At 68.1% G+C, this 57671-nt stretch carries 46 protein-coding genes (2 of these 46 cut by a window edge); 18 read left to right on the forward strand and 28 right to left on the reverse strand.

What is annotated here, in order from left to right; all coding sequences use genetic code 11:
- Positions 1-261, reverse strand: partial view of a hypothetical protein gene (locus BUQ68_RS00230; RefSeq protein ID WP_139315110.1) — the 5' portion only. The gene continues 366 nt to the left of window position 1, outside the view; only the first 261 of its 627 coding nucleotides appear in the window; the start codon lies at positions 259-261; its stop codon lies off the left edge, out of view.
- A gap of 367 nt (positions 262-628) precedes the next feature.
- On the opposite strand from BUQ68_RS00230, the gene BUQ68_RS00235 reads away from it, so the two are divergent.
- The 5 genes from BUQ68_RS00235 (at position 629) to BUQ68_RS00255 (ending at position 8134) form a co-directional block, all read left to right on the forward strand.
- Entirely contained in the window at positions 629-1765 is a 1137-nt protein-coding gene (locus BUQ68_RS00235; RefSeq protein WP_075213931.1) for a hypothetical protein, read from the forward strand.
- A gap of 120 nt (positions 1766-1885) precedes the next feature.
- Entirely contained in the window at positions 1886-2650 is a 765-nt protein-coding gene (locus BUQ68_RS00240; protein ID WP_075213932.1) for a hypothetical protein, read from the forward strand.
- Complete coding sequence (locus BUQ68_RS00245) at positions 2647-4068, forward strand: type IV secretory system conjugative DNA transfer family protein (RefSeq protein WP_083656035.1); 1422 nt, start codon at positions 2647-2649, stop codon at positions 4066-4068. The genes BUQ68_RS00240 and BUQ68_RS00245 overlap by 4 nt, the downstream gene beginning before the upstream one ends.
- A 115-nt stretch (positions 4069-4183) precedes the next feature.
- A complete protein-coding gene (locus BUQ68_RS00250) occupies positions 4184-5167 on the forward strand; it encodes a hypothetical protein (RefSeq protein ID WP_075213934.1) in 984 nt (327 codons plus the stop codon).
- A 12-nt stretch (positions 5168-5179) separates the two neighbouring features.
- The gene (locus BUQ68_RS00255) at positions 5180-8134 is read left to right on the forward strand and encodes a CHAT domain-containing protein (RefSeq protein WP_075213935.1); all 2955 of its coding nucleotides are present in this window, start codon (positions 5180-5182) and stop codon (positions 8132-8134) included.
- On the opposite strand, the gene BUQ68_RS00260 is transcribed toward BUQ68_RS00255, so the two are convergent.
- Genes BUQ68_RS00260 through BUQ68_RS24080 form a run of 4 tightly spaced genes read right to left on the reverse strand, consistent with a single transcriptional unit; the run spans position 8113 to position 12386 of the window.
- The gene (locus BUQ68_RS00260) at positions 8113-9168 is read right to left on the reverse strand and encodes an FAD:protein FMN transferase (RefSeq protein ID WP_245293124.1); all 1056 of its coding nucleotides are present in this window, start codon (positions 9166-9168) and stop codon (positions 8113-8115) included. The two genes, BUQ68_RS00255 and BUQ68_RS00260, sit on opposite strands and share 22 nt — an antisense overlap.
- Entirely contained in the window at positions 9149-11359 is a 2211-nt protein-coding gene (locus tag BUQ68_RS00265) for a PepSY domain-containing protein (protein WP_075213937.1), read from the reverse strand. The genes BUQ68_RS00260 and BUQ68_RS00265 overlap by 20 nt, the downstream gene beginning before the upstream one ends.
- A 14-nt stretch (positions 11360-11373) precedes the next feature.
- Positions 11374-11844, reverse strand: coding sequence for a DUF2271 domain-containing protein (locus BUQ68_RS00270; protein WP_075213938.1), 471 nt, complete (start codon positions 11842-11844; stop codon positions 11374-11376).
- A 35-nt stretch (positions 11845-11879) separates the two neighbouring features.
- The gene (locus BUQ68_RS24080; RefSeq protein ID WP_075213939.1) at positions 11880-12386 is read right to left on the reverse strand and encodes a PepSY domain-containing protein; all 507 of its coding nucleotides are present in this window, start codon (positions 12384-12386) and stop codon (positions 11880-11882) included.
- Positions 12387-12520: 134 nt separating this feature from the next.
- Here BUQ68_RS24080 and BUQ68_RS00280 point away from each other — a divergent pair, with 134 nt between their 5' ends.
- The 4 genes from BUQ68_RS00280 to BUQ68_RS00295 all read left to right on the forward strand — a co-directional run bounded on the left by BUQ68_RS00280 (position 12521) and on the right by BUQ68_RS00295 (position 18870).
- Positions 12521-13180, forward strand: a complete 660-nt coding sequence (locus BUQ68_RS00280) for a response regulator transcription factor (protein ID WP_075214322.1) — start codon at positions 12521-12523, stop codon at positions 13178-13180.
- A complete protein-coding gene (locus BUQ68_RS00285) occupies positions 13177-14505 on the forward strand; it encodes a sensor histidine kinase (RefSeq protein WP_075213940.1) in 1329 nt (442 codons plus the stop codon). Before BUQ68_RS00280 ends, BUQ68_RS00285 begins: the two co-directional genes overlap by 4 nt.
- 459 nt (positions 14506-14964) lie before the next feature.
- Complete coding sequence (locus tag BUQ68_RS00290) at positions 14965-18477, forward strand: chemotaxis protein CheB (protein ID WP_075213941.1); 3513 nt, start codon at positions 14965-14967, stop codon at positions 18475-18477.
- Between the two features lie 3 nt (positions 18478-18480).
- Positions 18481-18870 (forward strand): response regulator, encoded by a 390-nt coding sequence (locus BUQ68_RS00295; protein WP_075213942.1) that lies wholly within the window; start codon positions 18481-18483, stop codon positions 18868-18870.
- 92 nt (positions 18871-18962) lie between these two features.
- Here the strand turns inward: BUQ68_RS00295 and BUQ68_RS00300 are convergent, their stop codons facing one another.
- Positions 18963-19832, reverse strand: coding sequence for an extracellular catalytic domain type 1 short-chain-length polyhydroxyalkanoate depolymerase (locus BUQ68_RS00300; protein ID WP_245293134.1), 870 nt, complete (start codon positions 19830-19832; stop codon positions 18963-18965).
- A gap of 711 nt (positions 19833-20543) precedes the next feature.
- On the opposite strand from BUQ68_RS00300, the gene BUQ68_RS00305 reads away from it, so the two are divergent.
- Complete coding sequence (locus tag BUQ68_RS00305; protein WP_075213944.1) at positions 20544-20936, forward strand: PRC-barrel domain-containing protein; 393 nt, start codon at positions 20544-20546, stop codon at positions 20934-20936.
- Between the two features lie 266 nt (positions 20937-21202).
- Here the strand turns inward: BUQ68_RS00305 and BUQ68_RS00310 are convergent, their stop codons facing one another.
- Complete coding sequence (locus BUQ68_RS00310; RefSeq protein WP_075213945.1) at positions 21203-21439, reverse strand: hypothetical protein; 237 nt, start codon at positions 21437-21439, stop codon at positions 21203-21205.
- Positions 21440-21633: 194 nt separating this feature from the next.
- Here BUQ68_RS00310 and BUQ68_RS00315 point away from each other — a divergent pair, with 194 nt between their 5' ends.
- From BUQ68_RS00315 to BUQ68_RS00325, 3 genes are all read left to right on the forward strand, one after another.
- On the forward strand, positions 21634-22365 hold the full coding sequence (locus tag BUQ68_RS00315; RefSeq protein ID WP_075213946.1) for a Crp/Fnr family transcriptional regulator: 732 nt from the start codon (positions 21634-21636) through the stop codon (positions 22363-22365).
- Between the two features lie 124 nt (positions 22366-22489).
- Positions 22490-22885 carry a cupin domain-containing protein gene (locus BUQ68_RS00320; RefSeq protein ID WP_075213947.1) on the forward strand — a complete coding sequence of 132 codons (396 nt, stop codon included), beginning with the start codon at positions 22490-22492 and terminating at the stop codon, positions 22883-22885.
- 185 nt (positions 22886-23070) lie between these two features.
- Positions 23071-23235, forward strand: a complete 165-nt coding sequence (locus BUQ68_RS00325) for a DUF3309 family protein (protein WP_075213948.1) — start codon at positions 23071-23073, stop codon at positions 23233-23235.
- A 72-nt stretch (positions 23236-23307) separates the two neighbouring features.
- Here BUQ68_RS00325 and BUQ68_RS00330 read toward each other — a convergent pair whose 3' ends face one another.
- Genes BUQ68_RS00330 through BUQ68_RS00340 form a run of 3 tightly spaced genes read right to left on the reverse strand, consistent with a single transcriptional unit; the run spans position 23308 to position 26257 of the window.
- Complete coding sequence (locus BUQ68_RS00330) at positions 23308-23985, reverse strand: ABC transporter ATP-binding protein (protein WP_075213949.1); 678 nt, start codon at positions 23983-23985, stop codon at positions 23308-23310.
- Entirely contained in the window at positions 23982-25196 is a 1215-nt protein-coding gene (locus BUQ68_RS00335) for an ABC transporter permease (RefSeq protein WP_075213950.1), read from the reverse strand. Before BUQ68_RS00335 ends, BUQ68_RS00330 begins: the two co-directional genes overlap by 4 nt.
- The gene (locus BUQ68_RS00340; protein WP_210215567.1) at positions 25196-26257 is read right to left on the reverse strand and encodes an efflux RND transporter periplasmic adaptor subunit; all 1062 of its coding nucleotides are present in this window, start codon (positions 26255-26257) and stop codon (positions 25196-25198) included. The genes BUQ68_RS00335 and BUQ68_RS00340 overlap by 1 nt, the downstream gene beginning before the upstream one ends.
- A gap of 437 nt (positions 26258-26694) precedes the next feature.
- Between BUQ68_RS00340 and BUQ68_RS00345 the strand changes: the two genes are divergently transcribed.
- Positions 26695-27462, forward strand: coding sequence for an SDR family oxidoreductase (locus BUQ68_RS00345; RefSeq protein ID WP_075213951.1), 768 nt, complete (start codon positions 26695-26697; stop codon positions 27460-27462).
- Positions 27463-27566: 104 nt separating this feature from the next.
- Here BUQ68_RS00345 and arcC read toward each other — a convergent pair whose 3' ends face one another.
- Genes arcC through BUQ68_RS00365 form a run of 4 tightly spaced genes read right to left on the reverse strand, consistent with a single transcriptional unit; the run spans position 27567 to position 32217 of the window.
- Positions 27567-28520 (reverse strand): carbamate kinase, encoded by a 954-nt coding sequence (gene arcC, locus BUQ68_RS00350; RefSeq protein ID WP_075213952.1) that lies wholly within the window; start codon positions 28518-28520, stop codon positions 27567-27569.
- Between the two features lies 1 nt (position 28521).
- Entirely contained in the window at positions 28522-29523 is a 1002-nt protein-coding gene (gene argF / locus BUQ68_RS00355; RefSeq protein ID WP_075213953.1) for an ornithine carbamoyltransferase, read from the reverse strand.
- A 28-nt stretch (positions 29524-29551) separates the two neighbouring features.
- A complete protein-coding gene (locus BUQ68_RS00360; protein WP_075213954.1) occupies positions 29552-30775 on the reverse strand; it encodes an arginine deiminase in 1224 nt (407 codons plus the stop codon).
- A complete protein-coding gene (locus BUQ68_RS00365; RefSeq protein ID WP_075213955.1) occupies positions 30772-32217 on the reverse strand; it encodes a YfcC family protein in 1446 nt (481 codons plus the stop codon). Before BUQ68_RS00365 ends, BUQ68_RS00360 begins: the two co-directional genes overlap by 4 nt.
- Positions 32218-32555: 338 nt before the next feature.
- Here BUQ68_RS00365 and BUQ68_RS00370 point away from each other — a divergent pair, with 338 nt between their 5' ends.
- Positions 32556-35126 carry a cation-translocating P-type ATPase gene (locus BUQ68_RS00370; RefSeq protein WP_075213956.1) on the forward strand — a complete coding sequence of 857 codons (2571 nt, stop codon included), beginning with the start codon at positions 32556-32558 and terminating at the stop codon, positions 35124-35126.
- A gap of 238 nt (positions 35127-35364) precedes the next feature.
- Positions 35365-36993 (forward strand): oleate hydratase, encoded by a 1629-nt coding sequence (locus BUQ68_RS00375; RefSeq protein ID WP_083656148.1) that lies wholly within the window; start codon positions 35365-35367, stop codon positions 36991-36993.
- A gap of 15 nt (positions 36994-37008) precedes the next feature.
- On the opposite strand, the gene BUQ68_RS00380 is transcribed toward BUQ68_RS00375, so the two are convergent.
- From BUQ68_RS00380 to BUQ68_RS00405, 6 genes are all read right to left on the reverse strand, one after another.
- Positions 37009-38265, reverse strand: coding sequence for a molybdopterin molybdotransferase MoeA (locus tag BUQ68_RS00380; protein ID WP_075213957.1), 1257 nt, complete (start codon positions 38263-38265; stop codon positions 37009-37011).
- Between the two features lie 77 nt (positions 38266-38342).
- Positions 38343-40877 (reverse strand): arsenate reductase (azurin) large subunit, encoded by a 2535-nt coding sequence (locus BUQ68_RS00385; protein WP_075213958.1) that lies wholly within the window; start codon positions 40875-40877, stop codon positions 38343-38345.
- A gap of 13 nt (positions 40878-40890) precedes the next feature.
- Positions 40891-41418: an arsenate reductase (azurin) small subunit gene (locus tag BUQ68_RS00390; protein ID WP_075213959.1), complete on the reverse strand. Its 528-nt coding sequence runs from the start codon at positions 41416-41418 to the stop codon at positions 40891-40893.
- A 214-nt stretch (positions 41419-41632) separates the two neighbouring features.
- Positions 41633-42952 (reverse strand): sigma-54-dependent transcriptional regulator, encoded by a 1320-nt coding sequence (locus BUQ68_RS00395; protein ID WP_075213960.1) that lies wholly within the window; start codon positions 42950-42952, stop codon positions 41633-41635.
- Entirely contained in the window at positions 42942-44384 is a 1443-nt protein-coding gene (locus BUQ68_RS00400) for a sensor histidine kinase (protein ID WP_075213961.1), read from the reverse strand. Before BUQ68_RS00400 ends, BUQ68_RS00395 begins: the two co-directional genes overlap by 11 nt.
- Positions 44381-45244 carry a substrate-binding domain-containing protein gene (locus BUQ68_RS00405; RefSeq protein ID WP_075213962.1) on the reverse strand — a complete coding sequence of 288 codons (864 nt, stop codon included), beginning with the start codon at positions 45242-45244 and terminating at the stop codon, positions 44381-44383. Before BUQ68_RS00405 ends, BUQ68_RS00400 begins: the two co-directional genes overlap by 4 nt.
- A gap of 398 nt (positions 45245-45642) precedes the next feature.
- On the opposite strand from BUQ68_RS00405, the gene BUQ68_RS00410 reads away from it, so the two are divergent.
- Complete coding sequence (locus BUQ68_RS00410; protein WP_075213963.1) at positions 45643-46524, forward strand: NAD(P)H-binding protein; 882 nt, start codon at positions 45643-45645, stop codon at positions 46522-46524.
- Between the two features lie 618 nt (positions 46525-47142).
- Here BUQ68_RS00410 and BUQ68_RS00415 read toward each other — a convergent pair.
- The 8 genes from BUQ68_RS00415 to BUQ68_RS23520 all read right to left on the reverse strand — a co-directional run bounded on the left by BUQ68_RS00415 (position 47143) and on the right by BUQ68_RS23520 (position 56795).
- Positions 47143-48168, reverse strand: a complete 1026-nt coding sequence (locus BUQ68_RS00415; protein ID WP_075213964.1) for an AraC family transcriptional regulator — start codon at positions 48166-48168, stop codon at positions 47143-47145.
- 657 nt (positions 48169-48825) lie between these two features.
- Positions 48826-49479, reverse strand: a complete 654-nt coding sequence (locus BUQ68_RS00420) for a 3-oxoacid CoA-transferase subunit B (protein WP_075214325.1) — start codon at positions 49477-49479, stop codon at positions 48826-48828.
- Between the two features lie 14 nt (positions 49480-49493).
- Complete coding sequence (locus BUQ68_RS00425; RefSeq protein WP_075213965.1) at positions 49494-50147, reverse strand: CoA transferase subunit A; 654 nt, start codon at positions 50145-50147, stop codon at positions 49494-49496.
- Positions 50144-51334, reverse strand: a complete 1191-nt coding sequence (locus BUQ68_RS00430) for an acetate/propionate family kinase (protein WP_075213966.1) — start codon at positions 51332-51334, stop codon at positions 50144-50146. The genes BUQ68_RS00425 and BUQ68_RS00430 overlap by 4 nt, the downstream gene beginning before the upstream one ends.
- Positions 51331-52719, reverse strand: a complete 1389-nt coding sequence (locus BUQ68_RS00435; protein ID WP_075213967.1) for a bifunctional enoyl-CoA hydratase/phosphate acetyltransferase — start codon at positions 52717-52719, stop codon at positions 51331-51333. The genes BUQ68_RS00430 and BUQ68_RS00435 overlap by 4 nt, the downstream gene beginning before the upstream one ends.
- On the reverse strand, positions 52716-55277 hold the full coding sequence (locus BUQ68_RS00440; RefSeq protein WP_083656041.1) for a DUF3141 domain-containing protein: 2562 nt from the start codon (positions 55275-55277) through the stop codon (positions 52716-52718). Before BUQ68_RS00440 ends, BUQ68_RS00435 begins: the two co-directional genes overlap by 4 nt.
- Positions 55278-55287: 10 nt before the next feature.
- Positions 55288-56052: an enoyl-ACP reductase FabI gene (fabI, locus tag BUQ68_RS00445; RefSeq protein ID WP_075213968.1), complete on the reverse strand. Its 765-nt coding sequence runs from the start codon at positions 56050-56052 to the stop codon at positions 55288-55290.
- A gap of 392 nt (positions 56053-56444) precedes the next feature.
- Positions 56445-56795, reverse strand: coding sequence for a hypothetical protein (locus BUQ68_RS23520; protein WP_075213969.1), 351 nt, complete (start codon positions 56793-56795; stop codon positions 56445-56447).
- A 195-nt stretch (positions 56796-56990) separates the two neighbouring features.
- Between BUQ68_RS23520 and BUQ68_RS00455 the strand changes: the two genes are divergently transcribed.
- Positions 56991-57671: the 5' portion of an amidoligase family protein gene (locus tag BUQ68_RS00455; protein ID WP_075213970.1), read on the forward strand. The gene runs 447 nt beyond the window's last position; only the first 681 of its 1128 coding nucleotides appear in the window; it begins with the start codon at positions 56991-56993; the stop codon falls past the right edge of the window.

The raw sequence follows: 57671 nt of genomic DNA on the forward strand, positions 1-57671 counted from the left end.
TGCATCGGGGGCCTCCAACGCGGAGATGATCGGCAGCAGGCGGAGCATCGTGCCGATCTTGTCCGCGGAAAGTCGCCTCATGTCTCCCGCGAAGAGCGCTTGGAAAAGCTCAGGATTCCGGAAACGTTGAAAATCCGGTGCGGTCGAGAGGGTCGGCGGGCTCTGGGGCGGAACGGTCGAGGGTTCCGCCGGCCCGACCGTCGCGGCCTGGAGTGACAGCGCCAAGAGCGCGGCGAACGAAGTTTGGTTCAGAAACGGCATGTCTCACCGGTCGGTTCGAGGCGTCCGCGGGGTGCGGAAGACGCGCTCCCCTTCATTCCCCGCGGCACCGTTTCGCGTCCCGGGCAAACCGGGCGACCGGCGGACTGCCGTGCAGGAATCGGCCCGTCGCACCGGCCCCCACGCCGGAAATCACCGGACGACATCCAGCAAGGGACGGTCTCGACCGGACGCGCCGCGGAACGGGACACCGGGCGGGTGACGAGCCGACACCTGACCGGCGGCTTTGCCCAAATGGATTTCCGGTCGTTTCCCGCCGCGGGCTCGCGCCGTCCCACCGATGCCCTTTGCTGGAGGCACCCGGCGTTTGGGAGGGTGGAGCCGTTCAACGCGCCAGGAGAATTCGACCATGCTCCGCAGCACCTGCCTTGCCACTGCCGTTGGCGTGATGCTCCTCTCGGCTCCCGGTTTGTCGGCCGCCACCGAGCGCATCATCGTTCTCGCCCCGGACTATCCTCTGGCCGATGCCGAACAGATTGCCGACATGCTGGGCCGCACGGTCCTCGGCGGCCTGGCCCCCGGCGACGGCCTCACGGTCATCGAGGGAGCCTCCGGGCGCACGATCGTGGACGCTCGGGTGCCGGACGAGCCGATCTATGCCACCCACCGTCGCCAGCTCGCGCGGGTGCTCCAGCCGGCCTGGACGGAGCTGCGGTCCCACCTGACCGGGGCCGCCAAGCGGACCGAAACGCAGGACCGCACACGACCAGGCTCGCAGGTCGACCTGCCGTCCGTGGTGCAGAACCTCGGCTATGCGGCTGCCCGCGCGCCGGATGTCCTCGTGATCGGCAACCCGCTCCACCATGACGACACGATGCCGGCGACTTCGTTTCGCAGCGGCTACCCGACCGCCGGCTATCTGGCGCTTACCCGCTCCACGTCGCCGCTCGGCACGGACGGCCTCAGTCTTGCCGGCGTCAACGGCATCCACTTCTGCGTGACGAGCAACAGCGCATTCCTGAACGCCGTCCACGAGGAAGGGGTGCAGCGGTACTGGTCGCTCTATGCCGAAGCGCTCGACACGCGGCTCTTGACCTACACCACGAGCTTTGCGGAATGCGCGAAGCGGTTCATGGCCGGCGAGGCCTCGGGCGCACGCACCTTCAGCGCTTCGGACGCGGATCGGGTCGCGATGATCGACGCATCGGTCTACTCAGATCTGCCCCCTGCCCTCCAGACGGAGATCGCGAGCGGGATCACCCGGTTCGAGAGCCTCGGCGTGTTCGATTGGGATGCCGAGGACGGCGACGTGGTGGAGATCATCGGCACCGACTTCCGGCAACGCGTCGATCTGCGCAACCGTCCCGAGACCGTGCGTGTGCCGATCACCCATGGTGCGCTTCGCGTGGTCGGGATCGCTGACGGAAACCGCGGCATCACGGTCGGCATCAAGACGGCGGACGACCGCATGATCGTGTCGGACACCATCGCCGTCGGCGAAACGGTGGACATCCCGCTCGGCAACCCGCGCCCGCCGGCCTTCTGAGGCATCGCCCGGGAGGCGAGACCCCGGCATGCCCGTGCCGAGGTCGCGCTCCTTGCCGAGCGGCATCCGCTCCCCGCCGCACGGCCCTTCCCCTTCGTCCATCAAAAGGAAACCCGAGCCATGACCGCCACCGTGGGCCATTCCCGCCATGACCCTCCGGCACAGTCCGGCCATGCCGTCGAGTGGCCGTTCGACCCCGTCGTTCCGGGCCCTTGGGAGGAAATGACACCCGAGCAGGCCCGCCGCTTCGTCCAGATCTGCAACCTCCAGCCGCCCGGCGGCATCGTCATCCCGGAAGTGGAGATGCGGATCCGCATGGTGGCGCCGCGCTTCTACCCGCGCGCCCGGCTGCTGGAAGGGGTGCTCCGATGGTCGCCCGAACACGTCGCGCTCTTCCGGATCGTCCTTTCCGAACAGGGAGCCGCCTTTCTGACCGGCATCAATCCCGCCGGTGCCCGGCCAGCCGGTCAGGTCCCCCGGCTGGACGATGTCGACCCGGGCGTCGTGACAGACTGGTTGCGTTTCTTCTGCGCCACAGTCCGCGCGGAGCAAGGTCCGTTCATCATCGTCGAGCGAGCGTCCGGTCTGCACTTCGCGCCCGACGTCGATCCGGCCCGACGGATGGAGATCGCAGCAGTCGTTCGGCCCGTCCGACGGCTGCGCCCCGTCGCGGGCGGCGCGGCGGCACGACGAAGCGCGTTCGTCCGCTACGGGTCATCCCTGTTCGAGGCAAGATTCAGCATCATGCCAAGCGGCCATGTGACGATGGACCACGACCGGCTCGTGGCGGAGGAAGTCTTCGTCCGGCCCGGGACCTATGAAGGCGTCTGGCACATCGTCGAGGCTGGGGGGCGACCGATCGGTTTGCCGGGGGTCGCCCGATGAGAGACGATCGTTTCGACCCGACAGCGATGGCCCCCGCCGGCTCCCACCCGGTCCGGCTGGCTGTCCGCCAGGGCGGACAGGCCGCCCCGATGGGCTTCGGCGTTCGAGCCCGCGCGCCCGGCGGGTCGGCCGAACACCCCCTCCTTCTCGGCGAGGAGACCCATGTGATGACGCTTGCACCGACCGGTGCCGGCAAGACGGTCAGCTGCACGGTGCCGGTCCTCCTTCAGTATCCCGGCCCGATCGTCATCTTCGACTGCAAGGGCGAGAACGCCGAAGTGACGGCCCGCCATCGGCGCCAGATGGGCCAGGAGGTGCTCGTGGTCGATCCCCTCCGGGTCACGCGCTTCACCCCGGCCCGGTTCAACCCGCTCGACATCGTGGAGCCTGACGCCCTTGACGCCCCGGAGGAGGCTCGCAGCTTGGCCGAAGCTCTCCTGCCCGACCGCTACGACACCCGCGACGCCTTCTGGCGCAGTCGCGCGACGCATTTTCTCACCGCGGGCATGTTGCACGCGGTCCATGACCTGCCGCACGGCCAGCGCAATCTGGTCGCCTTGCGCGACGTCGTTCACCGCCTGGGGCGGAGCATCAGCCGCGGCAATTTGGGTGGTCCACGGCCAACCGAGATCACCTCCCGCCATCCGGAGGTGAAGCGGATCAGCGAGGTCATGGACTTCGGCAGCACCGACACCCTTGGTGGCATGCTGCACTTTGCGATGGACGGCGTCGGCTTCATCCGGGGTCCCCTGATCGAGGACAGCCTGTCGGGAAGCGACGTCTCATTGAGCGCGATCACCGAAGGAGAGCCGCTGACGATCTACCTCGTGCTTCCGCCGCATCTGCTTCAGACACATCAGGCGCTGTTGCGGACGTGGTTCGGCGCCCTGTTCGCGGCGCTCTACAGGCGCCGCACGAGGCCGGCCTTGCCGACCCTCCTCATTCTCGACGAGGCCGCGCAGCTTGGGACATTCGATCCCTTGCGGACCGCGATCACTTTGCTTCGAGGCTTCGGTGTGCAGACCTGGTCGTTCTGGCAGGATCCGAGCCAGATCACCCGGCTCTATGCCGACCACCGGACACTGGTCAACAACTGCGGCCTCATCGAAGCGTTCGGGGCCAAAGGGCGAGCCGCGTGGACCCAGATCGGCGACTTCCTCGGAGAGGACATCAGCCGCTTCGGCGAGATCGGCCCGCAGGCCATGCTGGTCCAGCAGAACGGCAACCTGGAGGTGGTCCGGCGCATCGACTACCGCACCGACCCGGCGCTGCGACCGCTTGCCGATCCGAACCCGATCTACGCGACCGCGTCCGGGTCGGTGCGACGCCCGGCGCCGAGCCTGCCCCCTGCCGCGGACGCGCATGTAGAGGGGCAAGCGCCCGGCACCCTTTTCCAGTACGTGACCGAGATGGAGTAGGCGCGCGGACGCCGCGATCCGGAAACACCCGGAAAACGGGCGGGCACCGTGGACGATCGTCCGTGACCGTGTTGCTATGAATGCAGTCTGCCGGCCCATCGTGGGAGAGACGTCGATGCAGAAGAATCCGGACCACCTGGGTCAACCCGACCTTGTCCCCTACGTCAAGATCGTCTGCGACACTCTGAGGGTCGGACCGGATCACGATGCGAAAGGCGGCCCCCAGACCCTGGCGACATGGATCGTGAACCGATGGGGCAACACGGCCCGCATAGTGGATCGCAAGATCCCCACGTCGGACGAAGCCATTCGCGAGATCCTGTCCGGAGGCTACAAGCAAACGCGCACCGACCACGTGGAACACCTCCACTACGCCATCGGCATGCACGAATTCGGTCTCCTGCCCGAAGGCACCTGGATTCTGCGCGACGAGAGCGGTGGAGCGAGGCTGCGTGATCGGGAAAGTTTCGCGACGTTGGTGGCCGGGGCGCGACAGACTGCCAGGGATCCGCTGCGCCTCCTCAAGGAAAACGTGGTCCCTTGGGGGCCGTGGCTGAGCGTTGAGGCCCAACCGATCCACCGCCACGACCACGGACCGACGATCAGGCACATGATCGTCAGCGACGGCGACGAGCCTCCGCGAGCCGTGGCCCAGGAGGGGCTCCGGTTCAAGCCGGGCGCGGAGGTGGCCGTGCGGTTTCGCACGGCGGTCGATGGTCACGTCCTCCTGATCGCCCACCGCCATCCCAATCCGGATGCCGACGTCTCGGAGCGGTTCCAGGTCCTGAACGACTTTCCCAAGCTCGCCTGCAAGCGGAGCGAAGTCTATCGCGCGGGAGAGATCCGCACGACCAAGCCGTTCACACTGACACGATTCAACTCGTCGAACACACTCTACATCGTGAACTGGCCGCAGGTCTTGAAGCCTGCCGACTATGGTCTCACCGGGCTGTTCGCGGACGGAACGAAGGAGATCGACAGCCATCATCTGGCGAACATCGGACTTGCCATGGAACGGGGTGCGCGCATCGGTCTTGCCGACCCGCGCGCGCCCCGTGTCCTTGGCGGTAGGCAGTCCCTGATCATCCAGGACGAGTGACGGAGGTGTCCGGTGAACGACGAGACGGTAGCCGCCAAGTTCGACGCCGAACGTGTTCTGGATTTCCTGGACCAGATGAACGGGATCCGGTTGAAGCACGAGCTTCGCGCCCATATCCGGCGAGCGCCGGAGGTGGGCCTCACAAAGGATGGTCTCCTCGTCCTCAAGTTCGTTCTCGGCATCACACAGCGAAAGATCCGCCGCGACCTCCTTCTTCTCGACGTTGCTCTTCTGGAGAAGAGCCTCGCCCTCGGCGTCGATCGGGCCATGACCGTGGTTGAGCGACGAGCGGTCGCCAATCGGCGCAAGCTGGCCTGGCTCGTGCCGGCCTGCAGCGCCGCCGACGACTCGGGCCACCTTGACGATGGCAATGCCATCGGGGCGGACCTTGTCCGGGCTCTGGACAGGGTGATCGCCGGGCGCTTCGATCGGCTGGACGAGGATGTTGTGACCCTCTTCGGTCTCCGCGGTGCGGCGCTGCTGAGAGACGTCGCGAAGAATTCGAGAAGCATCAAGGAGATCGGCTATGCGATCGAGGCCAGCCGGCAAGCGCTTGACCTCGCGCGCCAGATCGCCCATCCCGGCTTGACCCTGACCACCGCCCTCCAGTACGTGCGCGCCGTCGTCCAGTTTCTGAAAGCCGATCAGCCTCAGGACAGCAGCCATTCGCTCGCGGTTGTGGTCGAGGCACTCACCGCGCTTCAGGACGTCGTGGCCGAATGCGATCCACGAGATCCGCGCCTCACGCAACTGACCGCTTTGATGGGTATTTTGTCGGCCCCTCTTGCCGCCATGGGTGCCTCCAAGGAGGCGTTGGATCGCCTCGGCCCAGGCCAGGGCGATCCGCAAGGCCCCGCCGCCGCCGGCAGTGCGATCGGACGCATCATGCGGACCCTGTTCATGGGCGCGGCGCGGGCGAAGAGTGGCGAGAAGGTCGACGGAGAACAACTCCTGCGGGACATGGAAGTCTCCATCGAGACGATCGGTCCGAGCGTGGGGCTCGACATCTGGCTCCAATCCCAGAAAGGCCTCGCCGACCTGAAGGCCGCGCGGGGATCGAAGGGGGATGCCAAGGCGCTGCTCCTTGAGGCTCTGACGACGGGCCGCCAATTGATCCTCGCCAGCACCAGTGCCGACCAGGTGACCCGCGCGCTGACCGCGTTGTCCGAAGTTGCCGGCTCGCTGGTCGCGCTGGAAGCTGGCGACGGCAATGCGGAGGGCGTCTTCCGCGCGATCTCCCTCAGCCGGTCCGTCCGGTCGAGCGTCGGCATGGCCATGGCTCGCCTTGAGAGCGATCCCGCCTTTCTGGACGTGCGAAAGCTGAGGGGCGACGTCGTCCGCCTGCGCGAGGACGTCGCCCATCGTCGGCGGCTCGGCCGCACGCTCCACGCGGAAATGAAAGCGTCACCCGCACTGTCGGATCCTCGGACGGCGGCGGAGAAATGGGCGCCCGCGACCAGTTTCCAACAGGCGTTCGACGAGGCGGTCCGACGTCTGGAGGTCGCCACAGGCACGTTCCAGCAAGCCCTGGCGCAGCGGGAGCTCGATGCGGTGCTGAAGGGCCCCGACATACGCGAGGTTTGCCAGGCGGTTCCGCCGGGCGGCGTCGCCGTGATCCTTGCGCCCGCCGCAAGCCGGGCGTGGCTCCTGATCGTGCCGCACGGGGCGGACGGTCTCCGGTCAGACCATCTCGTTGAACTCGACGCACCATGGGGCGACCTGTCCACCGACCTGTTCGACGGCCCCGGACCGGCGCCGTCCTGGTTGCCCGTGTTCCGCCAGTTGCGGGCCGATCTGGCGGAGGGCCGACCGGTATCGATCCTCGGACCCGAACTGCGAGCATTCTCGGAGGCTCTCGATGCGATTACGCGGCGGCTGTGGGATGGATTGATGGGCCCTCTCGACGCAGCGCTGCGCGCCATCGGGTGTGCCCCGGACGGCTCCACCGAGGTCATCCTGATGCCGCCCGGAAAACTCTCCATCCTCCCGCTGCAAGCCGCATGGCGACCATCGGACGACAGCCACGACGGGCGGAGGCTGTTCCTCGATGACTGGGCGCTCACGATCTGCCAGAGCCCGCAAGCGCTTGTCGCCGCGCACCAGCGGCTGTCGCAGCCGGCGCGCGCGCGTCGAAGGGCGCTCGGGGTCACCGATCCGCTCGGCGACCTGTCGGCCGGTAGCGACGCCTTCGTCAATCCAGGTCTTGCCGCCTTTGACGCGGCGGAGCGACGGGAACTGCGCGGGTCCGCGGCCACGCGGGCGGCCGTGCTTCAGGAAATCGGCACGTCGACACATGTGACCTTCTATTGCCACGGCGTTTGGAACCTGGAGGACCCGGAGGCATCCGGCCTGGCCCTCGCGCCAGCGCCCGGCACAACGGACCCCACGCGATCGGACAGAGGGCCATCCCGGCACGATCTTCTCTCGGTCCATGATCTCTGGCGCGCCGGAATCAGTCTCGACGTGAGCCGGCTTTGGGTGCTGGCCGCCTGTGAGACCGGAGCGCTCGACCTGTCACTTCCGGACGAGTTCTCAGGGCTGGGGCCGAGCTTGGCGACCGAAGTTCCGGCGGTCCTGTCGACCCTCTATCCGGTCGATGCCAGCACCACGGACCTCGCGATACGGGCGTTCATGCGCGTCCATCTGAGCTTTGGCCTGTCACCGGCCCGGGCCTTGCGGGAGGTTCAACGCGCGATCCGGATGGGGCGGGACGCGATCGAGAGGCTCGCTGGACCGGACGTCGCTCTCCCGGCGCCCGTGGGCGGGGCTCCAGGTGTTCGCCCTCAGACGATCACCGTCCCGCTGATGATCGACGAGACGCACGACCCCGCGTCGGCGATGGCGGACGCGGATGCCGACGGGAGAGAGCATAGGTCCACGGACGACGATGAACACGACACCGATGCCATCTCGCAGGCATGGCGCCAATCCTATTTCTGGGCAGCCTACGCGGTCGCGGGGCTCTGAGCCGCCCTCTCGTCAGACCCTTTCTGTCCAACAGCGTCCGCCGAGACGGTGAACGCCTGATTCTCGACCGGATCCCCAGCAGCTTCGGCGAAGCGACCGGACGCCCGTTCTGCGAAGGACCCGTCGTCACGGCGTAGCACGAACAGGCATTCGGCCCCGAACCGATCGGCGAAGGAGAGGCCGTCGTCCGGGCCGAGCACCATGAGGGCCGTCGCGGTCGCGTCGGCGACCATGGCGGTCGGCGCCAGCACCGTCACCGATGCCACGCCGTTCGCCACCGGACGCCCGGTGCGGGGATCGATGGTGTGGGATATGCGCCCGCCATCGCCGTCGCGGACGTGTCGGTAGTCGCCGGACGTGGCGACGGCGCAGTCCTCCAGGTCGATCACGCCGTGGATCCGGCGCCGTTCCAACTCCGGCCGCTCGACCGCGACGGACCACGGCGTTTCGCCCGGCTTTTTCCCGCGGGCGCGCATCTCGCCGTCAATGCCGACGAGGAAGGCCCCGATCCCCGCCGCGTCGAGGACGCGCGCGAGTTCGTCGACCCCGAAGCCCTTTGCGATGCCCGAAAGGTCGAGCGCCATCGGAGCGCGCTTGCGGACGCGACTCCCGCGCCGATCAATCTCCAGGGCGTCGATATCGAGCGAGGCCCGTGCGCCCGCCAGTCCTTCGACCTGTCCGGCGTGGGCTCCGAAGCCCCATTCGGCGACGAGGCGGCCGACACCGATATCGAAGGCCCCGTCGCTGGCATCCCGGATCTGAAGGGCGGCCGCAAGGACGCTCACGAGGGTCGGAGGGACCTCCATCCAGTCGCCGACGGGCGCCCGGTTCAACTGCATCAGGTCGGAGTCCGGCTTCCACGTGGACATCTGGTCGTCCACGGCGCCGACGGCGCGGACCAGTGCCTGGCCGATCGCCATCGGGTCCGGCCCTCCGTCGTCGAACCAGACGGCCGTCCAGCGGGTGCCCATGGTGGGGCCGTTCAGGCTGACACGGCGCGCACCGGAAGGCCCCTCAATAGACGTCCTCGACATAGCGCCCCTCCTGTTTCAACGCCTCGACCGTGAGCCCGAGCGGCCGCAGCGCCTGGCCGATCGCGTCGGCGACGCCGGCTGCCATGTCGCGACCGCCGCAAACCATGACCTGCGCGCCCTTCGCCATCAGCGCCCGCACCGTCTCGGCATCCGCCGCGAGGCGGTCCTGGACGTGGGCGCGGTCCGCGACCCGCGAGAAGGCGGTGTGCAGGCCGGAAAGCCGGCCTTCGACGATCCAGCGCTGCAGGTCGCGCCCGTAGAGGAAGTCGGACGCCGGGTTGCGGGCCCCGAACCAGAGGTGCATCGGCCGCCGGCTGTCGTTGTGGCGGATGAAGCCGGCGAGCGGGCCGATGCCCGTTCCGGCGCCGATCAGGATCACCGGCGCGGTACCCTCGGCGGGACGGAAGCCGGGGTTGGCCCGCACGAAGGCGTCGATCTCGCCGCGGATGGGCAGATCCGTCAGGAAGCGGGAGCAGAGACCGCCCGGATGGCGGCGCACGCAGATCTCCAGCATCCCGTCGCGTGTCTGAGAGGCGAGCGAGTAGAAGCGCGCGACGTCGCTGCCCGGGGCCAGAATGCCGACCAGGTCGCCCGCCTCGAAGCGCGGCAGGCGCGCCCCGAACAGGTAGCCGTGGAGGGTTGGCCGCGGTTCCGCCGGCGCGAACCGCAGCACGGCGGTTGGCGCGTCCACCGCCAACCCGTAGTCCTCGCGGGAGTCGAGACGAAAGCGACAGGTTTTCGGGCGGACCGGCACATGCGCGAGTGCAAGGTCGATCCCGAGCCCCGCCCCGAGTTCAACGCCCCACTGCGCGAAGCTCTGTGCCGACTGGCGGTCGATCCGACCGAGAGCGAGCAGCCTTGCGGCGCTCGTCCTTCCAAGAGCCTCATCCACAGCGGCTGCAAAGGCACAATAGTGGCCGAAACCACGGTCTCCGAAGCCGAGCACGGCGAAGGCGGGCGCGGGCGCGGCCGGCAACCGGCCGAGCCGATCCAGGAAGTGCCGCGCCGAGGCGGGCGCCTCGCCATTGCCATAGGTGGCGGTGAGCACGATCAGCCTGTCCGCGCGCCGGTAGACCGCGATGTCGTTCATCGCTCCGGTGTGGACCTTGTGTCCCGCGGCGGTGAGCGCGGCGTGAAGCGTGCCGGCGAAGCCCCATGTGGTGTTGCCCTCGCTGCCGACGAGGATCACCGTGTCGGCGGACTGGGCTCCGACGTTGGTCGGGATCCGCGGCCGGGCGCGCCGCCGGGCGACCCAGATGACGAGACCGGTCGCGGTCATCACCGGAACCATGGCCGAGCCGGCGCCCAGCACCAGGGCGAGCCACCAGAGGCCTTCGCCTGTGTGGAGGGCGTAGATCCACTGGGTCGCTGCCTGCCAGGCGCCATTCTTCGCGGTGGTCAGGACCGCGCCCGTCGCGGGATCGACGGTCGCCGCGCCGGACGCGGTCGTCAGGGTGAAGACGTCGGTCGGATCGTCGGGATAGGGGAAGGAGAGGTCTCGCAGGTCCCGGAGATCGACCGCCTTGAGGGCCGCGAGTTCGTGCACGGCGAGCGCCGGACCGGCGGAGGCCTCCGCGGTCGGGGCTTCGGCGGGCGAACCGTCGGGAAGGATCTCGAAGGTCGAGAGCGAGAGCAGCAATCCTGTCGCGGCGGAGAGCAGAAGCCCCCCGGCTGCGGCCCGGCCGAGTTCGCCGTGGATCCGCTGGCTGGCGGTGCCGCGGATGGGACCGAAGAGGCGCCGCCAGCCGCCGAGGCGCTGGGCGAGCATCGCCGTACCGGAGAGCACGAGGACCAGCATCGCCGCGGCGCCGAAGCCCACGACGGCGCGGCCGGTGTCGTCCGCCAGCAGCTTGCGGTGGAGGTTCGTCACCCACAGCGTGAACGCCGACGGCGCGTAGGGGCCCACCACCGCGCCCGTACAGGGATCGATGGTCGCCATGCCGGGGCGGTCCGGGTCGAACCAGGTCGCGACGACGAGACCGGACGGCTTGCGCTCGATCCTCTCCACGCCGGGCAGAGTCACCTGCACCCGGGCGGCGAGATCGGCGACGGTGACCTCGCCCCGGGCCGGAACGGACGCCTCCAGCCGCTCCAGGACCGGGTTCACCGACAGCACCGCGCCCGTCGCCGCCATCAGGGCGACGAGAAGCGCGGCGACGAGGCCGGGGATCGAGTGGATCGTGCGGAACATGGGTTCGGTCCGATTCAGAAGCTGTAGGTGAAGCTCTCGACGTAGCCGCGCCCGGCGACGGGCTTGCCGTTGCCCGCCGTGGTGAGCGGCGCCACGACGTCGGACGGGTTGTCGCGCATATCCTCCACGGCCGTGTCGACGCGCACGTCGAAGCCGCCGTCGATCAGCGTGTCCGCGAGGTCGAGGGTGATCGTCAGCGTGCGTCCCGCGCCGACGCTCGCGCCGGTGATGCCGTCGACCTCGGCGATCGACCCGCCGGACGCGCGCTGCCAGTCGGAGAGGTGGCGGTAGTATTTCGCCTTGCCGCCGGCCATCCAGAGCGTGCCCTGGTAGGCGCCGGCGCTGTCGACGACGTAGAGGACCACATAGGCGCCGTCGCCGCCGTAGCTCTTGATCGTCGTTTCGAAGGTGATCTGGCGGGCATCGGCAAGGGTCGGCGCGACGAGCGCCGTCGCCGCGGCCAGCGCGGGGGTCAGGATCTTCATCTGGGTGGTCCTTCGTTGGGAGTTTTGGCGGCGACTTACTTCACCTCGACCTTCGGGCGGGACTTGCCCTTGAAGAGGCCGTTGTCGGGGACGGGCGCGTTCGGGTCGGACGGACCGGTCTGCGGCAAGGCCGACCCGCCGCGATCGTCGTCATCGTCATCGTCATCGTCATCGTCGTCGTCGTGGTGGTCGCGACGTCCGCCGTCGCGCCTCTGATCGTCGTCGCGGGAAAGGTCGACCCGGCGATCCTCGCGATCATCCCGGTCGCCGCGGCGGAACTCGGTCGCCAGCACCTGGAGCGTCGCGGGGTCGATGATCGCCTCGAAGCGGCGGCCGTCCCGGTCGGTGCAGAAGATCTCGTAGCAGCCGTCGTCGGTCTTGATCCGCTGCACGGTCCAGCCGCGCGCCTCCGCCATCTTCACGACCGCGCTGCGCGGCTGCCAGTCGCCGATCCGCGCCTCGCATTCGTCGTCGTCCGCTAGGGCGACGCCAACGCCCGTCAGGGCGAGAGCGGCGGCCACGATCAGGATCTTCGTCTTCATCTCATGCACTCCCAAGCCGTCTCGGCTGGCGGCACCGTGGTCCTCGCAGCTGACGGTCAGCTGAAGCCCTTACAGAAATCGCTTCAGCTTCCTGTCAGCTTGGGCGCGCAGAGAAGATCTCGAAGGAGATGCCCGTGCGCGTGCTGTTGATCGAAGACGACAGAGGCCTCGGCTCGGCGGTCCGCGACCAGATCGTGGATGGCGGCCACTCCATCGACTGGGTGACCCGGCTCGCCGATGCCCGAGACCATGTGGCTGCCGCGCCCTACGATCTCGTTCTCCTCGACCTGATGCTGCCGGACGGCCGTGGCCTCGATTTCCTGAAGACGCTTCGCGCGGCCGGCGACGTCACCCCCGTCGTCATCATGACCGCGATGGACCAGATCTCCGACCGCATCGCGGGCCTGAACGCGGGCGCCGACGACTATCTCGTCAAGCCCTTCGATCTCGACGAACTGACCGCCCGGCTCGCCGCCGTGTCCCGGCGCTACCACGGCAACCCCAATCCGCACGTCGCCGTCGGCGACCTGACGATCGACCTTGCCGCCAAGTCGATCCGCCGGGACGGCAGGTCGGTCGCGCTCACGGCGCGGGAATGGGCCCTGTTCGAAGCCTTCGTGCAGCGGCCCGGCGTGATCCTCTCCAAGTCGCAGCTGGAGGAACGGCTCTACGCCTTCGACCGGGAGATCGACAGCAACACGATCGAGGTCCACGTCAGCCGTCTGCGCAAGAAGCTCGGGGCCGACGCGATCGAGACCGTCCGCGGGCTCGGCTACAGGCTGGGCGCGCCATGATCGCGCCCCGGAGCCTGCAAGCGCGACTTGCGCTCGCGCTCTCCATTGGCCTCTCGATCGTCTGGGCTGCGGCGGCCGGCGCGGCCTACACCGTGATGCGCCACGAGATGGACGAGGTGTTCGACAGCGCGATCCAGGAGACGGCACAGCGGCTCCTGCCGCTCGCGGTGATGGAGATCATCGACCGCGACCCCGACGACCTGCAGCGCGTCGCGTCCGTCCGGCCGCACGACGAACTCCTGACCTACATCGTCCGCAACGACGCTGGCGCCGTCATCCTCGCCTCGCACGATGCCGATCCCGCGATCTTCCCGAAGCGGACACCACCTGGCTTCTCGTCCACGCCGACGCACAGGATCTACACCGAGCCTGCGCTCCAGGGCTCGCTCGCCATCCTGCTCGCCGAGCCCTGGACCGTCCGGCGCGAGGCGGCGCACGAGGCGGCCGAGGCGCTGGCGATGCCGCTCGCGTTGCTGATCCCGCTCTCCCTCGGCGGCGGCTGGCTGCTGGTGCGGGCGGGAATGCGCCCGATCCGGCGGCTGTGCACCGACATCGAAGCGCGCGGGGCCGGCGACCTGACGCCGCTCGCCCCCCGGTCGATGCCGAGCGAGATCGAGCCGATCGCGGCCGCGGTGAACCACCTTCTGGAGCGGCTCCGCCGGACGCTCGAGGCGGAACGCAGCTTCACCGCCAACAGCGCCCACGAACTGAGGACGCCCATCGCCGGCGCCCTCGCACAGACCCAGCGCCTACTCGCGGAGACCGGCGACGAGCGGACAGCCGGGCGGGCGCGACAGATCGAGGCCACGCTGAAAACGCTCGCCCGGCTGGCCGAGAAGCTGATGCAGCTTGCCAAGGCCGAAGGCGGCCGACTGGTCGCCGAGACGCCGGCGGACGTGGTGCCGATCGTCCGGTTGGTGTGCGAGGACCTCGCCCGCATACCCGGCGCGGAGCGACGGCTGGACCTCAAGCTGCCGGACGGTCCGGTTCTCTCGCGCATCGACAGGGACGCGCTGTCCATCCTCGTCCGCAACCTCGTCGAGAACGCGCTGAAGCATGGCGCGGCAGACGAGCCCGTGACGGTCCGACTCGATCCGGACAGCCGCCTGCGGGTAACCAACGGCGGTCCCGCCGTACCCCCGGACCAGCTCGCCCGCCTGTCGCGTCCCTTCGAGCGAGGCGCGAGCGAGGCGGAAGGGACTGGGCTCGGCCTTGCCATCGTCGACGCCATCGCCCGTGGGGCCGGAACCGGCCTTGACCTCCGTTCACCCGCACCGGGACGGGTCGACGGCTTCGCGGCCGACGTCCGCCTTGGGCCTGCATGACGACGCCCACGCGATCCGCCTGGGCAACGGCAAACCATGCCCGCCGTGATCAGAACCGGGTATTGGCCCGACCAGATCCTTCTCCACTGGGTCATCGCCGCCCGCGTCCTCTTTCAACGCGTCCGTGGGGGGAGCATGACCCAGGCGATCGAGGCCGCCGAGGAGGAAGAGGCGTTGTCCACATAGCGACGATCTGTCGATGACAGCGCGCTGCAGATCCTCTGCAAAAACAAAGATAGTTGAAGTTCACGCTCATATATGTCGCATTACGAATATTAATTTCCGTAATTGCGTGCTAATATAAGAGGGATTTTCAGCTCTCGCACCGAAACGAACGCCACCCGGTTGGAACCGGCGATACTTGGGTTGCGAGGCCGTCCAACAACAGAAACTGGAGCGCGCTTGAATTCACCGACCCAAAACGCCGAACGGGCGCAGCCTCGCGCCGGGGGCGATCGCATGACGGGCGAAGCCACCGAGGGGCAGGCAACCCCGTGCCCCATCGTCGGCATCGGCGCCTCTGCGGGCGGGATCGAGGCCTTGATCCGCCTGTTCGATGCGATGCCGGGCGACAGCGGCATGGCATTTCTGATCGTGATGCATCTCGACCCGACGCGCGAAAGCGGGCTCACTCAGCTTCTCGGCCAGCACAGCACCATGACCGTGGCCGAGGCCGCCGACGGTCTGACAATTCAGGCCGACCACATCTACGTCATCCCGCCGGCAGCCTCGCTGACGGTCGAAGACGGACAACTGCGGCTCGCCGAGCCGGCCGAACGGCGCGGCGCCCGCTACCCGATCGACCGCCTCTTCCAATCCATGGCAACGCAGCGGCGCACACGGGCGATCTGCATCGTCCTGTCGGGGTCTGGGAGCGACGGCACCGAAGGGCTGAAGGAGATCAACGCCGAAGGCGGTTGCGTCCTGGTGCAGGATCCCTCCACCGCCCGCTTCGACTCCATGCCGCGGAGCGCGATCGAGGCGGGCCTTGCCGACCATGTCCTCGCACCGGAGGACATGCCGGACGTGCTGATGCGCTACGCGAGCCATGCCTATGCCGCGGGATCCGAGCTCGTCGAAGAGGGGGGACGTTCGGGCAACGGCTCGATCGATCCGGTCCTTACTCTCCTGCGAAACCGCGCCGGCCACGATTTCCGGCTCTACAAGCGCAGCACGCTCATGCGACGGATCCACCGCCGCATGGGGCTCTGCAATCTGCACAACGTCAAGGACTACCTGGGCTTCCTGCGTTCCCAGCCGGGGGAGATGGAAACGCTCGCGCGCGATCTCATGATCAGCGTCACCACCTTCTTTCGCGACCCGGAGGCATGGGCGACCCTCGACAGGACGGTGCTTGCATCGCTGGTCGCCGAGCGCGAAAACGGCGCGGCCCTCCGTCTCTGGGTGCCCGGTTGCGCCACCGGCGAGGAGGCCTACACCCTGATCTTGCTCCTGGTCCACCGCGCGGAGGCGGCGGGCAAACGGTTCGACATCAAGCTCTTCGCGACCGATAGCCGGGACGACAACCTCGACGCCGCGCGTGCCGGTGTCTATGCGGAGGGCGCGGTCAACGGGGTTCCGAAGCACCTTCTCGAACAACACTTCGACAAGCTCGATGGCACCTACCGGGTCAAGGAAGAGCTGCGCGAGATGGTCGTGTTCGCTTCGCACAACCTGCTGCGGGACCCGCCGTTTTCCCAGATCGATCTTGTCAGCTGCCGAAATCTCCTGATCTACCTTGAACCTGTCGCGCAGAAGCGCGCGCTGGCGCTGATGCATTTCGCCCTGCGGCCGGGCGGCCATCTGCTGCTCGGCAACGCCGAGAACGTGTCCGGCCGGGAAGACCTGTTCGAGACCGTCTCGAAGAAATGGCGCATCTTCCGCCGCCTCGGGCGGACTCGCCACGACATCCTCGACTTTCCCCTTCTGCCTGGCCGGCTCCGGCGCAACAACAAGGTTCTGGCCATGCCCGATGATGACCGACTGCCCCAGCGAATCGTCGACGTGGCGCAGCGGGCGCTGATCGAGCGCTTCGCCCCCGGGTCGGTGCTGATCGAGCGAAACGGGCAGGTCGTATGGATCCATGGATCGATCGGCGCCTACCTGGAGCCTCCCCCGGGCGAGCCCAGCCGTGACATTCTGGCGATGGCGCGCCACGGCCTTCGCGCCAAGCTGCGCAGCGGTGTGCGCGACGCCATCAAGGAAAAGCGGACGGTCGAGTTCCGTGTGCGGATCCGGCAGACCCACGGGGAGCAGGCCGTCGCGGTGACGGTGGCGCCCCTGCCCGATCCGTCCGAACCCTTGCTTCTGGTGAGCTTCCGCGACCTGGACACGGTTCAGGGCCATCCTGCACCGGCCGACGAGGGCGACATCAGTCTTGCGCACCAGGCCTTCGAGGATGAACTCGGCGCGGCGCGCGCGGAGCTGCGGGACACGATCGACGAGTTCGAGAGAGCCAACGAGGAGCTGAAGGCCGCGAACGAGGAAGTGACCTTGATCAACGAGGAGCTTCAGTCGACCAACGAGGAACTGGAGACCTCCAAGGAGGAACTTCTGTCGTCCAACGAGGAATTGCAGACCGTAAACAGCCAGCTTCAGCACAAGAACCAGGAACTCGCGGACACCACCGACACGCTGAACAACCTGCTTGCCAGCAGCGAGATCGCGACCGTGTTTCTCGACAGGGACTTCTGCATCCGGTGGTTCTCCCCCAGCAGCAAGGAGCTCCTGGATCTGGTCGAGACGGACATTGGCAGGCCCGTCACCCACTTCGCCTGGAAGGTGGAAGACGGGGCCCTCCTGCGCGACGCCCAGGCTGTGCTACAAAAGCTGACCGGTATCGACGCCGAGGTGCACAGCACCGCTGGCCGCTGGTATTTGCGGCGCGTGCTTCCCTACCGGACCCACGATGACCGGATCGCCGGGGTCGTGATCGCCTTCATCGACATCACCGACCGCAAGTTGGCGCAGGATGCGATCAACGAGGCGCGCCTCTACGCCGAGGCGATCATCAATACGGTGCGGCACCCGGTCATGGTGCTCGACGGCGAGTTGCGGGTCCAGTCGATCAACCCGGCCTTCTGCGATGCCTTCAACTGCCCGGCGGACGAATCCAGGAACTACCTGCTGCACGAACTCGACCATGGCGCCTGGGATATCCCGGAGTTGCGACGGCTGCTGCACGAGGTCCTCAGCGAGGCGCGCTCCTTCGACGATTTCGAGATCGAGCATGTGTTCCCCAAGCGAGGACGCCGGCACATGCTGCTCAACGCGCGCAAGTTGGCGCATGGCGGCAACCGGACGGAACTGATCCTGCTTGCGATCGAGGACGTGACGGAGCGCCATGACGCGGACGCGCTCCGCCAGACCCTCATCAACGAACTGAGCCATCGCGTGAAGAACATGCTGGCGATGGTGCTTTCGATCGGATCGCAGACGCTTCGCCAGAGCGCCTCGCTGGACGAGTTCAAGCTGGCGTTCGAGGGACGCATGCATTCGCTCGCAAGGGTTCACGACCTGCTGGTCGGCGAAAACTGGGGCGGTGCCGATTTGGGCGAACTCGTCCGACGGACGATGGCGCCCCATGGTATGGAAGACCGGATCACCGCCGTGGGACCGAGCCTGACCATGACACCCGAGGCAGGCGTCGCGATGGCCATGGTTTTGAACGAACTCGCCACCAACGCCGTGAAGTATGGCGCGCTGTCTGGCGATCGCGGCCATCTCGACGTGACCTGGGCGGTGGACAGCATGGCGGACGGCCCGTGGATCCATCTGCAGTGGATCGAATCCGGCGGTCGGCCGGTGACGAAGCCCGCCCGACGCGGGTTCGGTTCGACCCTGATCGAGCGCAGCATTACCCATCAGCTCTGCGGAACGGCCGCGCTGAGCTTTCCCGCGGAGGGTCTTCGCTGCGACATCGCTTTCCCTATGGAATTGGCCACGCGCGCGCAGAACCCGAAGGAGACATGAACCATGCCGCTTCCCGTCAAGGAACTGAAGGGCTTGCGCATTCTCGTCGCCGAAGACGAGTTGCTCATCCTGCTGGCTATCGAGGGCATGCTCCACGACATCGGCTGCGAGGTCGTCGGCCCGGTGGCCACTGTCGAAGCGGCCCTCTCCGCGATCCGCCAGACCGACCTGGACGGCGCGCTCCTCGACATGAACCTGCATGGCCAGCGCATCACACCAGCCGCCGAGGCGCTTGTTGCGCGGGGCGTGCCGTTCGTTCTCTGCACCGGATACGGAAAGGAGCCGCGTGACGAGGCGGCCATCCGGGATGCCCCGAGGCTGACCAAGCCGTTCAGCTGCGAAAGCCTGCGCGCCGCCATGGACGAGGCGTTCATCACGGTCAACAAGCCATAGCGTTGGGCACGGGCACCGGACCTCCCCGGCACGGCGCCGGAGCGCTTTCCGACCTGACTGAATCGTCCGGACGTCAAGAAATCATCACACGATCAATGCGCCAGGCCCCAGAATCGCGCAATGGTGCGGGTCGAGGAGATCCCGACCTCCAACATGTACTTGCCCTCTTCGCCCAGGCCTTCGTCTCCCCCTGCGCTGATCGGGGTGCCGTGGGCCATCCCCTCGATGATGTACTCCTCCATCACGTCCCGCCCGGCGGCGTCGCACCAGACCCGGCGCAGAACATTGTCGACACTCTCCTCCCGGGTAGGCTGCCCATCGACCCCGTGGATCTTTTGCCACTGCCGGATGATGGATGCGGCGTTCGAACTGTCGACGGTCTGGTCGCGACCCCCGTGCCACACGGAGATCGTCGGCCAGGGACCGGTGAATGCCGAAGCCTCGCGCACAAGCGCGCCGAGCTTGCGGTCCGAGGGACCGCCGTAGCCTTTCATGCGGAACAAGGCCTGCGTCAGGCTGTCCGCACTGCGATAGGGCAGGCCCGCGATGATCGCGCCTCCTGCGAAGATTTCGGGATACGTTGCCAGCATGACCGATGTCATGGCACCGCCCGAGGACAACCCGGTCACGAAGACGCGGGACGGATCGATCGTATAATCCTCTGTGACCCGCGCGATCATCTGGCGAATTGAAAGCGCCTCGCCTCCGTCGCGCCGGCTGTCGCCGGTCTTGAACCAGTTGAAGCCACCACTGACGTTGTTGCTGCGCTTCTGCCCGGGAAACAGAAGCGCCACCCCGTATTCCTCCGCGAGCATCGACCAGCCCGATCCGGTGTTGTAGCTCTCCGCCGACTGCGTGCTCCCATGCAGCACGACGACCAGCGGACCGTTCTTCGCGAAATTCGGAGGGATGTAGACGTTCGCGAGCAGCGAGCCCGGATCCGTTCCGAAATGCTCCAGCACGGTCAAGCTATGGCTGCTGTCTGATGAAGTCGACATGCGAAGTCCTTGAAGTTTCTTCCAAACGCGGCAGTGATATCTGCGCTATGGACTTGCGATCTCTGCGGTGCAAAGTGGGATGCCCACGAAGTCTGTGCTGATCCAAGCATCTGGCAGCTCCATCGGTTCCGGTGGGACCGCAAGCGGCGCAGATTGCGCGTCGATTGCATAGAGGGTAGCGGACTGCCGCCGTCCAGCAGATCGACGGCATCCGGATCGGTCCGCCGGCTCACCCCGCCCGCGGAGCGGACCGTGAGATCCGCGTCTCGATCACCGGCACCGTCGAGGGTCATGCCACCGAGATCGGGGGCACGCCGCACGCCAAGAGCACCGGCGCCCGATCCTGGACGCCCGTGGATGTCGAACTGGACGATCACGGGCGGGTCATCCCGGACCCCATGTGCATGTGGCGCACACGGACTGATCCACGGCAGCTCTGTCGTGGCGGATCGGGCGCATGACTGCACCCCTCACAGGACCCCGAAAGGTGCACCATGAAGGCCAGTCGGCATCCGTGAAATCAGGACTCCTGTCCGCAATCGCGGATTGTACGTGTCCGCGCTACTACGAGCCGGTCTACACCTGACACCCGGCTCCGACCTTCGAAAGACTATGCGGATGCCCGGACATTTCCGAGCGTCCGAGGCCGATTTTGGCCGACCACGGAGACCTCTCATGAAATCTCTCGCAACCCTTCTGGCTGCCGCTTCGATGATCGTCGGTCTCGGGTTCGTCGTCCCAGCCTTCTCCGAGGCAAAGAAGCAGACCCTCCTGGTGGTCGAGATCGACCCCATCGTTCTCGCCACCGGCTGGCGCGCAACCGACATCATCGGGGCCACCGTCTACGACGACGACGGCAAGTCCCTCGGCAAGCTCGAAGACATGATCATCACCGATGCGGGTACGGTCCCCTACGCCGTCGTGTCGGTCGGCGGCTTCTTCGGGATCGATGCCCACCATGTGGTGGTGGCGGCCTCGTCGATGGAATTGGTGAACAAGAAGTTGACGCTCCGCGGCGCCACGATCGACATCTTGAAGGCGCTGCCGAACTTCACCTTCGCGTCCTGATCCTCAAGGCCGAGGCCATGCCGGCAGGAGCATGGCCCCGGCCTCCCGTCGTGGATCCATCGGATCACCGGGGTTGCGGCGTGTCCGCCCGCCCGGTGCTTCCGCGCACGGCACTCCAGACCTTCCAGGCCGGACCCCGGTACGGGTTGCACAGGCGATGGCCTGCGGTTCGGCTGAACCCTCGATCCGGAAGGGAACGCCGGTCAAGCCTATGCATTCCCGCGACCGGGCCGAACGGGATCGGCGTCGACGGACGCGTTCCCCACCTACCGCCGACGAACCGAGTTGCCGCCCGCCAGAATTCCGTTGATCAGCGCGGCCACCGCGCGGTGCAGATCGGCATGCCCATCGTCCCCCGGATCGTTCGCATGCGCGGCTGCCGCATCGTGCAGAATTGCCACGACTTCTTTTTCGGGCAGGATGTTACGGTCATTGAGGGCGAGCAGGAGAGACTCGCAGATCGCCAGGGCCGCGGTTCCGGCCACGTCGGGGATATCGCGCATTCGCGAACCTTCCATCGGGGTGTCTGACGCCGGTTCCAGTGCCCGATGCCAAGATAGTTCGCTCCATACTCGCAGGCCTGTGCTTATATGGGCTAATGCATATCAGTGTGGACTATCGCGAAGGTGATTATGGCTCGGTTCCGGGCCACTGCCGTCTGAAGAGTGCGACCGGCGTGCCATAGAAAGGCAGTTCTTTGTCGGCCTTGGACAATCCCCTTGCGCGCAAGCTTGGCGCCTTCGTGGCTTTGTCCGGCGATGAGATGGCTATTCTCGACCAGCTGTACGGTCGCCGCAAGATCTTTGCCCCCGGCCGCGACCTCATCCATGAGGGACAAATCAAGCGATCCGCCTATATTCTGGCATCGGGCTGGGTCTGTTCGTACAAACTTCTGCCGAACGGCACACGCCAGATCGTCGATTTCCAGATCCCCGGCGATTTTCTCGGGCTGCGTTCCGTGCTGTTCCGCACCTCCGATCACAACATCGAGCCCGTCACATCGATCGAGGCATCCGAGGTGCTCGCGAAGGATCTGCTCGACGCGTTCAGCACCGCGCCCCGACTGGCGGCCGCCGTGCTGTGGGCCGCCTCGCGCGACGAGGCGATGGTCGTCGAGCATCTGGTGAACATCGGAAGGCGGGATGCCAAGCAACGTCTGTCGCATTTCATTCTGGAACTCGGCGCGCGGCTGAAACTGGTCGGGCTCGGCTCGAATGCGGGGTACGACTGCCCGCTGACGCAGTACATGCTGGCCGATGCCCTTGGCCTCAGCGCCATTCACGTCAACCGGGTGTTGCGCGAACTGCGCGAAGATGGGCTGGTGACCTTCCGACAAGGTGCGGTGACCTTCGACAACTACGAGGGCCTGGTGGCCTACGCCGATTTCGACCGCCACTATCTCGATGACGACGGTCCGCTGATGCGATGAGGCGGCAGCGGCGGCATGGTCTGCCTAACCTGCGTCAGCACCAAGGCTCGCCGATGGCAGCATGATCCCATCCCAGCGTCGGCCGTCTCCGGACCGAGCGCTCTCGGCGGAGAGGACACGGGCGATGAAGGGCTATGTTGCCGATATCGAGACCTTGACCGAAGAGAACGCCGCCTTCCGCCGGGTTCTCTACACCGGGCACCATCTGCAATTGGTCCTCATGGCGCTGAAGCCCGGCGAGGACATCGGTCTGGAAACCCACGCGACCCACGATCAGTTCTTTCGCATCGAAAAGGGCAAAGGCGAGATCGCTATCGACGGCAGCACACGCCCTGTAAAAAGCGGCGACGGCATCATCGTGCCGGCTGGCGCGCTGCACAACCTGACGAACACCGGCGACAAACTGCTGCGGCTCTACACCCTCTATGCGCCTCCCGAACACCTGGAGGGTCTGACGGAGCGGACGAAATCGGAGGCCGAAGCGTCGACCGAGGCCTTCGACGGCGCCGTCAGCGAATAACGCGATCGCCGCGGCCGCCTTGCTGACGACCGGTCCAAGCGATCGACGCCGCATGCTCGGCGCAGCCGCGGATCGGCGACATGGCCGCGATGGCGGCCTTCACAGCGGCCTAGGGTCTCGGCCGACGTCCGGCATCACGAAGACGGACCTGATCGCCGGGCTGTAGACCATCAGGAGCATCGGATATGTCTCTCGGTTCCATCCTCGTCATCGTCCTCATTATCTTCCTGCTCGGCGGCTTCAGCGGCCGGTTCGGCGGCTACGGCTACGGGTTCGGCCACGGCGGTGTCGGCGTGATCGGCACGATCCTGATCGTCGTCGTCGTGCTGATGCTGCTGGGCCGGGTCTGATCGAGCGGGACCGGGCGATGGATCACCCCCGACGTCCACCCGGCGGCGCGCGGTCCGCCGGTCAGCCCCCGTTCAGCCCGTCACCAGCCCATCCCCGACCACGATCTGACGGCGGCACTGCGCGGCGATCTTCTCGTCGTGGGTCGAGATCAGGAATGTCGTGCCCTCGTCGCGATTGATCTCCCCGATCAGGTCCATCACCTGAAGGGCCGACGCGCGATCGAGGTTGCCGGTCGGCTCGTCGGCCAGCACCAGGTCCGGGCGGTTCATCAGGGCGCGCGCCACCGCGACGCGCTGCTTCTGCCCGCCCGACAGATTGGCCGTCGGGAACTGGATGCGCTCCCCCAACCCCATCCTCACCAGCAGCTCCCGCCCCCGCGACCGCGCCGAGCCCGTTTCGCGCCCTTCGCGCACGGCCGTGGGAAAGATCACGTTCTCCAGCGCCGTGAAGTCGGGCAACAGGTTGTGGAACTGGAAGACGAAGCCGATGTGCAGATTGCGGAACTCGGTCAAGGCGTGATCGCTTGCCGTGGTGAGATCGACGCCCAGCATGGTGTGGCGGCCCGATGTCGGATGCATCAGCGTGCCGAGGATGGTGAGAAGCGTGCTCTTGCCCGAGCCCGACGGCCCCAGCAGCGCCGCCAGTTCGCCGGATGTCATCGTCAGGTTCAGTCCGCGCAGCACGCGCGTTTCGGCCTCCCCCGCGCCGAAGGTCTTGACCAGATCGCGGACGTCCAGGAGCGTCGTCATTGGCCGATGGCCGTCACGGGATCCAGCCGGGCGGCGGCCCGAGCAGGCAGGATCGAGGCGGCGATCGCGCCGAGCGTGGTGAGGACGATCGCCAACCCGTAGGCGCCTTGGGTGATGTCGATGGGCAGGCCGCTCTGCCCCGGCCCGAACGTCTCGCGCGCGGGAAAGGCCAGCAGGACGCCATAGCCCCCAGCCGCGCCGAACAATCCTCCCATCAGGCCGATCAGAGCGCCTTGCGAGACGAACACCACCATGACGAACCAGCGCCCCGCGCCCATCGCCCGCATGATCCCGATCTCCGGCCGCCGGCGGTAGGTGGACAGCAGCAGCGCCGAAGCGACCCCGATGATGATGGTCAGCAGCGCAAAGGCCTTGAGGATGTATCCGGTCTGCGCCTGCGCGTTCAGCGCCTCCAGAAGCTGGGCTGCCTGCTCCGTCCAGGACTTGGCATCGAGCCCCGTGAGGGCCCGGATCCGCGGGGCGAGAGCATCGGCGGCATAGAGGTCTTCCAGCTTGATCTCCACGCGGGTCACGCCCTGCGCCATCCGGAACAGCGTGCGCGCGGTTGCCAGACCGACATAGGCCTGCCGCCGGTCCGGCCCGCCCGAGCCCGTTTCGTAGATGCCGGAGATGGAGAGCAATGCCTCGATCCCGCTCGAACTCTGCAGCCGCACGGTCTGTCCGAGCTGCAGGTCCATATCCTCCGCCAGCGTCTTGCCGAGGAGAACGTCGCCCGTGCCGAGGGTGGCGGACCCTTCGACCATGTATCCGGCGAGATCGACGATGACGGATTCCTTGCCCGGTTCCAGACCGTAGATCGAGACCTGGGTCACCTGCCCGCCTCGGGTGAGGAAGCCGGACCCGTTGATCTGCTGCGACGTGCCGATCACGCCCGGCAGGGCCTCGATCAACGGGATGAAGGCGGGCGTGTCCTTGAGCACCGCCGTCGCCCGGGTGGAGGTCTCCTGCACCAGTAGCACCGTCCCCTTGCTCTTGCGCGGCAGGAGGGCCGGATCGACCGCCTCGGCCTGAATGACGACATGCGCCAAGTCGCCCGCCGTTCGCGCCATGATGAACGCGGCGAGACCACCGATCAGCGCCGACATGAAGATGAAGATGAACACGCCGATGGCCACCCCGAACACCAGAAGGGCGGTCTGCGCCTTGCTGGCGGTCAGATAGCGCGTGGCGATCTTGAGCGCATAGAGCATCAGCGAGCCACCGCGACGGCCTGACCGTCGACGATGCCGGTGGCATCGGCGATCACCGCGTCCCCCGCGGCGAGCCCGTCGGTCACGATCAGCCGGGCCGCCGGCCATTCGATCACGGTGACCGCTCGCCGCCTGGCGAGGCCGTCGATCACCACCAGAACACCGTCTCCGTCCGCATCGTGGACGATGGCGGCGCGCGGCACCGTCACGGCAACAGGGCGATCGTCGACGGTGATGTTGGCCGTGACCGTCAGGCCGATGGGGGCGGTCAAGGCTGCATCCGGGGTGACCTCGACGGCCAGTCCGCCGGTGGTCTCCTCCACCCGCTTCGAGACGAAGCTGACCTTGCCGCCCCGGACCACCGTTTCGCCCGAAAGTTGCAGGCCTGCTAGTTGACCCACCGTGATCTGGGTGGCGTAGGATTCGTCCACATCCGTCTCGACCACCAGCCTGTCGAGGTCCGCGATGGTCATCAACGCCACCGCCGGGTCGACCGTCTGGCCGACCTCCGCCGTCAGCACCAGGACAGTGCCCGTCAGCGGAGCGCGGATGGTGTACTTCCCGAGTTGGATCTCGGCCTGATCGAGCAGCGCGGTCATGCGGGCCACCTCCTGCTCCGCGATCTCGACCGCGCGGGCGGCATTGTCGAGCACGACGCGCGCCGCAATGGATCCGAGGGTCTTCGTGCGGTCGTAGGTCGCCTCGGCCTCGACCTTGGCCACCAGGGCACCGTCGAGCCCGGCGAGCGCCTGGCGCACCACCGCCTGCTGCGTCGCCGGATCGATCCGCGCCAGCGCGGTTCCGACGCCGACAACGTCCCCCTCCACGACCAGCAGCGTGGCGAGCGTCCCGTCGACCTGCGGCCGCACGTCGACGGACTGAACGCCGGCGATCCGCCCGTTGACCGCCAGAACTCGCGTGACGGGCCCGGGCGCCACCGTCTCGACCGCGACCGGCGTCACCGAGGCGACCCAGGGCTGGAGGTAGAGCAGAACCCCGAGGCCGGTCACCAGCGTCCCTCCGGCTGCCCAGAGCCACCAGGGCCGTCCGGTCTTAGGCACGGGGTGTTCGGGCGCGGGAAGCGGTGCGGCACCGGCCGTGGCGATCGACGGGTCCGAAGGTCCGTGTGCCGTGCGAGCGGAGGCGGCTGTCGTCGGCCGATCGATCGATCCGTCTTGCGGCAATGCCATGGTCCCTTCTTCAGCCGAAAGACGTCGGACCGACAGGGGCCGACGGACGGTCCACAAACGACTTGGACTGGAGCCTAGGCCCTCGTCCCGGGACCGGTGCTGATCTGGATCAGCGGCCGACCGGGAGCCGGGACGGTCCGTCGACCGGCGGACGCCGCGCGGGATCGGGAATGCGGGGTGATGGCGGTACGGAATCCTCGGGATGACCGGATTTGCCGCGCCGTTCCGTCCGTTCTCGTCTAGCTTGGGTGACCTGTCGAAGCCCTGACGGACTTGCGACCGTGTGAGCTTGGAAAGGGGATCCTGTCGTGGCCACATATCTGGTGACCGGGGCAACCGGTGGCATCGGTGAAGCCATCTGCCGAAAACTGGCGAAGGACCATCGGTTGGTTCTGGTCGCACGCGACCAGGCGAAGCTCGATGCCTTGTCGTCCAGTCTCGAGGGGGCACACCTCTCCCTGTCCGCCGACATGGCGTCGGACGAGTCGGTCGCCGCCCTGGCAGCGAAATTGGAGGAAGGGCAAGTGGTCCTGGACGGCCTCGTCCTGATGCCGCCGCAGCCCCACGCGGCCAATGAGCCGATGCCGTCCCCCGAGGTCTGGCGCAGCCTGTTCCAGACCAGTTTCATCGGACCGCTCTCCCTCCTGAAGGCCGCGGTCTCGCGGATGAGGCCCGACCCCGCTCGGGGACACCGGGCGAAGATCGTCATCATCTCCGGCATCTCTTCCGCCCAGGTGCTGAGCCACTATGCGACCGCCAACGTCATCCGGACGGCGTGGGTCGGCGAAGCCAAGACCCTTGCGTTTGCGCTCGGAAGCCAAGGCATTCACGTGAACACGCTTTCTCTCGGCGGCACGCTCTCGCCTTGGTATCGAGACAAGATCGAGGAGCGGGCGCAGAAGGCCGGACACAGCTTCGAAGCGCAGCTCGCCATCGAGACGGACAATGTTCCCCTGAAGAAGTATGGCGAACCGACCGAGGTTGCGGCCGTGGTCGAAGGGCTTCTGTCTTCGCTCTCAGACCACATGACCGGCTTGAACATCCTGCACGACGGCGGATTTACACGCGCGTATTGATGCAGCGACACGGACGATGACGGTTCAAGCTTCTTCATCAATGAAGGACGCGCGCCCGCCTGGATGCTGCATGGCACCGGGCGTCATTCGCCCGCACCCTCCAATCAATGATCCGCGCCGGTGACGGGATGGTCCGACGTCGCCCGTGGCTCGAGACGCACCTGCGTGCCGGCGCGTCCCTCGACGATGCGGCGCGCGTCCTGCAACCGGCCGATCCCGGCCATCGCGCCACCCGCCCGCACGAACTTGCTGGCAGCGGTCGTCTTCGGCCCCATCGACCCCGCGGCAAAGGTCATCGCGTCCAGTGCATCCGGCGTCACGCGCCCGATCGCCGCCTGATCCGGCCCGCCCCAATCCTGGAACACCGCTTCCACGTCGGTCAGCATCAGGAGGACATCCGCATCAAGCGCCTCCGCCAGCAAGGCCGACGTGCGGTCCTTGTCGATGACGGCCTCGACGCCTCCCATCTTGCCATCCGCCCCGCGCACCACGGGAATGCCGCCACCGCCGGCGCAGATGACGCAGACCCCGGCCTCGACCAGAAGACGGATCGACCGGATCCCCAGGATGTCCACCGGCAGCGGGGACGGCACGAGGCGGCGCAACCCGCCAGCCGCGTCCTCGACCATCGACCAGCCGTTCTCCGCGCGGATCCGCCTGCCGTCCTCGGCGTCGTAGACGGGGCCGATCGGTTTCGTCGGCCGGCTGAAGGCCGCGTCGTTCGGATCGACCTCCACCCGCGTCAGCAGGGTGGCGCAGTCGGTGCCCGCCGGCAGCGCGTTCATCAATTCCTGCTCGATCAGGTAGCCGATCATCCCTTCCGTCTCGGCCCCGAGTATATCCAGCGGCCACAAGCTGTCCGGTGCGTAGGCGGCCGCCTGCAAGGCCATGAGACCGACCTGCGGACCGTTGCCATGCGCCACGATGATCTGATGATCCCGCGCCAGATCGGCCAGTGCGTCAGCCGCGACGCGAACGTTGGTGTGCTGCGCCTCGGCGGTCATCGGCTCGCCGCGTCTCAGAAGGGCATTGCCGCCCAAGGCAACCACGATGCGCATCTCAGGCGCCGATCGTGGCGACGAGCACCGCCTTGATTGAATGCAGCCGGTTCTCGGCCTGATCGAACACGACCGAGGCGGCAGACTCGAACACCTCCTCCGTCACCTCCATCGAGTCGATGCCATGGGCCTGGAAGATCGCCTCCCCGGTCGTGGTTTCCCGGTTGTGGAAGGCGGGCAGGCAATGAAGAAACTTGGTGTGCGGGTTGCCGGTGAGGTCCATCACGGCTTTCGTCACGGCATAGGGCGACAGCAGCTGGATGCGCTCGGCCCAGACGGATTTCGGCTCGCCCATCGACACCCACACATCCGTGTAGATGAAGTCGCAGCCCTTGACGCCTTCGGCCAGGTCTTCGGTCTGCGTGATCCGGGCTTTGGTGGCTTCGGCCAGCATGCGGCAGTGCTCCACCAGCGCAGCCTCCGGCCAGAGGCTCTTCGGCCCGCAGAGCCGGATGTCCATCCCGATCAAGGCCGCGCCGACCATCAGCGACGTCCCCATGTTGCCGCCGGTGTCGCCGACGAAACAGAAGGCGATGTCGGACAGATGCTTGTGGGTGTATTCGCGCATGGTCATCAGATCGGCCAGGATCTGCGTCGGGTGGAACGTATCCGTCAGCCCGTTGTAGACCGGCACTCCGGCGAACTGCGCCAGCACCTCCGCCTCTGCCTGGCCGTAGCCGCGGTATTCGATCGCGTCATAGAACCGGCCGAGCACCCGGGCGGTGTCCTTCATGGTCTCCTTGGTGCCGATGTGGCTGCCCGACGGGCCGAGATAGGTGACATGCGCCCCCTGATCGAAGGCCGCCACCTCGAAGGCGCTGCGGGTGCGGGTGCTGTCCTTCTCGAAGATCAGCGCGATGTTCTTGCCCTTGAGGAGATGCCTCTCGGTGCCGGAGGCCTTGGCCTCCTTCAGACTGGCCCCGAGGCGGAGCAGACCGCGCAGCTCGTTGGGAGTGAAGTCCATCAGCTTCAAGAAGCTGCGTCCGTGCAGGTTCTGCGGCATGGGTTCGGCCTTTCATAAGTGTCCGGCGCTACACCGCATCGCGGATCAGGGGGCAGGACATGCAATGCGACCCGCCTCGCCCGCGCCCGAGCTCGGCGCCGGAGATGGTGATCACCTCGACGCCCGCCTTGCGCAGGAGCGTGTTCGAATGGGTGTTGCGCTCGTAGCCCACCACGACACCGGGGCCGATACACAGCAGATTGTTGGCATCGTCCCACTGTTCGCGCTGGGATTCGTAGGCATCGCCGCCGGTCGGCACGGTGCGCAGTCCGGCGATGCCGAGCGCGCCAGCGACGACGTCCAGAAACGGCGCAGTCTCGGCCGTCACGGTCACGCCGCCCTTGTCGTCCGGGCGCAGGGAATAGGCCTGGATCGCGTCGACGACCTCGGCGAAGACCGTCACGAGATCGCGGTCGCAAAAGGTGAAGACGGTGTCGAGATGCATCGACGACCGTGCGCGGGGGAACTGGCAGGCGATGACACGATCCGCTCCGCCACCCGCGAACAGCGCGCGCGCGACCTGCCCCACCGCCTGCGGCGTGGTGCGCTCCCCCATGCCGATCAGGACGGTTGCATTGCCGATGGGCATCACGTCGCCGCCCTCCAGCGTGGCAAGCCCATGGTCCACCATCGGATCGCCGAACCAGACGGGAAAGCCGGCGTCCTTGAAGTCGGGGTGAAACCGGTAGATCGCGGCCAGATTCAGCGTCTCCAGCCGCCGGGCGGGCCAGAACATCGGGTTCAGCGTGACGCCACCGTAGATCCAGCAGGAACTGTCGCGCGTGAAAATCTGGTTCGGCATGGGCGCGAGCAGGAAGTCCTCGTCGCGCAACATCGGGGCCACGACGCCAGCCGTCGGAATCGGCAGTTCGGCCCGGCTCATGCCGCCGATCAGGATATGGGTGAGCGCATTGGCGGGGATCTCCATCAGGCAGGCGTGCAGGTCGGCCGCCAGACCCACACCCACCGCATTGTCGTTGATCCGGGCATCCAGCAGCCAGCGCCGCGCCACCGGGTCGGACACGACCTCCTCCAGCAACTCGCGGAGGAGCACCACCTCGACGCCGCGCTCGCGCAACACGTCGACGAAGGCCATGTGGTCGATGCGCGCCTGCTTGACCCAGAGCACATCGTCGAAAAGCAGGGCTTCCGCATTGGCCGGCGTCAGCCGAGCCATTTCCGATCCGGGCCGGTGCACCATGACACGGCGCAACGGACCGGCCTCCGAGTGGACGCCATAGGTGAGGGTCATATGCGGGTGCCTCCAAGCATGGTGGCGAGGGCAATGGCTGCCATGACCACGAGGGTGAGAACGGCAAGGAGCGGCCAGACGAAGCGCAGCCAGCGTTCATAGGGGACGTGCGCGATGGCGAGCCCTCCCATCACGACCGCGGACGTCGGGGTGATGAGGTTGACCATTCCGCTGGCGGTGGCGAAGGCGGTCACGACCAGCTCGCGCTTGACGCCTGCGAAATCGGCCACCGGCGCCAGGATGGGCATCGACAGCACGGCGAGGCCCGAGGTGGAGGGCACGAAGAAGGAAAGCCCGACCTCGATCCAGTAGATCACCAGGATGAACGCGGTTGGCGGCAGGCCCGACACGCCGGTCTCCGCGGCGTTGAGGATGGTGTCGGTGATGTGGCCCGCGTCCATCACCACCACGATGCCACGCGCCAGACCGATGATCAGCGCCACGCCCAAAAGGTCGCGGGCGCCGTTCACGAAGCTCTCGACCAGTTTGCCTTCGCCGAGCCGGGCAACGATGCCGATGACGATGGCCGCGGCGAGGAAGAGCCCGCTCATCTCGGCCATCCACCAGCCGCCGATGGAGACGCCCCAGATCATGACGCCGAAGGTCAGCGCGAAGAGCGTCAGGACCACCTTGTGCAGACCGGTGAACGCCGCGGCCTCGCCGGGGGTCGCGGACAGGAACCGGGCTTCGTTCGCGTCCTTCTTGTCGTAGACCAGGGATGTCGTCGGATCGGCCCGCACTCGCGCCGCATAGCGCATCACGAAGGCGACCGTGACGACCCAGCTGACCGACAGGATGAGGAGGCGGAGCCCCAGACCGTCGGCGAAGGTCACACCCGCCGCATCCGACGCGATCACGGTGGAGAAGGCGTTGATCGTGGAGCCCAGGACGCCGACCCCGGCCCCCAGCAGGATGACGGCCACGGCCGTCAGCGCGTCGTATTTCGCGGCGATCATCACCGGGATCAGCAGGACATAGAAGGCCAGCGTCTCCTCGGCCATGCCATAGGTGGTGCCACCCGCGGCGAACAGCGCCATGAGGATCGGGATCATCCAGTTCTCCCGCCCCTTGAGGCGGACCATGGCGCGGGCGATCCCGGCGTCGATCGCCCCCGTCGCGGTCACAACCCCGATGAACCCGCCGATGATCAGCACGAACAGGGAAACGTCGATGGCGCGGGCGACATTGTCGACCGGGTCGTAGAAGCCCGCGATCGGTGCGAGGATCACGTCGAAAAGGCCCTGAGGGTCGGCGTCCGTCGGCTTGTAGCTGCCCGCCACGGGCACATCCTTCCCGAGGATGGCGGAGGGCACGCGCTCGTACTGGCCGGCGGGGATGATCCAGGTCAGCGCAGCGACCAGAACGATGAGACCGAACAGGATGGTGAAAGCCGACGGGAAACGGAACGCCGGTTTCGCAACGGGTGCTTCGGTCGAGGGCATGAGGCTGCTTCCCTGAAGTGACGCGTCGGGGAGAAGCTAACCGGGACGGGACGGGGGCGTGCTGACGCGGGTTAGGTTCGGGGCCGATGCCGGGCTCGTGACGGTCCGGCTCGTCCGACCTTCACGAGCGCCTCGGCCTCAGTAGCCCCTGGGGGGCGAGCCTGCGCCTGCAGGGTCCGGCGGGTCGGATCTCCGCGTGCCGGGAGTCCGGACGCCGGGATGCGCGTCCGCGGGAAGGCGCGAGCATCGCCCGCCCTGATTCATATCAGGGCGAAGGCGAGAGGACCGTGGCAGGCCTTTCACACTGGCGCGGCGTCGCCGATGGACCGAGAGCACCCATGCATCATCCTGCCGACCTTGCCCCCCTCCGACAGGGGCTGACCCACTCCGAAGCGGCCTCGCGGCTTGCCGCCGAGGGCTTCAATGAACTGCCCCGCGCGCGCCGCCGCTCGCCGCTGCGCATCATGGTCGACGTGCTGCGCGAACCGATGCTGGCGCTGCTGCTGGCGGGCGGCGTCGTCTACTTCCTGCTCGGCAGCCATCAGGAGGCGGTCATCCTCCTGGTCTTCGCCTCCCTGTCGATCGGCATCACCGTGGTGCAGGAGGCCCGGACGGAGCGGGTTCTCGACGCGCTTCGCGACCTGACCAGCCCGCGGGCGCTGGTGATCCGGGGTGGCGAGCGGGTGCGCATCGCCGGGCGCGAGGTGGCCCGCGGCGACATCATCGTGCTGTCCGAAGGCGACAGGGTTCCGGCGGACGCCCTGTTGATCTCGGCCGAGGACCTGTCGGCCGACGAATCGCTCCTGACCGGCGAGGCGGTTCCCGTGCGCAAGAGGCCTGGCCGCGCAACCGACACACAGCCCGGCGGCGAGGATCAGCCGATGGTCTATTCCGGCACGCTGATCGTGCGCGGCACGGCGCTCGCGGCGGTCACCGCCACCGGATCCGCCTCGGAGATCGGTCGCATCGGCACCTCGCTCGGCCAGTTGGAGATCGAAACACCGCACCTGCAACGGCAGATGCGCAAACTGGTGATCGTCTTCGCACTCGTCGGCGCGGCCGTCAGCCTCGCCGTGGTCGTCCTCTACGGGCTGTTGCGCGGCGGATGGCTGGAAGGCGTGCTGGCTGGGATCGCCGTCGGCATGTCGATGCTGCCGGAAGAGTTTCCGATGGTTCTGGCCGTGTTCATGGCGATGGGGGCCTGGCGAATCTCCAAGGTGCGCGTGCTGACGCGGCGCGCCTCCGCCATCGAGACCTTGGGGGCGGCCAGCATCCTGTGCACCGACAAGACCGGAACCCTCACCGAAAACCGCATGACGGTCGCGGAACTGCGCCTGCCCGACGGGACCGCGGCCAAAGCCGGTGCCGCGCTACCGACGGCGTTTCGGGATCTCCTCACCGCCGGGGTGCTGGCGTCGGCGCCCGAACCGTTCGACCCGATGGAGAAGGCGTTTCACGCGCTGGCGAAGGCCGATCTGCGGCCGGGCGAAACCCTGCCGGGCGAGGGACGGCACCTTGCGCGCAGGTATCCGCTCTCGCCGGATCTGCTGGCGATGTCGCAAGCCTGGGAGGCGGCCGGCACGGGCTGGCAGGTCGCGCTCAAGGGTGCGCCCGAGGCCGTGGCCGACCTCTGCTGGCTGGATGCGTCAGCGCAAACCGCGCTGATGACGGAGGTCGATCGGATGGCCGGCGCGGGGATGCGGGTGCTAGCGGTGGCGATGGCCCCGTTCAGCGGCGCCGCCCTGCCGGACAGCCAGCGCGATTTCGACTTCCGCCTTCTCGGCCTCGTCGGCCTCGCGGATCCCTTGCGCGCCTCGGTTCCGGCAGCGGTCGCGGAATGCCGGAGCGCCGGCATCAAGGTGATCATGATCACCGGCGACCATCCGGCCACCGCTGAGGCGATCGCCGCCGAGGCGGGCCTTCACGGCACCCGCGTCATCACCGGACCCGAGCTTGCCGAACTGACGGACGACGCGCTTGCCGCCGCCATCAAGGACGTCGCGGTCTTCGCCCGCATCATGCCGGAGCAGAAGCTGCGCATCGTGACGGCGCTCAAGGCGGCGGGTGCGGTCGTGGCGATGACGGGCGACGGGGTCAACGATGCGCCGTCGCTGAAGGCCGCCGACATCGGCGTGGCGATGGGCAAGCGCGGCACCGATGTGGCGCGCGAGGCCGCCAGCATCGTGCTGCTGGACGATGACTTCGGGTCCATCGTCACCACCGTGCGGCTCGGCCGGCGCATCTACGACAACCTCCGCAAGGCGATGAGCTTCATCCTGGCCGTGCACGTTCCGATCGCGGGGCTGGCCCTGATGCCGCTCCTGTTCGGGATGCCGATCCTGTTCGGCCCGGTGCACATCGCCTTTCTGGAGATGGTGATCGACCCGGTGTGCTCGCTCGTCTTCGAGGCGGAAACCGAGGAGGACGGCATCATGTCCCGTCCGCCGCGCCCCCCCGCCGAGCCGCTGTTCTCCGGACCGACGATCCTCTGGAGCCTCGTTCAGGGCCTGCTTCTATTGGGTGTCACCGCCACGATCTTCACGCTGGCGCCCGCCTACGGGCTGTCCGACGACCAGGCTCGCGGCGTGACCTTCGCCGCCTTGGTGTTCGGCATCGTGGCGCTGATCCTGGTCGACCGGTCGCGGTCCGCCTCCATCCTGACGGCGATCAGCCGGCCGAACCTGGCTCTGGCCGTCGTGCTGCCGATCGTCGGCGGTCTGCTGGCGCTCACGCTGTTTTGGGAGCCCGCGCGCGCTCTGTTCGGTTTCGGGGCGCTCGAGCCGGTCGCTCTGGCGGTGCCGCCGCTGGCGGGGGTCATGGTGCTGGTCACGCTGGAGCTGCTCAAGCCGCTCTGGCGGCGGGCCCAGCGTGCGACTGTTGCCGCTCCCGAACCGGTCGCGAGCCCTTGACGGACGAGACGGCCGCCTCCGATCCACCCGACCCCGGACTGCCCGAGGTTAGTGCGCCACCGACCCACAGGGCGCCTTGTGGCCATGACAGACCAACCCGATCGACATGGATGCCCGTGACGGCTTCCGGAGACGTCTCCGGATCCTGGCGCCGCGGCGGCAGACCCGTGGCGCTTCGTCGGGGGGTTCGTTGGAGGTTGCGGGTGATCCCGCCCGTGCATCCGCCGAGGAGATGACCATGCTGAACGATGGCCCCATCACGCAAACCACACGACCCCCGACGAAACCCGGGCCGACCCGCCAGCGGCACGCCTACCTCATCGGCAGCGGCATCGGCGCGCTCGCCGCCGCCGCCTTCATGATCCGCGACGGCGGAATGGCCGGCGACGCGATCACCATCTTCGAGACGCAGCCTGTGCCCGGCGGTAGCCTCGACGGCGCGGGCACGGCCGAGAGCGGCTACTCCATGCGCGGCGGCCGCATGCTCACCACGGACAACTACGAGTGTACCTGGGGGCTCTTCAAGACCATCCCGTCGCTGATCGATCCCGCGATCACGGTCCATGACGAGACGATCGCCTTCAACACGCCGGCGACCGCCCATTCGAAGGCCCGTCTGGTCGACCGCAATCGCGCCATCGTCGATGTCACGACCATGGGCTTCAGCATGAGCGACCGTGTCGAACTCCTGAAACTGACCGAGACGGATGAGGACGAGATCGGCGACAGCCGCATCACCGACTGGCTGTCTCCGCCGTTCTTCCAGACGAACTTCTGGTTCATGTGGCAGACCACATTCGCGTTCCAGCCGTGGCACAGCGCCGTCGAGTTTCGCCGGTATCTCCACCGTTTCATGAAGGAATTCAGCCGGATCGAAACCCTGGAGGGCGTGAAGCGCACCGTCTACAACCAGAACGACTCGCTCGTTCGACCCCTCGTGGCCTGGCTGACGGCCAAGGGCGTCGCCTTCCGATGCGACAGCACCGTCACCGACATGGCCGGAGAAACCCGCGACGGCTTCTTCACGGTGACGGGCCTGACGGTGCGCTCGGGCGACACGGACACCGCCATCGCCGTCCGTGCGGACGATATCGTGATCCTTCAGAATGCCTCGATGACGGACGCCTCGACCATCGGTTCGATGACGGCCGCGCCGGAAAAGCGAACGAAGGTGGACAGCCGGGGCTGGGTGCTCTGGGAGCGTCTGTGCGAGGGGCGGCCGGAATTCGGCAAACCGGCGGTCTTCAACAGCAGTATCGCCGAAAGCAACTGGCCCTCGTTCACCGTCACCTTGCACGATTCCGTCTTCTTCGACCGGATGGAGGCACTCTCGGGCAACAAGGCCGGCACCGGCGGGCTCGTCACCTTCAAGGACTCCAACTGGTTGCTCTCCATCGTCCTTGCGCACCAGCCCCACTTCGCCAATCAGCCCGCGAACGTGCAGGTGTTCTGGGGATACGCTCTTCACGGCGACCGGGTCGGCGATTTCGTCGCAAAACCCATGGCCGACTGCACGGGCGAAGACATCCTCCAGGAACTGTGCGGTCACCTGAATTTCGACGTCGCCACCACCTTTGCGTCCGCCACCTGCATCCCGTGCCGGATGCCCTACATCACCAGCATGTTCATGCCGCGCACCCTCGGCGACCGACCGGTGCCGATCCCTTCGACCAGTCGCAACCTGGCGCTCGTCAGTCAGTTCGTGGAGATCCCCGAAGACGTGGTGTTCACGGTCGAATTCTCGATCCGGGTGGCACAGACCGTCGTCTACCAGCTGCTCGGGATTGACCGGGAGATTCCGCCGATCTCGCACCACGACAAGTCGTTGAAGGTCAACTTCGACGCGCTCGTGAAGGCGTTTCACTAGAGCGGATTGCGCCCCTCAGAGAACGAACTCGGTTCTGAATGGAAAGTATGTCACCCGTCCGCCGGCCGGGACATCGCCTGTTTCGGCGGGGATAACGGCGAGGCCGTCGGCGGACACAAGCGGGGTCAGCCGGGCGGAGCCCCCCTTGCCGAGCTTCTCCACCAGGAGCGACCCATCCGGGCCGCGGCCGGCGACCGCAGCCGGCACGAATTCCGTCCGGCCGGGACGATGATAGACGTCGCTGGCGGCGGTCGCTGCGAGGCCCTGCGGCAGACGGGCGCCGGCGCCCGACAGCCTGTCGAGGAGAGGACGCGCGAAGAGGAGCGTCCCGACCATGGCGGCGACCGGGTTTCCCGGCAGCGACACGACACGACAGGCGCCAATGGCCCCGAACGCGAAGGGCTTGCCTGGTTTGACGGCCAGCGAGATGCGGGCGCTCGACCCTCCGGCCACCGCGACGGCTCGGACCGAATGGTCGGCATCGCTGCCCGAGACGCCGCCGGAGGTGACGATCAGGTCGTAGTCCCGGTGCACCTTCCGGAGGAAGCCGGCCGTGAGGTGGAGGTCGTCGGGCACGCGGCCGAGGTCTTCGACCGTGCTGCCGCCGCTGGACAGGAGGGCGATCAGCATCGGGCGGTTGGAATCGTAGACGGCGTGACGGGGCAGCGTCCCGCCAGGGTCGGCGAGTTCGTCGCCGGTCGACAGCACACCGACGCGAACCTTGCGCGAGACGTCGACGCTGGAGCAGCCGGAAGCGGCGAGCACCGCGACGTGGCGGGCGTCGAGGCGCGTTCCGTTCGGCACGATCTCCGTTCCCTGCCGGACGTCCTCGCCGTATCGGCGGATGTTCTCGCCGGGCGCGAGCGGTGCCCGGAGACGGACCACGGCCCCGGTGCGATCCACACGCTCCTCCATCACGACCGCAGCGACGTCATCGGGGATCGCCGCGCCGGTAAGAAGCCTCACGACCGTGCCCGGCTGGACGGTCGGGACCCCGCATCCGCCGGCGCGGACCGCGCCCACCACGGGAAATGGACCGGTCCTGCCCGCGGCCACGTCGTCATGGTGCAGTCCGTAGCCGTCCATCGCCGACTGGTCGAAGGGCGGAAGCGGGATGCGGCTCCGAACGGGGTCGGCGGTGACGCGCCCCGCGGCCAGTCCGAGTGGGACCGTCTCCCGTCCGCCGACGCGCTCGCCGGCGACGATGGCCTCGAACGCGCTTTCGATGGACCAGAGCCCCGGAGCGGCGCAGGGATCGACCTTGATGGTCATGACGGGACCTCCATTCCCGCGCGGAAAGGGACCGCCCGGCCGAGGGAGGCCGGACGGCGATGGTCAAGGGAGGCTTTTCAGGCGGAATACTCCTTCGACTTGAAGGAGAGATGCCGCACGCCCTCCGGGGCGTCGGCGATCTTGCGGATGTCACCCCAGGTCTGCTTGTAATTCGGGATGACCAGTTCGTTGGTCCCGGCGTTGACCACGTTGCCCTGCACGCCCGACGGATAGGCGAAGAGCATGAAGGTCTCCCCGCGCCGGGCGGTGGGGGTCGGGTAGGCCATGGCCTGGGTCGAGCCGGCGTCGTTGTAGACCTCCACCAGATCGCCCTGCTTGACGCCGAGTTCGGCCATGTCGTCCGGATTCATCTCGATGAAGGGGTAGGGCCAGCGGTCCATCACCAGCTCGTTCTGGACGTCGTAGTAGGCCGACTGCCAGACGAGGTTCGCCCGGCCGTTGTTGATGAGGAACTTGTGCTTGGCCTTCTGCTCCTCCTTGCCGGGCGCCTGCAGGCCGCGCCAGGGCGCGTCCATGAAGCGGGCCCTGCCGTCCTCCGAGGAGAACACGCCGTCGGTGTAGAGCCGCGTGGTGCCGACGATCTTGCCGTCCGCGAAGGCCGTCGCCGGCTCCTGGAAGCCGTTGGTGCCCATGGCGCGCAGCCGCTCGTAGGTGACGTGCTCGCCGCCGGCAGCGTTGGCGTGGTAGCCGTCCATGAAGGCGTCTTCCTCGGTCTTCCAGTCGAAGCCCTTGAACTGGTCGGCATAGCCGGTGTCGCCGGCCTCCCGGAACACGCGCTCCATGTGGTTGGCGAGGCGGGCGGCGATCAGGCAGTCCGGCATGGCGTTGCCGGGCGGGTCCATGTAGCGCTCGGTGATGCGCATGCGCCGCTCGCCGTTCATCGACGTGAGGTTCATCTCGCCCGACGTCGCCGCCGGCAGGATGACGTGGGCGGCCTCGCCGATCTTCGTCGGCACGATGTCGACGTCGACGGAGAAGAGCCCGCCGGCCTTGATGGCCGCCACGATGGCGTCGACCATGCCCTGGCGGTCGCCATAGGGCACCTTTGTCATGGCGTCCTTCACCATGTCGGTCCGGCGCTTGTAGACCGACTTGTACTGGTGGGCGTTCAGCGTCGTCTTGTAGTGATCGCACGCCCAGATATGGTGGACGCCGCCCTTACCTTCGATGAGGAGCTTGTCCACATAGGCCGCCGGCTTGCCGACGTGGCTGTCGCCCGGACGGACGTAGCCCTCCTGGTGCCCACCGAGGCGGACGACGCCGCCGCCGAGCTGGCCGACGTTGCCCGTGGCAAGCGCGATGTTCACCAACGCGCCGTTCGTGCGGTAATTGTCGTTGCCCCAGATCAGACCCTTCTCGTAGCCGAACATGGTGCGGCGGCGTTTGCCGCCCTCCTTCGGCATGGCGATCCACTCGGCCGCCTTGACGATGTCCTCCGGCTTCAGCCCGGTGATCGCCGCAGCCTCCTCCACGGACATGCGGTTGCCCTCGACCGCGCCCTCGAAGCTCGTCAGGTGGCCGGGGTTGCTGTCCGCCTCGCCGCGCGCCGGATACATGGGCGGGCGGGACTTCGCCTCGCGGAGGGTGCTCTTCTCGATGAAGGCCTTGTCCACCCAGCCCTTGTCGGCGATGTAGGTGAAGAGGGCGTTGAAGAGCGCCAGATCCGTGCCGGAGTTGATGGCGAGGTGGAGGACGTTCTCCTTGCCCGCTTCCACCTCGCAGGCGTTCACCGTCACGGTGCGGCGCGGGTCGACGATGATGATCTTCGCCGCCGCGTGCGGCTCGTCCGGCATCATCTCCTGCTTCTTGGTCACGGACGTGCCGCGAAGGTTCGGCACCCAGTGGTTCAGGAAGTAGTTGGTCTGGGTTTCGAGCGCGTTGGTGCCGACGGCCACAATGGTGTCGGCGAGTTCGGCGTCCTCGTAGGCGTTGTTGAGTTCGCCGACGCCCATGTCGCGGGTGCCGTGGACCTCCGAGTTGTAGGCCGGGCGGTTGTGGATGCGGATGTTCTTCACCTTCATAGCGCCGAAGTAGAGCTTGCCGGTGCCCCAGGTGTTCTCGTAGCCGCCACCGGCGCCGCCGTGGTCGAAGGCGGAGACGATGAGACCGTCCTCGCCCTGGTCCTTGACGACGGCCGCCGTGACGCGGGCGACGAGATCGAGCGCATCGTCCCAGGAGGTCGGCTGCATCTGGCCGTAGCGCCAGACGAGCGGATCGGTGAGCCGCTGCAACTGGGTGCTGCGGGCGCGCGAGTACATCACCTCCGCCATGCGGGCGCCGCGCACGGAGCCAAGGCCGGAGTTCACCACGCAGTCCTTGTCAGGCTTGATGACGAGGTGGACGTCGCGGCCGTCTTGGCGGACCACGTTGTACATGGAGGGCGCGTACCACGCCTCGGTGTCGGCGCCCTGCTGGGCGGCGAGGTCGACGCCGAACGCGTTCTCGCTGGGGGCGGTGCCGCCCTGCGCGTTGGCATCCCAGGAATAGGCCTTGTACCCGCAGCCGACGATGCAGAAGTGGCAGACGACGGTCTGCTCCCTGGCGTTCGCCGGAATGATCGGAAGGCGGTCGATCTGACGCTTGTAGGCCATGGTCGTTCCTCCCTCAGAGCACGTTGGACAGGCGGCCGTAGAGAAGCTCATCGACGCCCTCGGCGTAGATGTCGCCCTTCTCGTCGACCCGGAGCGCGTATTGCGGGAGGTTCTGGGTGGCATGGCCCCAGACCTGCTGGCCGCCGGCCTCGCAGTCGAAGCGGGAGTAGTGGCCCGGGCAATTGAGCGTCCGGTCGGCCGCGTTGTAGCCCATGGGGTAGCCCTTGTGCGGGCAGAGCGTGGTGAAGCCGACGATGTCGCCGTCCGGCCCGACGCCGCCCGGCACCGCGCGGCCGAGCTTGATCAGGACCCCCGGCGCGTCCGCGTCCGGATAGGCGACGTCGAGCGCTTCGTCGACCTTGAGGTCGGCGACGTTGGCGAGCCGGTTCGACGGATAGCTGACACGGGCGAGCGGCGTCGCCGCCTTCGCCTCGGGCGTCGGCAGGGTGACGACGGCGGTGGCCGCCCCGACGGTCGCGATGCCGGCGCCGCGCAGGAACTGGCGACGGCCGACGTCGACGAGCGTGTCGCATCTCTTCATGGGTGTCCTCCCTCGGGATCTTCTGTCCCCGGGACGACGTTTCAATCCGTGTGCCAGCCGGAGCGGCGCCGAAAGGGCGGAAAGCCGGCGCTGCGGAGCGCCTCGTGTTCGGAATTCCGAACCGACGGCGGTGCAGCAGGTCCGAAAGTTCGGACGCCGTCAGCCGCGACGGATCCTCCGCTCAGGTTCGTTTCGACGCGACCGGGGCGGCCGATCAGTCCGACCGGCCCCCGATCTCGAACCTCTTCATCTTTTCCCAAAGCGTCGTGCGCGAGATCCCGAGCGCCTCGGCGGTGGCGATGATCTCACCGCCGGTGAGCTGGAGCGCGCGGTGGATGTGGCGCTTCTCGGCGGCCCGGCGGATCTCCTCCAGCGAGGGCATGCGGGCCGCCTCGGCCGCCTCGGCCCACCGCTCCGGGAAGAGGTCGCCCGGACTGATCCAGGGACCGAGCGAGAGGGCGACGGCCCGCTCCACGCGGTTGCGGAGTTCGCGGACGTTGCCCGGCCAGGGATGGGCGAGCGCCGCATCCTCGGCGAGCGCGCTGAGACCGGAAAGGTCCGATCCCGTCGCGGCGATCGTGCCGGCGACGAAGCGGTCGAGCAGCCACCGCACATCCTCCGGGCGATCGCGCAGCGGCGGCAGGTCGACGGTGATCACGGCGATCCGGTAGTAGAGATCCTCGCGGAAGCGGCCCTCCTTGACGAGGGCGGTGAGGTCCGCGTTGGTGGCCGCCATGACCCTGGCCTTGAACGGCAGGGCCTGCTCGCCACCGATGCGGTGGAAGGTCCGGTCCTCCAGCAGCCTCAGCAGCTTCGCCTGGAGAGGCAGCGAAAGGTCGCCGATCTCGTCGAGAAAGAGCGTTCCCCGTCCGGCGCGTTCCGCGTAGCCGAGGTGTCGCTGGGTCGCGCCCGTGAAGGCCCCGCGCTCGTGGCCGAACAGCTCCGCCTCCATGAGATCCGTCGGGATGGCGGCGCAGTTCACGGCCATGAACGGCAGGTCGGCTTGATCGAGGCCGTGGAGAAAGCGCGCGGCAACCTCCTTGCCGGATCCGGTCTCGCCCGTGAGAAGCACCGTGGTGCGCCCTTTGGCGAGCCGGCGGAGCGTGCGTTCGACCGCCTGCATGGGCTTGGAGACGCCGAGCACCCCCGCCTCGCCGTCCTGGCGCGCCGGCAGGACCGAGGTGAGGCGTTTCAGGAAGTCTCCCATCTCGAAGGGCTTCAGCACATAGTCGCCGGCGCCGCCGCGCAGCAGTCGGACGGCCTGATCCACGTCGCCATGGCCGGTGATGAACAGGAAGGGCGGGGCGTCCTTCCGGGCCACGATCTCGCGGAACAGATCCTCGCCCGAGAGATCCGGCAGCCGGATGTCGCAGACGACCGCATCGGGCGCGTCGCGCTTCATGCCGCCGAGCGCCTCTCGGCCGCCCTGCCACCAGCGCACCGTCGCGCCTTCTATGGTGAGCCGCTGGACCAGGGACTCGCCCATGATGGGGTCGTCCTCGACGACATCGATCATGCGGTCTTCAAGCGACATGGAGAACCTCCTCGGCGGCGGCGCCGACTGCCATCGGTATGGTGATGGTGATCCTGGCGCCGCCGAGCGCCGAGGTGTCGGCGACCAGGGATCCGCCGAGGTCGCCCACCATCCGGGATGTGATCACCAGCCCAAGCCCGCCGCGCTCGGCGGTCGGCTTGAGGCCGCCCTTGAGGATCTGTTCGGCATCCTCCGGGAGTCCGGGCCCGCTGTCCTCGATGCGGGCCATGAAGTCGGCGCCCTTCGTGCCGACCGTCACCCGCACCGTACCGCCCTCCGGCGCGGCCCGGCAGGCGTTGAGGAGAACGTTGAGGAGAATCTGACGAAGCTGGAATGCGTCGATCGGCACGTCCCTGTCGAGGCGCCCGCCGAAGTCGAGGGCAAGCTGCTTGCGCGCCGTCTCCGGCCGGACCAGGATGCGAAGGTCGTCGATGTCGGCCTGGCGGAGGGGCCGGAGCTCCCGGTCGGGTCGATAGGTGGCGAGCGTCGTGCGCACCACGTCGCGGATGCCCTTCAGGCCACGTTCGAGAAGATCGACCGAACCTTTCCGGATCGCGGCCTTGTCGCCGTGGACCTTCAGGGTGTCCAGCGCGTTGAACAGCCCCCCGAGGGGATTGTTGATCTCGTGGGCCATGCCGGAGGCGAGCCGCCCGAGGCTGGCCAGCCGCTCCTCCTCCGCCGCGCGGGCGAGCAGGGCGTCGCGTTCGCCGAGCGCCAGGGCCAGCGCATTGTAGCTCCGGAACAGGCGGCCGACCTCCGTCCTCTGCGCCGGGATCAGGGCGGCCGGGATCGGCGACACCGGACCGTCGAGCGCTTGTGTCAGGTGAGTGCCGAGCAGGCGGATCGGCCGAACCATGCGCCGCACGGCGATCCAGCCGAGAACGGCGGCGGCGAGCGTGACGGCCGCATTCGACGCAAGCAGCGTAAAGAGCACCGCGCGGCGTTCTTCCAGGATCGGCGCGGCGTCGATGGCGACCAGGATGGAACCCACCTGGCGGCCCTCCACGGTCAGCATGCGCCGGGCATAGGCGCGCGCCTCCTCCTCGTCCACATGCGCCGCGTTGGCGAAAAGGACGTCCGGTTGCGGCGGCGCCGGGGAGCCGATCGGAAAGCGGCGCGGGTCGGATGCGGCGAGCACGGTCCCGCGATCGTCGAGAACGATGGTCTCAAGCGGCCGGACGGCGGCGTAGAGGCCCCGGGCGCGGTCCAGGATGTCGAACACCTCCCAGGGGTCTTCCCGCAGAACCGGGTCGACCAGGGACGACGACAAGCCGTCGAGATAGGCCTCGGTGAGGTCGCTGAGCTGCCGTTCCTGGACATCCTGAAGGCGCGACAGCACCCGTTCGGAGGCGACGACGCCGACGGCGATCATGAGGATCGCCACAAGCAGCGGGATCCGGATGGCGAGCGGCAGCGCGCGCAGACCCGTCATCCGAGCCTCCTGACGCTTTCCATGGCCAGCCGGATCGGCTCGAAGAAGCCGGGCTGCCCCGGCGCGAACCCGTCGAGCCGGAGAAGGTCGAGCACGGCCCGACCGTCCCCGGTGTCGGTCATCCGCATGAGGGCGACGCGCAGGGCTTCGGTCTTGGCAGAGGCCTCGTAGGCGCGGGGACACGCGATGGGCGGAAACGGCTTCCAGTCGGACGCCCGGACGATCTCGGTTGGCGCGATGAGATCCGGCGACACCTCCTTCAACACTTCGTAGACGTAGCCGTCGACCGATCCGGAGGCGGCCAGCCCGGACGCGACGGCCCGCACGACGTTGCGGTGCGAGTAGGTGAAGAGGGTCCGCTCGAAGAACGTTTCCGGCCGCTCGTCCATCTCGGCAAGCTCGGCGGCGGTGACGAGGAAGCCGGAGTTGGAATCAGGATCGGAGAAGGCGTGGACGTCGCCTTCAAGGTCCGCGAGGGATCGGACGCCGCGTCCCGCTGCCGAGAGCAGGTAGGACTGGTAGAGCGGCCGTCCCCGCCAGACCGGGACCGCGACGAGCGACAGGCGGTCCCGGAAGGCCACGTAGGGGTAGCCGCAGATCCAGGCGGCGTCGAGCTCGCCGGAGACGAGAAGGGTGGTGATCTCCTGGTACGTGCGGCGCGTGACGAGTTCGACCGGATATCCGGTCGTCGCCTCCAGGTAGGTCTGGAGATTGGCCAGCAGGTCGAGGTCCGAAGACAGGAAGACGGGCGTGAGGCCGAAACGGAGCACCGAGACCGCCGCCGCCGTGGCGGGCCGCGCCGTGGCGGCGGCCAGCCCCAGGACCACCGCGCGTCGGGAAGGGCGCAGGAGGTTGTCCATCGTTTTGTCCTCCCCACGGCGACCGCACGCCCGTGCGGCCGTCCGTCGCGGTCGAAGGTAGACCGGACCGCGCCGGAGCGCGACTCCCCTCGTCGTCGGCCGTTGCCGCTCGAAGGCGGTCCCCGCGGCCAGCCGCCGTCACGTCGTCGTCTTGACGTAACAGTGTAACATCAATCTGATGGAGGCGGTGGAATGAAGTCGGGCGGCGACGCAAGAGCGCACTGCCGGCTTCGACGGGGTGAACGTCCGCTCCGCATCCCGGCTCGCAGCGGGACCGGTGCGGGCGGCGGACGACGGCGAAGAGAACCTGGACTGGCGCGCATGGATCGCCGATCGGCGCCCCACCTAAAGTGCCTTCCGAAGCGGACCCCGCGGTCCGGCTATGGAGGTGCTTGCGCATGATCGTCCTCACCACGCCGACGGGAGCCATCGGCAGCCAGCTGCTTGCACGTCTGATCGCGCTGAACGAACGGGTCCGCGTCATCGTCCGCGACGCCGCGCGACTCGATCCGGCCGTGCGCGCGGCGGTCGATGTCGTGGTCGGATCGCATGGCGACCCGGCCGTGGTCGACCGTGCCTTTGATGGCGCCGACGCCGTCTTCTGGCTGGTTCCGCCGGACGTTCGGGCGACGAGCCTGACGGCGGCCTATGCGGACTTCTCCCGGCCCGCGGCCGATGCCGTCGCGCGTCACGGCGTCGGTCACGTGGTGTCGGTCTCCGCGCTCGGCCGGAACACGCCTTGGGAGCGGCGAGCGGGCCTCGTCACCGCTTCCCTCGCCATGGACGACCTGATGGCGTCGACCGGCGCCGCCTTTCGGGCGCTGACCATGCCCTCCTTCATGGACAACATGCTCCGCCAGGCCGCGGCGCTCCGCGAGGGCTACTTCGTCTGGCCGGACGACGGAAACGCCCGCCGGCCGACCTGCGCTACCGACGACATCGCCGAGGCCGCGTGCGACCTGCTTCTCGACCGCTCGTGGCAGGGTCGCGGCGAACGGGCCGTGCTCGGGCCGGAGGACCTCTCCCAGGTCGACCAGGCGCGCATCCTCTCGGATGTGCTCCGACGCCCCATCGCCTTCCGACCGGTCAGCATTGCGGACTACGCGGAAGCGTTGGCGCGGCACGGCGCGTCGGAGGCCTTCGTGGAAGGCTATGCGGCCATGATGACGGCCAAGGCCGAGGGCATGGACAACATCGTCGGCCGGACGCCGGAGAACACGACGCGCACGCGTTTCCGGACGTGGTGCGAGGAAGCAGTGGGACGGGGTGTCCTGGCATGATCATGCCCCCCCCCGGCAGGCGCTCCGGCGCGTGCATCCCGCCGGCTGTCGCCACACGCATCCTGAAGACGATCGCCACGGTGTCCGAGACCGTCGAGCCTGGATGGTCTCCCGCCTGTCACCCTAAAATTCCGACCAGGGCTGAGGGGAGACAGGTTTTTTCTTTGATCGGACGGGCGGAATTCCCGCGCGGCTGAACGGAGAGCCCGCCCGTCCCCGTCACCGCCGCCCGATCGGCCTCCGGGTTCACCGTGGTCGGCCCGGTGACGGCCTGACGGCCATATCCGATGATGTTGTGGTTGACGGCACCGGACTCCCCCGATCCACGTGGCCGTGATCGAGACGGCGGGGAGCCGACCCGGCGGCATCGGAGAGGTGGGTCTGCCGCCCGTCGCGCCCGCGATCGCCAACGCGGTCGCTCGGCTGACCGGAGGTGTAAGGCTGCGGCACCTGCCGTTCGTCCCGGAACGGGTCGTCGCCGCCCTGCAAGGCTGACGATCCTTGACCCTGCCGCATCGTGGCGCCGCCGCGGCGCGGCCCTACCGTGTGGATGGTCCAGACGTCCGAATGGATTGGGTCAGTGGGCGTGGGCGCCGCTTGCCCGACCCTTTCCCGTGGTCATTCGCCGGCCATCGGCAGAAGCCGGGAGGGGGTGGAGCGGTCGGACGGCCAGGCGCTGCCGAGGAGGTCCGCCCGATGGGGCGCCCTCACCGAGCGCGCGTCCGCGGCCGCCGTCCCCCATCGGCGGCAATGCTCCCGGGGCGAGCATCCGATCACCCGCTTGAAGGCGGTGCTGAAGGCACTCTCCGACTCGTAGCCGAGCGAGAGCGCAATGGTGGTCAGCGATTCATCCGTGTTGGTCAGGCGCTCGGCGGCGAGCAGCATGCGCCAGCGGGCGATGTAGTCCATCGGGGTCTCGCCGACCGTCTCGCGAAAGCGGAGCGCGAAGGTCGAACGGGACATGCCCGCCGTCGCCGCCAGATCCTGGAGCGCCCAGCGCCGTGCCGGGTCGGCGTGGATGGCCGCCAGGACCCGGCTCATCTGCCCGTCGGCCAAGGCCGCCAGCCAGCCGACACCGGTCGGTGCACCGTCCCGGAGGTGGAGCCGGAGAGCCTGGACCAGCATCATGTGGGCGAGGTGCTGGGCGATCAGGTCCGCGCCCGGCTGCGCTTCGTGCAGCTCGCGCATCATCTGCTCCACCGTCCAGCGAAGCGCGGCCTGCTCGGTCTCGGTTCCGAGATGGATGATGGGCGGCAGCAGCCGGAGCAGCACGGCGGCATGGTGTCCGGCCACCTCGAAGCGGCTGCCGGCGAGGAACACGCCGCCGCCGCCGTTGAGGGTCACGGTCCCGCCGTTGCGGGCGGGCGGGAAGACCGTCTTGGCCTCGACCGGCGCCACCCCGGGGTCGCTCGCCAGCACGAACGGGCGGCCGCTCGGAAGGACGAAGCAGTCGCCCGCCGACAGCCAGACCGGGGCGGGGACGTCGTCCACGGCGAGCCAGCACCCACCGCTGACGACCGAGTAGCACTTCATCCGGCCGTGCTGGTCTGAGAAGCGCACAGACCACGCGCCTCCTGCGTCGAATCCGGCGGAGACGTAGCTTCTCGGCTTCAGCAGGGAGAGGAGATCGGAAAGGGGGTCCATCTGCACCTCGGACGATCGCCAACATGTTCGGGACGGAGCGCCATGGATCGGCTCGGCCCGCGCGGGGGACTATGGCCTATGACCAGCATGCGGATGAGTAAAACGAATGAGAGTCTGGCTTTCAAGTAGAAACAAAGTGATCAACGCGGAATAGAAACTCTCGATACCCTCCCTACAGACACTCCTCGCAATGTATTCGACAACGATGAGCATGGGTACTCTCGTACCGTCTCTTCGCACAAGCGTTCCTGTTGCGCACCTCTTTTCCCCTCAGGGCTAGTTAAGGCGAACCTGGGGCGCCAGAGATCTATGATACCAGCACGCCCATCCGTCTGAAGGACCGCGCGATGCAGGCGATGACGGCCGGCGGACGTCAGGGGAACCGCACGCCGGTGAGGACTGCCGATTCCGCCCACAGCCGCGCGGCCACATCAAGGTCCAGCGCCTCACGGTGCTTGCGCGGTTCTCGGGCGACCCGTGCCGCCGGCCGCAGCAGGTGAGCGGCGGCAAGCACAAGGCGGAGACGCTGGGGCCGAGCCCATCGGCGGAACGCGGACGGGCGGCCGGGTGGAGGCAGCCGCGCGTTTCGGCAGCGAAATGGGGGCGGTGTTGGAGGCGAAGATCGCCGTCGGCCGGGGAATCGGATCGCAAGCCCGTTCAGTCGAGCGGCATCTCGGGGACGGCGCCGCGGACGAGGAGGCGCGCCTCCGTTGCGGCCATCACGTCGTCGATGGTCACGCCCGGCGCCCTTTCCCGCAGAACCAGCCCTTCGTCGGTCGGCTCGATCACCGCAAGGTCGGTCACCACCAGGTCGATGCGGCGTTGGGCCGTCAGCGGCAAGGTGCATTCGCGCACGATCTTGGACGAACCCTTGGCGGCGTGCTGCATGGCGACGACGACACGCTTGGCGCCGGTCACCAGGTCCATCGCCCCGCCCATGCCGGGCACCATCTTGCCGGGCACCTTCCAGTTGGCGAGGTGGCCGCGCTCGTCCACCTGCGGACCGCCGAGCACCGTCATGTCGAGATGACCGCCACGGATGAGGCCGAAGCTCATGGCGCTGTCGATCGAGGCCGCCCCCGGCACGGCGGTCACGAACCCGCCGCCGGCGTCGGTCAGATGCGGGTCCTCCATGCCCTCCGGCGGACGCGCGCCGAGGCCGATCACCCCGTTCTCCGCCTGGAAGAAGACGCCGCGATCGGCCGGCACGAAGTTGGCCACCATGCTCGGCAGGCCGATGCCGAGGTTGACGAGCGAGCCCGGCTTGATCTCGCGCGCCACCCGGCGGGCGATGCGTTCCTTGGCCTCCATCATGGGGCGTCTCCTCAGGCGGCGCGTTGCAGGAGGCGGTCGACCAGGACGCCGGGAGTCTTCACCGCGTCCGGCGGAATGACGCCGACCGGCACGATCACGTCCGGCTCGGCGATCACCATGTCGGCGGCGAGCGCCATGATCGGATTGAAGTTGTGGGCCGTCAGCGAGTAGTCGAGGTTGCCCACATAGTCCGCCTGCCGGCAGCCGATCAGGGCGAAGTCGCCACGGATCGGCGGCTCCACGAGAAAGCGCCGCCCGTTCACCTCGATGGTCTGCTTGCCGTCCTCCACCTCGGTGCCGAGGCCGGTCGGCGTCAGCACGCCGCCGAGGCCGACACCGCCGGCGCGGATCCGCTCCACCAGCGTGCCCTGCGGCACCAGTTCGATGTCGATCTCGCCGGCGATCATCTTGGCCTGGGTTTCCGGGTTCAGTCCGATGTGGGAGACGATCATCCGGGAGACGGCCCCGGCGGTGACAAGCTTGCCGATGCCCTTGCCGGGCATGGCGCTGTCGTTGGCCACGATGGTGAGGTCCTTGGCGCCCCGCGCCACCAGCGCGTCGATCAGGCGAAGCGGAGAGCCGACGGCCATGAAGCCGCCGATGAGCAGCACCGCCCCGTCCGGGATCAGGTCGGCGGCGGCTTCGGCCTTGATGCAGTCCTTCATGCGGCGCTCCGTGTCGAGCCGAGGGCGAGGCGGCGCGTCGCGCGGGCGATCACCAGTTCCTCGTTGGTGGGGATGACGAGTACGGTGGTGCGGGCAAGGTCGCTCGAGATCACCTCGGCGTTCGCCGCGTTGCGGGCCGGGTCGAGTTCGATGCCCATCCAGGCCATCCGCTCGCAGACGCGGGCGCGGACGAGCCGGGAGTTCTCGCCGATGCCGCCGCAGAAGACGAGCGAGTCGATGCCGCCGAGGGCCGCCGCCATGGCGCCGAGTTCCCGTTGGATGCGGAACACGAAATAGTCGATCGCCTCGTCGGCCTCCGGCGTTCCGGCCGCCTCCAGCGTGCGCATGTCGTTGGAAAGGCCGGAGAGGCCGAGGAGACCCGACCGCTTGTAGAGGAGGTCGGAGATCGCCTTGGCGTCCATCCCCTCCTCGACCATCAGGTGGAGCACCACGCCCGGATCGAGCTGGCCGCACCGGGTGCCCATCGGCAGGCCGTCGAGGGCGGAGAAGCCCATGGTGGAGGCGACCGAGCGGCCGTCCTGCATGGCGCACATGGAGGCGCCGTTGCCGAGGTGGGCGACGACCACCCGCCCCTCCGCCAGGAGCGGCGCCCGGCGCGCCAACTCGCTGGCGATGTATTCGTAGGAGAGGCCGTGGAAGCCGTAGCGCCGCACGCCCTTGTCGTAGTAGGCGCGCGGCAGGGCGAAGACGTCGTTGACGAAAGGGTGGGTGCGGTGGAAGGCCGTGTCGAAGCACGCCACCTGCGCCGCCGCCGGGAAGGCGGCGAGCGCCGCCCGGATGCCCGCGAGATTGTGCGGCTGGTGCAAGGGCGCGAGAGACGAGAAGGCGGCCAGCCGCTCCAGGATCGCGGTGTCGAGCACCGCGTGGGCCTTGAAGTCCGGCCCGCCGTGCACCACCCGGTGTCCGACCGCGGCCACGTCGAGCCCCGGCAAGACCTCCCGCAACACGCCAAGCACGGTCGCGAGGGCCGCCTGGTGGTCGCGAAAATCGGCCACCGATGTCTGCGCCGCCAGCTCCGCGCCGTCGCCGTCCTTCAGGCGCAGCGTGCCGTCGCCGCCGATGCTGTCGACGAGGCCGGAGACCAGCAAGCGCTCCCCGGTTGCCGCATGGACCGAAAGCTTCAGCGACGAGGATCCCGCGTTGAGCGTGAGGATCGCCTCGTTCATGGCTTGGCGCTTCCGGTGCGGGCGTGGTGGAGGGCCGCCACCGCACAGGAGGCGAGGCGCGACATGGAACTGTCCGAACGGGAGTTCAGGATCACCGGCACACGCGCGCCGAGCACGAGCCCGGCGCCCTCCGCGTGGCTGATGTAGGCGAGTTGCTTGGCCAGCATGTTGCCGGCGTCGAGGCCCGGGACCACGAGGACGTTCGCCCGACCCGCGACCTCCGAACGGATGCCCTTGGTGCGCGCCGCCGCGATGTCGACCGCGTTGTCCATGGCGAGCGGTCCGTCCACCAGGCCGCCCGTGATCTGGCCCCGGTCCGCCATCTTGGAGAGCAGCGCCGCATCCACCGACGACGGGATCGCCGGGTTGACGGTCTCCACCGCCGAGAGCACGCCGACGCGCGGGGTCTCGATGCCGATCGACAGGGCGAGGTCGATGGCGTTCTGCACGATGTCGACCTTGGTGGGAAGGTCCGGCGCGATGTTGATCGCCGCGTCCGTGACGAGCAGCGGGTGGGCGACGCCCGGCACGTCCATGACGAACACGTGGGTGAAGCGCCGGCCGACCCGAAGGCCGTGCTCCTTGTCCAGCATGGGTTTCAGGAGGTCGTCGGTGTGAAGGTGGCCCTTCATCACCGCGCCGGCCCGGCCGCTGCGGACAAGGTCGCAGCCGATCACGGCGGCCTTGGCGTGCGAAGGCTCGTCGATGATCTCGAAGGCGGAGACGTCGGCGTCCATCTCGGCGGCGACGGCGCGGATCTTCTGGGCGTCGCCGATCAGGATCGGCGTGATGATCGTCTCGCGCGCCGCCAGGATCGCCCCGCCGAGCGAGTTCGGCTCCTCCGGCGCGACCACGGCCGTCGCAAGGGCCGGCAGGGGCCGGGCCTTCGCCAGAAGGTCCTCGAAGTGGCGGTGGCGCTGCACCACGAGGCCCGGAACCTCGACGCCGTCCTTTGCGAACTTCAGCCGTGGCGCCTCCACCCTGGCGACACCGGTCAGCACCAGCGCGCCGTCCACGGGCCGCCGGACCTCCGTGGACAACGTGACGAGGCCCTCGGGCGTCTTCTCCAGCACGGTCACGGTGGTGACGAGCTCCTCCCCGGCGTGCGCCCTGTCGTGGAACTCCAGGGACTGCGCCCGGTAGAGGGTTCCAGGGCCCGGCAATTTGGTGCCGAGCACGGCCGAGATCAGCGAGGCGACGAACATGCCGGGCGCGACGCCCTCCACCTGGCCATCGCCGTTGCCGTCCTCGTGCGGCAAGTGCATCGGGTTGTAGTTGCCCGACGCCGCCGCAAAGACGTAGAGGTCGTCCGTGGTGATCAGGCGGCGCAGCTCCGCCGTCTCGCCCACGACCATCTCGCCGAGGGTCCGGTTCTCCAGTCTCATTCGGCCGCCTCCTCGCCACCGCCGTTGCGCTTGGTCGCGTCACGGCGCTTGCGCGGCGACGGTCTGGCATGGCCGGGCGCGGGCGCGACGACCGGCTCGGCGTCGCCGCCGACGGCGCCTGTGACCGCCGGAGGCATCGCCGCAACGGTCGGTGGGGCCGGCCCGTCCGCCCGGCGCAACGGATCCGCGAGGATGTCCTCAGTGACCGGAGAAAGGCCGAGCACCGTGTGGAAGCGCTGCAAAAGGTCGAGCGTGTGCGGGCTCATCTCCTCGATGGCGCCGGGCACGTACTGCACGATTTTGACGGCAAGGTCGCGCTCCTCGGGTGTCTTGAGGAGGAGCGGCAGCGTCTCCACGGCCCGCTCGGGCTCGTAGGTCGCGATCAGCGTCTGCTCGTGGATGATCATCGCGCGCTGCGCCGCCGAGAGCGACCTGAAGGGCTCGTCCTGCGTCAGCACGCGGCTGGAGCGCTCCAGCCGGTCGCGGCGCACCGTCCCGCGGTTTTCGGCAAGCAGGATCAGCATGCGGATGACGGCCTCCACGAAGCCGCCGCGCTCGATGTTGAAGATCGCCGCCGTGACCTCCGGCAGGCCGCGCAGTTCCGACAGGCTCTTCAGCGTGCGGCGCGCCTCGTGGGTGCGGCCGAAGGCGCGCATCCAGGGGGTGCCCCAGACCGTGTGGAAGGTGAGTTCGAACAGCATGTCGCGCTGGTCGCGGAAGAGGTCGATCGACTGCTCGATCATGTCGAACCAGAGCGATTCCGCCGCCAGGAACGGATTGTCCGGCGCCGCCTTCCGCCGTCCCGCCGCGACCGTCGCCGCCGCGTCCTCGATCTGCGCCGACACCGGATTGCGCGACGACATCAGCGCCCGGCTGAGCCGTTGCGGATGCAGCGCCCGGTTCATCTCGGCCATGCTCTCGGTGACGGTCGCCTTGACGAGCGGTCGGACCATCATGTCGTAGGCCTGGGCCTGGATCTCGGAGAACCGGGCCACCGCCGCAAAGGGCCGTTCGTCGAAATGCCCGTCGTCGAGCGCGCGAATGTCGTCGAGGGTGCGCTCCACGAAGCCGACGGTGAAGCGCCGGTTCGCCTCGTCGCCCGCATAATCCTCGATGCGCATCTCGTAGAGGCCGGGCGCAAGCGCCTCGATGGTCTTCAGCGTGGAGCCGACCTCGGCATGCTCCTTGTTGGCGATCTGGGAGGAGACGAAGATGCCGAGGTGACCGACCTGGTCGTGGTTCATGTAGATGATGCGCTGGCCGCGGATGCGGATCTCGCGCACGTCGGCGTAGGTCTCGGCGATCCAGTTGAGCGCCTGCTGGGGCGGCGTGATGTTGTCGCCGTGACTGGCGAACACGATGATCGGCGCCTTGATCTGCTTCAGGTCCACAGGGCGGCCGGGCTCGATGCGGGCCTCGTTCTTGACGAGCCGGTTGCCGACGAAGAGCTGCTCGACGATCCAGCGGATCTCCGGCTCGTTGAGGAGGAAGAAGCCGCCCCACCAGCGCTCGAACTCCAGGAAGCGCGCGTCGCCCTTGTCGATGTCCAGGTAGAGGTCGGTGTACTTGCGGAACAGGGTGCGGGACGGGTTCAGCAGCTCGAAGTTCTGGACGAGGTGGGCACCGTCGAAGAGGCCGCCGCCGAGATCGGAGAGAAGCATCGGGATCCAGGTGCCGCCGAGCACCCCGGCGTTGTAGCGCATCGGGTGGACGCCGACCGCCCCGGCCCAGGTGGCGACCGGCGCGCCGTTGATCACGATCGGGCCGGTGAGGTCCGGGTTGGTGGCGGCCAGGAGCAGCGTCGCCCAGCCGCCCTGGCAATTGCCCGCGATGATCGGCTTCGGCGCGTTCGGATGCCGGCGCATGATCTCGCGCACGAACGCCGCCTCGGCGCGCGTCACGTAGGAGAGATACTGGCCCTTCTCCGGCATGCGCTTGAAGGCGACGAAATAGACCGGGTGGCCGTCACGCAGCGCGACGCCCACCTGGCTGTCGGTCTTGAAGCCGCCGATGCCAGGCCCGTGGCCGGCGCGCGGATCAATGATCACGTAGGGGCGCTTCCAGTCCTTCACCGCCACCCCGGCCGGCGGCGTGATCTTCAGAAGCACGTAGTTGCAGGGATAGGGCAGGTCCTTGCCGTCCATCACCACGTCGTAGTCGTAGGCGAGAACCGGCGGGCAGCCGGCCTCCTCGTGCGCCAGGAAGACATCGCCGCGCTTGCGCAAGGCGTCGAGGCTGAGGACGAGGCGTTCGCGGGAGTCGCGCAGGTAGGCGTCCCAGTCCGTCTGAAGCGATCCGGCGCCCTGGCGGTCGCGGAGAGCACCCGCCAGCCGCTGCACCTTGTCGAGGGTCTGGCGCAGCCGGTCGGAATGGCTGTCGAACATGCGGCGCGCGTGGGCGCTCAGCACCTTACCCAGGATGTCGTAAGTCTGGGCGACGTCGGTGACCTCACGGCGCGCCGTCTCCAGATGGCCGTTGAGAACCGCCAGCGCGTCGTTCTCCGGGCGGGGCACGGCCGGTTGACGCGCCGGATCGAAGAGATCGAAGACGTTGACCATGGGGTGCCCCTCAGGCTGTGATCGAGAAGCCGCCGTCGATGGCGTGGATGCCGCCGGTCTGGTTGCGCGCCTCGCGGGAGGCGAGGAAGGCCGCCATCGCCCCGACGTCCTCGATGGTGGCGAGGTGATGGGTCGGTGCCCGCGCGGACGCGGCGTCGAGCAGCTCGTCGAAATGGTCGATGCCCGACGCGGCCCGGGTCTTCAGCGGCCCCGGCGAAAGGGCATGGACGGTGATCCCCTTCTCGCCGAGTTCCGCGGCGGCGTAGCGAACCACGCTCTCCAGCGCCGCCTTGACCGGCCCCATCATGTTGTAGTGGCGCACGACGCGCTCGGACCCGAAGAAGGAGACCGACAGGCAGGTGCCGCCATCCGTCATCAACGGTTCGGCGAGCCGGATCATGCGCAGGAAGGAATGGACGGAGATGTCCATGGCCTGCGCGAAGCCCTCCGCCGAGCAGTCGACCACCCGGCCGTGCAGGTCCTGGCGCGGCGCGAAGGCGATCGAGTGGAGGAGGATGTCGAGCCGCCCCCAGCGGTCGCGGACCGCGTCGAACACAGCCTCCATCTCGCCGGCGCGCGACACGTCGAGCGGCAGGACGATCTCGGCCCCGGCCGTTTCGGCGAGCGGCCGGACGAAGGGTTCGGCCTTCGCGTTCAGATAGGTGATGGCGAGGTCGGCGCCCTGCGCCTTGAGGGCTGTGGCACAGCCCCACGCGATGGAATGCTCGTTCGCGACGCCGACGACGAGCGCCTTGCGACCTTCCAACGAAAACATGGATCGCCCCCGATCTCATCCGCTGAACGGGAACATCCTAGCTGAACGGTGTGAACCTTGTGCGGCGCAACATGGTCGGAGTGACGCGATTGGGTAGTCTGCGTACGCACCAGCCATCCGCACGCGCCGCATCCAAGAGGAGATCTCCTGGAACGGGCGCGTCGGATGCCGGATTTTCGCCCAGGGCCCCTTTTCCGGCTCTGCGCACGCCGCGCGGCACGTTGAGAACCCCTCGCCTTTCGCGTGCGTGCAGAAGGGCCGAAGTGGGCTCCGCGTCCGATGGTTCGCGGGCCGGCGATGCTGTTCCGTCTCTGCCCGTACGGATGAGGCGAACGGGTGCCGAGGCGGCGGCAAGGTCACTTGCCTGAACGCCCCAGACCCTCTCTACGGCGTTACGGGCAAACCTTCTTGAACTCGGTGACCTCGCCCTTGCCCGGGACCCAGCGCACCACCGGCTGCAGGCGGCAGGTGGCGGCGTAGTCCTGCTGGTAGCCGTCGATGTAGACGGGCTCGGCCGCGGGCCGGTAGCCGTTGTTCTGGCGGCGGACGGGCGCGTCGGCGTGGCGGCGTTCCTGGCTCTGGCTGATCGCGGCGCCGGCGAGGAGGCCGGCCGCAAGGCCGAAGAAGGCGCCGACGGCGACGTCGCGGTTGCGGTTCTTGGCGAAGGCGGGCTCCGCCGACGCGAAGATCGAGGTGGAGAGAACGGCGGCGGCGACGGCGATGGTGACGGACTTGGCGAACATCGTGGTCTTCCCTTGAAGGTGCGCTTCGGTTTCGGGCGGTGGTGTCGTCCGCCGATGACCGAACCCTAGTCCCCCTCGACGGCGCCTTCCGTGATCGGCGTCACAGATCGGAAAACCCCTGAAACGGCCTTCGAAGAAGGATGCGCGGATCCCGTCCCGTGTCATGCTCCGGCGCGGCTGAGGCAGGGGGCGACGATGGGCAGGCAATCCGGACCAGAGGCATCCGGCAAACAAGCGCGTTGGCGCACCGGCTTTGAGATCGAACTGTTGGCACCGGCCGGCCGGTCGCGGCGCGATCTGGCCGAACGCACCGCCGCCGCCTTCGGGGGGCGGGTGGAGCGCTTCTTCCACGCCCAGACGGAGCCGAGCAAGGTTCCGGGCCAGCCGACCTTCAACAACCTCTCTCCGGGTTTTCGGGTGCGCGACGGAGCCGGCCGGCCGATCGCCGCCTTCGTGTGCGACATCACCCTCCAGCACGACCTCGATCGGGCGGCGCCGCCGCAGCCCGGCTGGTACCGGATCGTCTCCGACGACGCCCGCCTGATCCGCCTCGCCCAGCGTCACTGCGATCCCGATGCGGCGCTTGCGGTCGTGCTGGCGCCCCTTGCGGCTTTGTTCGGCGGCACGACCGAGACGCATCCGTCCGGCATGGTCCGCGTCGGCGACGGCGAGGGACGGCCGGTCGCGGTCGCCGCGCCGCTGCCCGGCGAGCGCGAGCGGGCGACGGAGATCGTCACGGCGCCGCTCGGGCCCGAGCGCGACGAGGTGGTCGCCCGCCTTCTCGCTCTCGCCCGGGAGGAGGGCTTCAGCCTGCCCCGGGAAGGCGCGACGCACATCCACTTCGATGGCGCGCCGCTTCGTCGCGCGCGCGTGTTT

The organism is Mongoliimonas terrestris (assembly GCF_001927285.1).
In the GTDB taxonomy this organism is placed as follows: Bacteria; Pseudomonadota; Alphaproteobacteria; order Rhizobiales; family Pleomorphomonadaceae; genus Chthonobacter; species Chthonobacter terrestris.

What these genes read in the sequence shown, in the direction of transcription:
- BUQ68_RS00235 (WP_075213931.1), top strand. Translation starts at nt 629, where the DNA reads ATGCTCCGCAGCACCTGCCTTGCCACTGCCGTTGGCGTGATGCTCCTC.
- BUQ68_RS00240 (WP_075213932.1), top strand. Translation starts at nt 1,886, where the DNA reads ATGACCGCCACCGTGGGCCATTCCCGCCATGACCCTCCGGCACAGTCC.
- BUQ68_RS00245 (WP_083656035.1), top strand. Translation starts at nt 2,647, where the DNA reads ATGAGAGACGATCGTTTCGACCCGACAGCGATGGCCCCCGCCGGCTCC.
- BUQ68_RS00250 (WP_075213934.1), top strand. Translation starts at nt 4,184, where the DNA reads ATGCAGAAGAATCCGGACCACCTGGGTCAACCCGACCTTGTCCCCTAC.
- BUQ68_RS00260 (WP_245293124.1), bottom strand. Translation starts at nt 9,168, where the DNA reads ATGTCGAGGACGTCTATTGAGGGGCCTTCCGGTGCGCGCCGTGTCAGC.
- BUQ68_RS00265 (WP_075213937.1), bottom strand. Translation starts at nt 11,359, where the DNA reads ATGTTCCGCACGATCCACTCGATCCCCGGCCTCGTCGCCGCGCTTCTC.
- BUQ68_RS00270 (WP_075213938.1), bottom strand. Translation starts at nt 11,844, where the DNA reads ATGAAGATCCTGACCCCCGCGCTGGCCGCGGCGACGGCGCTCGTCGCG.
- BUQ68_RS24080 (WP_075213939.1), bottom strand. Translation starts at nt 12,386, where the DNA reads ATGAAGACGAAGATCCTGATCGTGGCCGCCGCTCTCGCCCTGACGGGC.
- BUQ68_RS00285 (WP_075213940.1), top strand. Translation starts at nt 13,177, where the DNA reads ATGATCGCGCCCCGGAGCCTGCAAGCGCGACTTGCGCTCGCGCTCTCC.
- BUQ68_RS00290 (WP_075213941.1), top strand. Translation starts at nt 14,965, where the DNA reads ATGACGGGCGAAGCCACCGAGGGGCAGGCAACCCCGTGCCCCATCGTC.
- BUQ68_RS00295 (WP_075213942.1), top strand. Translation starts at nt 18,481, where the DNA reads ATGCCGCTTCCCGTCAAGGAACTGAAGGGCTTGCGCATTCTCGTCGCC.
- BUQ68_RS00305 (WP_075213944.1), top strand. Translation starts at nt 20,544, where the DNA reads ATGAAATCTCTCGCAACCCTTCTGGCTGCCGCTTCGATGATCGTCGGT.
- BUQ68_RS00310 (WP_075213945.1), bottom strand. Translation starts at nt 21,439, where the DNA reads ATGCGCGATATCCCCGACGTGGCCGGAACCGCGGCCCTGGCGATCTGC.
- BUQ68_RS00320 (WP_075213947.1), top strand. Translation starts at nt 22,490, where the DNA reads ATGAAGGGCTATGTTGCCGATATCGAGACCTTGACCGAAGAGAACGCC.
- BUQ68_RS00325 (WP_075213948.1), top strand. Translation starts at nt 23,071, where the DNA reads ATGTCTCTCGGTTCCATCCTCGTCATCGTCCTCATTATCTTCCTGCTC.
- BUQ68_RS00330 (WP_075213949.1), bottom strand. Translation starts at nt 23,985, where the DNA reads ATGACGACGCTCCTGGACGTCCGCGATCTGGTCAAGACCTTCGGCGCG.
- BUQ68_RS00335 (WP_075213950.1), bottom strand. Translation starts at nt 25,196, where the DNA reads ATGCTCTATGCGCTCAAGATCGCCACGCGCTATCTGACCGCCAGCAAG.
- arcC (WP_075213952.1), bottom strand. Translation starts at nt 28,520, where the DNA reads ATGCGCATCGTGGTTGCCTTGGGCGGCAATGCCCTTCTGAGACGCGGC.
- argF (WP_075213953.1), bottom strand. Translation starts at nt 29,523, where the DNA reads ATGCCGCAGAACCTGCACGGACGCAGCTTCTTGAAGCTGATGGACTTC.
- BUQ68_RS00360 (WP_075213954.1), bottom strand. Translation starts at nt 30,775, where the DNA reads ATGACCCTCACCTATGGCGTCCACTCGGAGGCCGGTCCGTTGCGCCGT.
- BUQ68_RS00365 (WP_075213955.1), bottom strand. Translation starts at nt 32,217, where the DNA reads ATGCCCTCGACCGAAGCACCCGTTGCGAAACCGGCGTTCCGTTTCCCG.
- BUQ68_RS00370 (WP_075213956.1), top strand. Translation starts at nt 32,556, where the DNA reads ATGCATCATCCTGCCGACCTTGCCCCCCTCCGACAGGGGCTGACCCAC.
- BUQ68_RS00375 (WP_083656148.1), top strand. Translation starts at nt 35,365, where the DNA reads ATGCTGAACGATGGCCCCATCACGCAAACCACACGACCCCCGACGAAA.
- BUQ68_RS00380 (WP_075213957.1), bottom strand. Translation starts at nt 38,265, where the DNA reads ATGACCATCAAGGTCGATCCCTGCGCCGCTCCGGGGCTCTGGTCCATC.
- BUQ68_RS00385 (WP_075213958.1), bottom strand. Translation starts at nt 40,877, where the DNA reads ATGGCCTACAAGCGTCAGATCGACCGCCTTCCGATCATTCCGGCGAAC.
- BUQ68_RS00390 (WP_075213959.1), bottom strand. Translation starts at nt 41,418, where the DNA reads ATGAAGAGATGCGACACGCTCGTCGACGTCGGCCGTCGCCAGTTCCTG.
- BUQ68_RS00395 (WP_075213960.1), bottom strand. Translation starts at nt 42,952, where the DNA reads ATGTCGCTTGAAGACCGCATGATCGATGTCGTCGAGGACGACCCCATC.
- BUQ68_RS00400 (WP_075213961.1), bottom strand. Translation starts at nt 44,384, where the DNA reads ATGACGGGTCTGCGCGCGCTGCCGCTCGCCATCCGGATCCCGCTGCTT.
- BUQ68_RS00405 (WP_075213962.1), bottom strand. Translation starts at nt 45,244, where the DNA reads ATGGACAACCTCCTGCGCCCTTCCCGACGCGCGGTGGTCCTGGGGCTG.
- BUQ68_RS00410 (WP_075213963.1), top strand. Translation starts at nt 45,643, where the DNA reads ATGATCGTCCTCACCACGCCGACGGGAGCCATCGGCAGCCAGCTGCTT.
- BUQ68_RS00415 (WP_075213964.1), bottom strand. Translation starts at nt 48,168, where the DNA reads ATGGACCCCCTTTCCGATCTCCTCTCCCTGCTGAAGCCGAGAAGCTAC.
- BUQ68_RS00420 (WP_075214325.1), bottom strand. Translation starts at nt 49,479, where the DNA reads ATGGAGGCCAAGGAACGCATCGCCCGCCGGGTGGCGCGCGAGATCAAG.
- BUQ68_RS00425 (WP_075213965.1), bottom strand. Translation starts at nt 50,147, where the DNA reads ATGAAGGACTGCATCAAGGCCGAAGCCGCCGCCGACCTGATCCCGGAC.
- BUQ68_RS00430 (WP_075213966.1), bottom strand. Translation starts at nt 51,334, where the DNA reads ATGAACGAGGCGATCCTCACGCTCAACGCGGGATCCTCGTCGCTGAAG.
- BUQ68_RS00435 (WP_075213967.1), bottom strand. Translation starts at nt 52,719, where the DNA reads ATGAGACTGGAGAACCGGACCCTCGGCGAGATGGTCGTGGGCGAGACG.
- BUQ68_RS00440 (WP_083656041.1), bottom strand. Translation starts at nt 55,277, where the DNA reads ATGGTCAACGTCTTCGATCTCTTCGATCCGGCGCGTCAACCGGCCGTG.
- fabI (WP_075213968.1), bottom strand. Translation starts at nt 56,052, where the DNA reads ATGTTTTCGTTGGAAGGTCGCAAGGCGCTCGTCGTCGGCGTCGCGAAC.
- BUQ68_RS23520 (WP_075213969.1), bottom strand. Translation starts at nt 56,795, where the DNA reads ATGTTCGCCAAGTCCGTCACCATCGCCGTCGCCGCCGCCGTTCTCTCC.